Here is a 46,672-nt window from a genome sequence, read left to right on the forward strand (position 1 = left end):
CCCCCCCGCTCCCACAGGGTGCTGTATTCAGCTGAGCATCTCGGTTTCAGTCAGCTCTTCCAGGGTTTTACCCCGCGTCTCCATCCCGAACAGCCACACCACCCCCGCCGCAATCGCAAAGCACAGCGCTCCCAGCGCAAATACCCCGCCCTGCCCGGTGATCGGGAACACCAGCCCGGTGACCAACGGCCCGAGCAGCGAACCCACGCGCCCGATAGCCGAGGCGAACCCCGACCCCGTCGCCCGCGCCGAGGTCGGATACAGTTCCGGCGTGTAGGTGTAGAGCACCGCCCACATGCCGAACAGGAAAAACTGCATCAACAGCCCCGTGCCGATCAGCAGCGCCACGTTGCCGCCGAACACTGCGCTCTGCCCGTATAGAAACGCCATCACCCCGCCGCCGAGTAGCGTGACGATGCACACCGGCTTGCGTCCCCAGCGCTCCACCAGCCAGGCCGCCATCAGGAAACCGGGAATCCCGCCGAGGGAAATCAGCACCGTGTAATACACCGACTGGGTGACCGCAAACCCCGACTGTTGCAGCAGCGCGCTGAGCCAGGAGGTCAGGCCGTAGAAGCCGAGCAGCGCGAAGAACCAAAGGCTCCAGATCATCGTCGTGCGCTGGCGATACTGCGGAGACCAGATCTGTTTGAGCGCCGAAAGGAAATGGCCCGGCGGGGTCACACTACGTGGCAGACGAACCGGCGCCGGCAATGCAGCACCGCCCAGCGATGCCTGTACCCGCGCCTCGATGCCGCACAAAACCTTGTCCGCTGCGTCATGTTTGCCGGCCTGTTCCAGCCAGCGCGGCGACTCGGGAATGAAAAAGCGGATCGCCAGCACGAACACCGCCGGCACCGCCAACACCAGAAAGATGTCGCGCCAGCCAATCAACGGCAGCAGGAAATACGACAGCACGCCCGCCGCGACAAAACCCAGCGGCCAGAAGCCGTCCATCAAGGCGATATAGCGACCCCGACGCTGGGCAGGGATCAACTCCGACAACATCGACTGAGCAATCGGAAACTCCATGCCCATGCCGATTCCCAGCAGGATGCGAAACAGCGTCAGGCTTTCGACCGTCTGCGCCGTGGAGCACAGGTAACTGGCCAGCCCCCACAGGACGATGCTCCACTGGAACACCGGTTTTCGGCCGAATCGATCAGCCAGCATCCCGGACAGCGACGCCCCCAGCACCATGCCGAAAAAGCTCGAACTGGCCAGCAGACCAGCCTCGGCGCTGCTCAGGCCGAACTCGGCTTTGATCGAGCCGAGCAGGAAGGTCATCATCGCCAGATCCATGGAGTCGAAGAAAAACGCCAGGGCGATGATGATAAAGATGATCCGGTGATAACCGCTGACTGGCAGGCGCTCCAGTCGATCTGCCGCGCTGTAGTTTCCCGTGTCCATGCCACCTCCTCAATCCGAAAAGTCCCCGGATCGAGTGTGCGCGATAGCGGTTGCGCGCCTGTGCCAGATGCGACTTGTTCGCAGCCGTTGACGACGTTCAGGAGTACATCCGTGGAAGAAAGCGCTCTATAACGCCATTTCCAGCTCAGTTTCACAGGCAAATCGATGAATTTCCCGCTGGCCCGCCGCCGTCAGTTGCAAAGCACGGGAGTCCTTGGGCAGCACCAGCCAGCCCGACTGCATGAACAGCTGCAACAACGCCGCTCCCAGCGAGCCTCCCATGTGCGGACGACGCTCGCTCCAGTCCGGACAGGCACAAGCCACCTGGGCATTGCGATGGGCCAGCGCCTGGATGTAGACCCCGCGCCCGGCCAGTTGTGTCGAGCCTTTGTGCGTCACGACCACCCGGTTTTCAAGCTGCTCGATCCAGCCGGCGTCGAGCATCCGCTGGTACAGATCGGCGGCCAGCGTGCCCCCGAGATGGTCGTCGCAAAACCGCGCACGCAGCAGTGACGAAGGAGCGGCCTGGGGCCTGACGACCGGCGAGGCACGCTTGAACACGTCGGGGATTTCTCGCGGGGCGCTGGCCAGGGTGGCACTGGCCAGCGCTTCGATGGCCGCGCCGATTTCGGGAGCCGCCAGACGAAAGAAGCGTTTGCGTCCGCGCGCCTCGACCTTCAACAGCCCCCCAGCGGACAAGCGCCCCAGATGCGCGCTGGCTGACGAAGGCGAAAGCCCGGCCAGCAACGCCAGCTCCTCGGTCTGCCGCGCCGAGCCGTCCATCAACGCCCACATCATCGCGCTGCGTTTGGGATCGGCCAGCAACGTGGCGATCTGGCTGATGCAAGGTGCATGTTCCATGTATTCACTCCCTGTTGAATCGTATCGTCTACTGCTCATAGACATCTTGACCAGTAATCAGTCGTCAGCCAAGGCGCGCAAAACGCCTTGAGCCGAGGCAAGGCAGCGCGCCGCAGCAAGGAAACCGCAGTACTGTCGCGACCCTCGTTCCTGCCTCGCCGGTTCCGGTCTGATCGTTCTCTTGCCGGCCTGTCGGTGCGGGCTTCAGGCGGTCGCTAGTATAAGCGGGTTGCTCGCTGCGTCCTGCGCCTGAGTGGACGTGGTTGGTGATTGTTCCTGAGAGAAATTTCGCTATTTACCTGCGACTAATGGTCAGACTCCTGAAAAACGGGAAATCGGCTACTCAATTCGGCGCAACGGCTGGCGAGCATTTCCCTCAGAAGGTTCACCGGCTTACTCAATTGTGCGCGATGGGCGCACAGCAGATTCAGCGGAGCGCGTTCGCAGAGCAGCTCCGGCAACAACACTTTCAGCCGCCCCGCCAGCACATCACCGGCCACATCCAGCCACGACTTGTAGGCGATCCCGGCTCCCGCCACCGCCCACAGGCGCACCACATCGGCGTCGTCACTGAAGCGGTCGCCACTGACGGTCAGGCTGACCTCACGCTTGCCATCGTGGAAACTCCAGTGGTCATGCACCCGGCCACCGAGCATGTACAGCAGACAGTTGTGCTGCGCGAGCTGCTCCAGATGCAGCGGCTCGCCGTGCCTAGCCAGGTAGGCGGGCGATGCGCACAGCACACGTCGGTTGTGCGGGGCAATCGGCAACGCCACCAGACTGGAGTCTTCCGGCTCGCCGTAGCGCAAGGCGATGTCCACCGGCTGGCGAAACAGGTCGGCGATGCGATCGCCCAACAACAGGCGCACGGTCAGCTTCGGATGCTCGCGCTGAAAGTCATCGAGCCACGGCAACAGCAGGTTACGGCCAAAATCCGAAGGCGCCGACAGTTGCAGAATGCCGCTGACCTGGTCCTGCCCGCTGGCCAGCAGGCGGCGCCCCTCATCCAGGTTGCTCAACGCAGCGCGGGCGTACTCAAGAAACCCTTCACCTTCGGCCGTCAGCCGCAGACTGCGGGTGGAGCGTGCCAACAAACGCGCGCCCAGTTGCTGCTCGATCCGCTTGAGCGCGGCGCTGGCCACCGCGGCGGACATGTCCATCACCCGCGCCGCAGCCGACAGACTGCCCAGATCCGCCGCCCGGACAAACAACTGCAAGTCATCGAAACGCAGCATCCTCAGCCTCGATTATCAAAAAAAAATTGAAAGAGACTGCTCTTTTAGCCGGTTTTATCTCGGGCAGAAATAGCCAATCATGCCTTCCATCGAATTCATCCCGTCCCGGAGTCGAACATGTCCCAGCCTTTCACCGCCATTGCCACCCTGATCGCCCGACCTGGCCAGCAGGACGCTCTCGAACAGCACCTGCGCGCCCTGATCGAACCGACCCGCGCCGAAGCGGGTTGCGGTCAGTACGAACTGCATCAGGACCTGGCCAATCCACTGGCCTTCTACATGATCGAACAGTGGGCCAGCGACGAAGCCCTGCAAGCCCACGATGCCAGCGCGCATATCCAGCATTTCCGCAGCCAGGCCGAGGCGTTCCTCGAACACTTCGAACTCAAGCGCCTGCGCGTCATCGCCTGAAACCTTCCTTTTATTCACTTTCGGAGTTCTCCATGAAAGCCATCGCCTATTACGCCTCGCTCCCGATCAGCGACGAAAAATCCCTGCAAGACATCGAACTGCCAGAACCGGTAGCCGGCCCCCGCGACCTGCTGGTGGAAGTCAAAGCGATTTCGGTCAACCCGGTCGACACCAAGGTTCGCCAGAACGTCGCACCGGAAGGCGGCGCCGCCAAGGTACTGGGCTGGGACGTGGCCGGTGTGGTCAAGGCCGTCGGTAGTGAAGTGACCCTGTTCAAGGCCGGCGACAAGGTGTTCTACGCCGGCTCCATTGCCCGGGCCGGTGGCAACAGCGAATTGCACGTGGTGGATGAGCGGATTGTCGGCCACATGCCGAAAACCCTCGGCTTCGCCGAAGCTGCCGCCTTGCCGCTGACCGCCATTACGGCGTGGGAATTGTTGTTCGAACGCCTGCAGATTCGCGAAGGCAACACTGACGAAGGCCAGAGCCTGCTGATCGTCGGCGCGGCCGGCGGCGTCGGTTCGATCCTCACCCAACTGGCCAGCCAGTTGACCGGACTCAAGGTGATCGGCACCGCCTCCCGCCCTGAGACCCGCGACTGGGTGACCGATTTGGGCGCTGACCTGGTGATCGATCACAGCCAGCCGTTGAGCGAAGAACTGAAACGCGCCGGTGTGGCCCACGTGACCCACGTCGCCAGCCTGACCCAGACCGAACAGCACCTGGACCAACTGGTCGAGGCTCTGGCGCCACAAGGCAAACTGGCGCTGATCGACGATCCGAAGGCGCTGGACGTGACCAAACTCAAGCGCAAGAGCCTGTCGCTGCACTGGGAGTTCATGTACACCCGCTCGCTGTTCGAAACGCCGGACATGATCGAGCAGCACAAACTGCTCAATCGAGTGGCCGGGCTGATCGACAGCGGCACCTTGAAAACCACGGTCGGCGAGCACTTCGGCACGATCAACGCGAGCAACTTGCGCCGCGCCCATGAATTACTGGAAAGCGGCAAGGCCAAGGGGAAAATTGTTTTAGAAGGTTTCTAAAACACGCAAGACCGCAGCCTTCGTCAGCGCCGCAAGTGGCTGGCTCGGGGGCTGCGGTGTTTTTTTGCCGTCAGTCAGATGCTTGACCCTTGTCACAATTGCGATCGTATTCAGGACTACAATCGAGTCCTCTGCGATGCAATCTTTTACGTACGGGAGGTCAGCAATGAAGATCCTGATAAAAGAAGTGGCAAAGTCCCAATGGCAAGTTCGTCTTGACCAGCACGCCGTGACCTTCCGCAGTGAGGCCGAAGCGCTGGCCTTCACCCGCACCCTCGAAGCGCGTCTGCACGCGCCCCATCAGATTCCCGACCCCGGCCAGCAACGCGCTGTCGGCTGAGGCTTTCGTTTCAGATTTCAGCCTGCGCCTTTGCCAGCGCCCGGGCATTCTGTATGCGCCGGGTGAGCATCGCTGCGCACACCACCAGCAATCCACACAGGCTGATGACGATGGCCATCGGCACGGCGGTGCCATCGTGCAGGATCCCCACCAGCGCCGAAGCCCCGGCGGCAACGCTGAACTGCAGGCTACCGAGCAACGCTGAAGCACTGCCGGCGCGACCGCCCTGCCCGTTCATCGCACACGCCGCCGCATTGGGGCTGATGCAGCCCAGGCTGGCCACGCAGATGAACAATGGAATCAGCAATGGCCAAAGCGCCTCGGTGTGCAAGGCGCTGACCGCGAGCAGCGTCAGCCCGGCGCACAGGTAAACCCAGACCGCCCGTGACAGCAGAAAGGCCGGACCGCGCTTGGCCAGCAGTCGCGCATTGACCTGTGCGACCAGAATGAACCCCGCCGCATTGGTGCCGAACAGCCAGCCGAAATGTTCGGCCGGCACGCCGTACAGTCTGATGAATATGAACGGGGAGCCGGCGATGTAGGCAAACATCCCGGCGATGGCGATGCCGCCGGTCAGGGCATGGCCCATGTAGACAGGATCCGCCAGCAGCCGGCCGTACTGACGCAAAGCGCCGGACAGCGGCTGGCGCGGAACATGCGCCGGCAGACTTTCCGGCAGGCCGAGAGCCACCGCCAGCCCGGCCAAGGCACTGAAACCGGTCAGCACCAGGAAGATCGATTGCCAGCCCGTGGTATTGACCAGCAGACCGCCGAGCATCGGCGCCAGAATCGGTGCCAGCCCCATCACCAGCATCAGCTGCGAAAAGACTTTCGCCGAACCCACCGCATCGCACTTGTCGCTGACCACCGCCCGGGCAATCACCATCCCCGCACAACCGCCCAGCGCCTGCACCAGCCGTGCGCCGATCAGCCAATCCAGATTCGGCGCATAGGCGCAGGCCACTGACGCCAACGTGAACAGCGTCAGACCGATCAGCAACGGAATCCGCCGGCCGAAGCGATCCGCCAACGGCCCGTAAGCCAGTTGGCCAATGGACAGGCCGAAGAAATAGGCCGACAGCGTCAGCTGGACGTGTTTCTCGTCGGTGCCGAACGCCAGCGCCATAGTGGGAAACGCGGGTAGATAGAAGTCGATCGCCAACGGACCGAAGGCGGTCAGGGCACCGAGAATCAGAAGGGTACGGAAGTTCATCAGGCGTCCAGGTCGGGCGGGCAGTTGAGTTGAGTGCAGCCCGACAGTCTAGCCGCGCGAGGACGCCTTGAACATTCCGGTAGCTCGCTAACTATTAAAAAGATCAGGCGAGCTTGATGGCGTAGCCCTCTTCGCTGATCGCCTCGATAACCTGCTCGGCGCTCAGCGCACTTTCGACGCCGACTTCCTTCGCCGCCAGATCGACCCGCACGCTGGCGGCCGGATCCTTGCTCTGCACCGCCAGGGTGACGGCTTTGACACAGTGACCGCAGGACATGCCTTCAACAGTGAACACTTGCATGGAATGACTCCTTTGAGTGAGGTTGCCGGCAGTTTCAGGCTTGCCACGATGGCAAGGTCAAGTTCTGCAAAAAACTGCCGGGCTGGCAATCGGCGCCGCGCTCGGCCAAGCTGCACGCATCAATGACATGAATTCAGGAGATTCAGCCATGCGCTGGTCAGCTTTCAGCCTGTTTGGCTTACTCAGCCTCTTTGCCGCGATCCCTTCGGTGCATGCCGCCGGGGAAGATTACGGGGTGCTGATCATTTCCCGCGAGCGCCTGGAAGTGGCGACCTCCTGCGAAATTGGCGTGTATATCCAGGATCAGCTGTCGGCGCGCCTGTTTCAGGAGCAAAGCACATCGTTCAACCTGCCGCCGGGCAATGTCTCGCTGCGCCTGAAACTGCTGCCGGGACAAATGCCGGGCTGCAACCCGGGCATGCTCGCGCCGGGCTCGCAGGAGATCAAACTGCACGCCGGCGACATCCTGAAATTCCGCATCGCGATGAACCAGGAAGGCATGTACCTCAAGCCGACCGGCCTCGGTTACTAAGGCCTGCCGCTCGTTCCCACGCTCTGCGTGGGAATGCTTCTTGTGACGCTCTGCGTGACGCTCTGCGTCACGCTTTGGGACGCAGAGCGTCCCCGGCTGCATTCCCACGCGGAGCGTGGGAACGATCAGGCGAACAAGCGAGCAGCCGGTAGCGGAAACTGGCGCTTGACCTTGCCAGCATGGCAAGGTTGATCCTGTAGACATCCACTACAGGGAGTACGACCGATGTCCGATTCCATAACGTTCGATCTGCCCATCAGCGGCATGACCTGCGCCAGTTGCGCCGGCCGTGTCGAGCGGGCGTTGAGCAAAGTCAGCGGTGCCAGTGCCGTCAGCGTCAACCTCGCCACCGAACAGGCCCGGGTGCAGGCACCCGGCGACAGCCTGCCGGCGCTGATGGAAGCGGTTGAGCGCGCCGGTTACAGCGTGCCGCAGCAAACCGTGGAATTGAACATCGACGGCATGACCTGCGCTTCGTGCGTCGGTCGCGTCGAACGCGCACTGAACAAAGTACCGGGGGTGAAGAGCGTCAGCGTCAACCTCGCCAATGAACGCGCCCACCTCGAATTGCTCGGCGCGGTCGACCCGCAAACCCTGATCGCCGCCGTGAGCAAGGCCGGTTATTCGGCCAGCCTCTTCGAACTCGAACATCCACAATCCGACAATCGCCAGCAACGCCTGAACCATGAACGCTGGGCGTTGATCTGTGCGATCGCCCTCGCCTTGCCGCTGGTGTTGCCGATGCTGCTGCAACCGTTCGGCATTCACTGGATGCTCCCAGCCTGGGCGCAGTTCGCCCTCGCCACCCCGGTGCAATTCATTTTCGGCGCGCGGTTTTATGTGGCCGCGTGGAAAGCCGTGCGCGCCGGCGCCGGCAACATGGACTTGCTGGTAGCGCTGGGCACGAGCGCCGGATATGGCCTGAGTCTCTACGAATGGGCCACCGCCGACGGGCGCATGCCGCATCTGTATTTCGAAGCGTCGGCGGTAGTCATCGCTCTGGTGCTGCTCGGCAAATACCTCGAAAGCCGCGCCAAACGCCAGACCGCCAGCGCCATTCGCGCACTGGAAGCCCTGCGGCCGGAGCGGGCGATTCAAGTCATCGATGGTCGCGAACAGGACGTCGCGATCAACACCCTTCGCCTTGGCGATCGGGTATTGGTCAAACCCGGTGAACGCTTCCCGGTGGACGGCGAGGTGCTGGAGGGCCAGAGCCATGCCGACGAAGCGCTGATCAGCGGCGAAAGCCTGCCGGTGCCTAAACAGCCGGGCGACAAGGTCACCGGCGGTGCGATCAATGGCGAAGGCCGCTTGCTGGTGAGCACCACGGCGCTCGGTGCGGAAAGCGTGCTGGCGCGGATCATCCGTCTGGTGGAGGACGCCCAGGCTGCGAAAGCACCGATCCAGAAACTGGTGGATAAGGTCAGTCAGGTGTTCGTACCGACCGTGTTGCTGCTGGCCCTGGCCACGCTGATCGGATGGTGGCTGTACGGCGCGCCGCTGGAAACCGCGTTGATCAACGCCGTCGCGGTGCTGGTGATCGCCTGCCCGTGTGCCCTCGGTCTGGCGACACCTACCGCGATCATGGCCGGTACTGGAGTGGCCGCCCGTCACGGGATTTTGATTAAGGACGCCGAGGCACTGGAACGTGCCCATGAAGTCAGCGCCGTGGTATTCGACAAGACTGGCACCCTGACCTCCGGCACGCCGCGCATCGCGCATTTCAGCGCAATCGACGGTGACGAAAACGCCCTGCTGACAGCGGCCGGTGCGCTGCAACGCGGCAGCGAACATCCGCTGGCCAAAGCGGTGCTGGATGCCTGTGCCGAACGCCATCTGAGCGTGCCGGATGTCAGCGACAGCCAGTCCCTGACCGGGCGCGGCATCGCCGGCAGCCTCTACGGCCGGCGCCTGGCGCTGGGCAACCGGCGCTTGCTGGAAGAAAGCGGTCTGAACGCCGGAAACCTGAGCGAATCCGCCAAGGCCTGGGAAACCGAAGGTCGCACGCTGTCGTGGCTGATCGAGCAAAGTCCGCAGCCCCGCGTGCTAGGGCTGTTCGCCTTCGGCGACACCCTCAAGCCCGGCGCGCTGCACGCGGTGCAACAACTGGCCGCCCAGCACATCCACAGCCACCTGCTGACCGGCGACAACCGCGGCAGTGCCCGGGTGGTTGCCGAAGCGCTGGGCATCGAAAACGTCCACGCCGAAGTGCTGCCGGCGGAAAAAGCCGCCACCGTCGCCGAGCTGAAGAAAACCGGGGTCGTGGCCATGGTCGGCGACGGCATCAACGACGCACCGGCGCTGGCGGCGGCCGACATCGGCATCGCCATGGGCGGCGGCACCGACGTGGCCATGCACGCCGCCGGCATCACCCTGATGCGCGGCGACCCAAGGCTGGTGCCGGCCGCGCTGGAGATCAGCCGCAAGACTTACGCGAAGATCCGCCAGAACCTGTTCTGGGCCTTCGTCTACAACCTGATCGGCATTCCGCTGGCGGCGTTCGGCTTTCTCAATCCGGTGCTGGCCGGCGCGGCAATGGCCTTATCGAGCGTCAGCGTGGTGAGCAATGCGCTACTGTTGAAAACCTGGAAACCCGAGGATCTGGAGGACAACCGATGAACATCGGCCAAGCGGCCCGCCACAGTGGCCTGAGCGCAAAGATGATCCGTTATTACGAGTCGATCGGTCTGCTCAAGGCTGCTCATCGCACCGACAGCGGCTATCGCGTCTACGGTGACGATGACCTGCACACGCTGGCATTCATCAAGCGTTCGCGGGACCTGGGCTTTTCGCTGGAGGAAGTCGGCAAACTGCTGACGCTCTGGCAGGATCGCCAGCGCGCCAGCGCCGATGTGAAGGCCCTGGCCCGCCAGCACATCGACGAGCTGAATCAGAAGATCCGCGAACTCGGCGAACTGCGCGACACCCTGCAGGATCTGGTCGAGCACTGCCACGGCGACCATCGCCCGGACTGCCCGATCCTCAAGGAACTGGCGTCGGGCTGCTGCGCGCAACCCGCGCGCGCCTGAGCAGCAGGATTTTCATCGACAGCACTGTGGCGAGGGGAATGCCGTGGAACAACAACACCACGGCGCCCGGCGCCCACCACTCATAAAACGGTGCGGCGATCAGCATGCCGACGCCGAACCCGGTCATCTGCAACAGCGTCAGGAAACTGAAAATCGGCAGGCGCAGGGGCTCCGGTTCCCGTTGCAGCCGTGACATCAGGCCGACTTCCGAGAACCCGTCGCCCAGTCCGGCCGGCAGCGAAAACAGCAACAGACCGACGACGCTGTGCTGCTGGAACATCAGGATGAAGCCGCAGGACATCAGCAGCACGCCGCCGAAGTAGCGGCGCTCCAGATGAATGTTTTCCGAGCCGTTGAGGCGACTGGCGATCCGCGCACCGAGCAGTTTGCCGGCGGCCCACACTGCGAGCATCAGGCCCAGCGTGGTGCTCGCCGAGTCCGGTGTCAGCAGTTTGGAAATGATCGGAAAACCGACGTTGTGCGCAGCGCTGCCAAGGGTGTCGGCCATGGTCACCGCCAGCATCGCCGCAACTACCGGAGCGCTGCGCAAGCCCTGGACCAAGGCTGACCATTCGCTGCGCTCAGCGCTGGATTCGTTGACGGGCTCCGGTGCGCTGAAGCGCAACGGCGCGATCAACAGCGCCGCCAGCAGATAGGTCAGCGCATTCAGCACAAACACCGTTTCAAAACCAAACCCCGCGACCAGCAACCCGGACACCAGACTGCCGCCGACCATCGCCATGGACGAGGCGGACGTAATCCACGCATTGGTCTTGAGCAACTGCGCCGGCTCGATCAATCGCGGCAACTGACTGTTGAGACCGATGGCGAACATCGAATTGCCAAAGCCCAATCCGAACGCAATCAGCGGCAGCAACAGCGCCTGCTGACTGACCGGCAAGATGAGCAACAGCCCGAGCACAGCGGCGCGCAGCAGATCGAAGGCAATCAACGGCAGACGGCCACTGCATCGACGATAAAACGCCGTGCCGATCAGGCTGGCGAAAATTCCGCCGCCCACCCGACTGGCGAGAAAAATCCCCACGCTCATCGCGCTGTTGCTCAGCAGGTAGACATAAGTGGCCAGCGCAACCATGTTGAGGAACGCGCCGAAATCGGAGATCAGCCGCGCCGTGATGATCAGCCGGGCATTGCGGGAAGTGGTGGTCACAATCAATCCTTGAATGTGTAAAACCCGGCCGAAGCCGGGTTTTCCTTTTCAGATGCTCACTGCATCCACGGTGGCGGAGGCGGTTCGTCGGACTTGCCCTTGGGTTCGTCGTCCGCCGCACGGATGGCTTGCTTGCGCTCCTCATCCAGACGCGCCGCTTCGATCTCGCGCAACACCCCGCCGACATCGGCCAGGTCCTCGGGATCGTCGAACTCGCCGGTCAGCACGCTGGCCGGGTGCAACGTACCCGCTTCGTACAACGCCCACATTTCCTTGGCGTATTTGGTCTTCTTCAACTCCGGGGCGAACCGGCCGAAGTACGACGCCATGTTGCCGACGTCACGCTCGAGCATGCTGAACGCGTGGTTGTTGCCGGCGGCGTCCACCGCTTGCGGCAGGTCGATGATGACCGGCCCCGTCGGCGTCAGCAGCACGTTGAACTCCGAGAGGTCACCGTGCACCAGACCGGTACACAACATCAGCACGATCTGCGAAATCAGGAACGCGTGATATTCGCGGGCCTGATCCGGCTCCAGCACCACATCGTTCAGACGCGGCGCGGCATCGCCGTATTCATCGGCCACCAGTTCCATCAGCAGCACGCCTTCGAGGAAGTCGTACGGCTTGGGCACGCGCACCCCGGCGTTGGCCAGGCGGAACAGCGCCGCGACTTCGGCGTTCTGCCAGGCGTCTTCGGCTTCCTTGCGCCCGAACTTGGAACCCTTGGCCATCGCCCGGGCCTGTCGGCTGTTACGAACCTTGCGGCCTTCCTGATACTCGGCCGCCTGGCGGAAACTGCGTTTGTTCGCCTCCTTGTAGACCTTTGCGCAACGTAACTGATTGCCGCAGCGCACCACATAAACAGCTGCTTCTTTGCCACTCATGAGTGGACGCAGCACTTCGTCGACCAGACCGTCCTCGATCAGGGGTTCAATGCGTTTTGGAGTCTTCATCAGCTTTTATTGTGGGTCCTTTATTACCAAACACGCGAATGTCACTCGTTATACGGCAATCCTCGCATCACGGGGAGGGGTTGCCGACCTGTGAACCTGTGGATGCACACACTGTGCCGGATAAACCGGGCCGATCCGCCGCTTTATCGACCGCTGCGAATCATAGCCGAGGCTGTCGAAGTTGTTGGCGACAGGACTTGAGGGCATTTGCGACAGAATCTGACATCCCGCCGCACACAGCTCGTAAGAATTTTCTCTTCCGGCCTCAATTTCCCTCTTCATCAGCCGATTTCCTCTGAGACAGAGGAACTTGTCCGACAATCGTTCCAAAAAAATGTCGATGTCGCACCCAAGGAAACGGGTGAGAAATAGGTTTTTCGGCTGCCAATAACCGCGAGTCATCTGCACTGCGTGGGCCTACAAGAAAATCTGGAGCGCGGATGAACATCAAACAGAAGTTGACCTGGGCGTTTGCAATCATCGCCTGCTTGCCCGTGGTGCTGGTCGCCACGCTGGTGGTACTGAACCTGCGCAGCGATGCCCGGGACGATTTTGTCGACAGCAGCGGGCGCGAGATCCGTCAGGTCAGCAATGCCATGCAGCTGTTTTTCGACGGCATCAGCCAGAACGTCGATTACCTGGCGGCGCAGCCGTTGGTGAAGAACGCGGACGGCAGCGTTCGCAGCCGCATGAGCGCCAACGCCGCCGATACCTCCGATGGCGAGATCGACAAGCAACTGTTTGCACTGTTCGAGGGGCTGGCCAAATCCCACCCGGCCTACTCCTACGTCTCCTATGGATTGAACAGCGGCGGCTATGCCTTCTGGCCGGGCGATCCGAAGATGGCCAACTACGACCCGCGCACCCGCCCCTGGTACAAGACGGCCATGGCCAACCCGGGCAAGACCCTGCGCACCGAGGCCTATTACTGGGCCGGCGACGACGCGGTTCTGGTCAGCACCGTGCGCGCGGTCGCCAACCAGTTGGGCGCCCAGGGTGGCGTGGTCAACATTGACGTGTCGCTCAAGCAACTGACTGAGATCGTCAAACAGATCAAGCTCGGTGAAAGCGGTTACCTGATGCTGATGGAAAACACCGGCACGGTGCTGGTCGATCCGAAGCAACCGGAGCACAACTTCAAACGACTCGACAGCCTCGGCGACGGCTACGCGCAACTGGCCAAGGCCGGCAAAGGCCTGGTTGACATCGAGATCAACGGCGAGCGCTACATGGCCAATGTCTGGCCCTCGGATCAACTGGGCTGGACCTTCATCGGCCTGATCAAACAGAACGAAGTGATGAGTTCCGCCACCCAACTGACCTGGCTGATCGCAATCATTGCGGCCGTGCTGGCGGTGTTTTTCGCGGTGGTCGGTGCCAGTTTCGCCAGCCTCATCGTGCGGCCGATCCGCAGCGTGGCCAGCGGTCTGGAAGGCATCGCCCAGGGCGAAGGCGACCTGACCAAGAGCCTCGACATCCGTGGCAGCGACGAAACTGCGCAACTGGCCAACTGGTTCAACCAGTTCCTCACCGCGATCCGCAGCCTGATCCAGCATATCGGCGGCGCGGCCGGGAAAATCCTCGCCACTTCGCAGAGCTCGACCCGGGTCTCCGGCGACATGGCCGAAGCCGCCGGACGCCAGCGCGAAGCGGTGGACATGGTCTCGACCGCGTTCCACGAAATGGTCGCCACCGCCAACGAAGTCGCCCGCTCGTGCAGCCAGGCGGCGGAGTCGGCCGACAGCGGCCAGCGCCAGGCCCGCGAAGGTCAGCAGCAGATCGATGCGGCGGTGCACAGTGTCGATCAACTGAGCCAGGAACTGGAGCAGTCCGCGCAGTCGATGCAGCAACTGGAACGCGACAGCAACGACATCCAGTCGATCCTCGGCACCATCCGCTCCATCGCCGAACAGACCAACCTGCTGGCGCTCAACGCGGCCATCGAGGCGGCGCGGGCCGGTGAGCAGGGTCGTGGTTTTGCGGTGGTGGCCGATGAGGTTCGCGCACTGGCCAAACGCACGGCGGATTCGACGGCGGAAATCGACGGGCTGCTGGGCAATCTGGCCAAACGCACCAGCGCGGTGACCCAGCAGATGCGCGCCAGCCTCGATGTGTCGCAGCAATCGGTGGTACGCATCGGCGAAGCGCGAGAGAGCTTCGGTCAGATCCGTGAGTCGGTGGATGTGATTCGCGACATGAACACGCAGATCGCCACGGCCGCTGAAGAACAGCATCAGGTGGCTGAGGACATCAATCGGCATATCAGCCAGATTCATGGTGATGCGCAGTTGGTGGCGGAGCTGGCGAATTCGGCGCGGCTGGATTCGCAGAGTCTGGCGGGGTTGTCGAATGAGCTGGATGGGTTGGTGCGCAGGTTCCGGACTTGAGATTGGGGGCAACCTTAAAAGCCCCCTCACCCTAACCCTCTCCCGGAGGGAGAGGGAACTGACCGAGTTGTCTTTCGCTATACATCGACCTGAAAGATCGAGTCGATTATGGATTCAACAACGTTCTTTCAGGTCGGCGGACTTCTGAAGCATCCCCCAATCGGCCCCCTCTCCCTCCGGGAGAGGGTTAGGGTGAGGGCAAGCTTTTGCTCTTCTAGCGCTCGATGATCGCCGTCACACCTTGTCCGCCCGCCGCACAAATCGAAATCAACCCCCGCCCCTGCCCCGCCGCATCCAGCAACTTCGCCAGGTTCGCCACAATTCTCCCGCCCGTCGCGGCAAACGGATGCCCCGCCGCCAGCGAGCTGCCCTTGACGTTCAGGCGGCTGCGATCAATCGATCCCAGCGGCGCGTCCAGCCCGAGCCGGGTCTTGCAGTACTCCGGATCTTCCCAGGCCTTCAACGTGCACAACACTTGCGCGGCGAAGGCCTCGTGAATTTCGTAGTAGTCGAAGTCCTGCAAGGTCAGGCCATTGCGCGCCAGCAAGCGTGGCACTGCATACGCCGGCGCCATCAGCAGCCCTTCGGCACCGTTGACGAAATCCACCGCCGCCGCTTCGCCGTCACGCAAGTAAGCGAGGATCGGCAGACCACGTTCCTTCGCCCACTCCTCGCTGCCCAACAGCACCACCGACGCGCCATCGGTCAGCGGCGTCGAGTTGCCGGCGGTCAGCGTACCCTTGGCGCTTTTCTCGAAGGCCGGTTTCAGGGTCGCGAGTTTTTCCAGGGTCAGGTCCGGGCGCAGGTTGTTGTCGCGGGTCAAGCCGAGGAATGGGGTCATCAGGTCGTTGTGCCAGCCTTCGCTGTAGGACGCCGCCAGTTTGTGGTGGCTTTCGAAGGCCAGTTGATCCTGTTCTTCGCGGGGGATGTTCCAGGTCTGCGCCATCAGCTCGCAGTGCTCGCCCATCGACAGACCGGTGCGCGGTTCGCCGTTGCGCGGGAATTCGGGGATCAGGTGTTTAGGGCGCAATTGCAGAAAGGTCTTGAGCTTGTCGCCGGTGGTCTTGGCGCGGTTGGCTTGCAGAAGGATCTTGCGCAGGCCTTCGCTGACGCTGATCGGCGCGTCCGATGTGGTGTCGACACCGCCGGCAATACCGCAATCGATCTGGCCGAGGGCGATCTTGTTCGCCACCAGCAGCGCCGCTTCCAGGCCAGTGCCGCAGGCCTGCTGAATGTCGTAGGCCGGGGTCGCCGGCGACAACCGCGAACCGAGCACGCATTCGCGGGTCAGGTTCATATCCCGTGACAATTTCAGCACCGCCCCCGCGACCACTTCGCCGATGCGCTGGCCGTGCAGGTTGTAGCGTTCGATCAGGCCTTCGAGGGCGGCGGTGAGCATCACCTGATTGCTGGCGGTGGCGTAGGGCCCGTTGGAGCGGGCGAACGGAATGCGGTTGCCACCAATGATCGCGACGCGGCGCAGCTGACTCATGAAATGCTCCTTGTGAAATATCCGGTCTGAAAATCGAGCGCTGAAAACCCGGTCGGGCCACAAAAGCGCCGAGGGCAAACTACTCTGCTGTTCTAGCGTAGGCCTTATTGCGTGGATCGAACGATTGATTGCCCTTCGCAGTCCACACTTTGAACCCCATCTTCTGGAGAGCGTTCCATGTCTGACCGCTATATCGACTTCGCCAACTCGTCCATCGGCCACCGTCTGGTCGGAGCCCTGGGCCTGCCGTCGCCGGTGCGGCTGGAACGCTGGCAGGCCGGGCGCCTGCGGCCGGTGGACGGTGCGCTGCTGATCGGCGGTGGTCCGCTGGCCGAGCGGGTCAGCACCTTCGCCAATCGCCTGACCGACGCGATCTACCGCTACGGCGACCAGCCGGCGACCGCCACCCAATGGATTCCCGGCCATGGCCCGAAACTCAAGGCCGTGGTGTTCGACGCCAGCGATTTGCAGCACACCGACCAGCTCAAGCAGCTGCGCGAGTTCTTCCAGCCGTTGATGAAAAACCTCAACACCAGCGCGCACCTGGTGATTCTCGGCCGCGCCCCGGAAACCTTGCGTGAACCGTTTGCCGCCAGCGCACAGCGAGCGCTTGAAGGCTTCTCTCGCTCGCTGGCCAAGGAACTGCGCAGCGGTGGCACGCTGCAACTGATCTACGTCGGCGAAGGTGCCGAGGATCAGCTCGAAGGGCCGCTGCGGTTTTTCCTCTCGCCGAAAAGCGCGTTCGTCTCCGGGCAAGTGATCCGTCTGACGGCCTGCGCCACTCAGGTCACCGACTGGACCCGCCCATTGACCGGGCGCAAGGCGTTGGTCACCGGCGCGGCGCGGGGCATCGGCGCCTCCATCGCCGAAACCCTGGCCCGTGACGGCGCCGAAGTGATCCTGCTCGACGTGCCGCCGGCCAAGACCGATCTCGAAGCCCTCGCCGCACGTCTCGGCGGACGCGCCATCACCCTCGACATCTGCGCCGAAGATGCTGCCGCGCAACTGATCGAACAGCTGCCGGACGGCCTCGACATTCTGGTGCACAACGCCGGCATCACCCGTGACAAGACCCTGGCCAACATGACGCCGGAATTCTGGGACGCGGTGTTGGCGGTCAACCTCAACGCACCGCAAGTGCTGACCAAAGCCCTGCTCGACAGCGGCACTCTGCGCGATAACGCCCGGGTCATTCTGCTGGCCTCGATCAGCGGCATCGCCGGCAATCGCGGGCAGACCAACTACGCGGCAAGCAAGGCCGGGCTGATCGGACTGGCCCAGGCCTGGGCGCCGACCCTGCTGGAACGCGGTATCAGCATCAATGCCGTGGCGCCGGGATTCATCGAGACCCAGATGACTGCGCACATCCCGTTCGGCCTGCGCGAGGCCGGGCGGCGCATGAGTTCGCTGGGCCAGGGCGGCCTGCCGCAGGACGTCGCCGAAGCCGTGGCCTGGCTGGCCCAGCCGGGCACCGGCGCGTTCACCGGGCAAGCGCTGCGGGTGTGCGGCCAAAGCGTTCTGGGGGCCTGAACATGAGCATCGAATGGCAAACGCTGCACCAGGAACCGAGCCTGCCGGGGCTGTATGCCCGGGCGGCGACCCGACGCAAAATCACCGGCACCACCCTGCCCGACAGCGGTTTGCGCTGCGCCGTCGAGGTGGATGGCAAACGTCTGGCGGCCTATCGCAAGGTCTGCGGTTTCGCCGATGACGGCCTGCTGCCACCGACCTATCCGCATATCCTCGCGTTCGCGCTGCAGATGCAATTGCTGACTGCCAAAGACTTTCCGTTCCCGCTGCTGGGGCTGATTCATCTGAGCAATCGCATCCGCGTATTGCGGCCGATGGGCGGGATCAGTCGTGCGCAAGTCAGCGTCCGGGTGCATAACCTGCAACCCCATCCCAAAGGCGCGACCTTCGATCTGCTGACCACCCTCGACGATCAACTTGGCCCGTTGTGGGAAGCCGAAAGCCGGATGCTCTGTCGTGGCGTGAAGCTTGAAGGCGAACCGGTCGAACAGGCCTGGGAGCCGGCGCTGCCGCTGATGCAAGTGGCGCAATGGAAGGCCCCGGCGGACATCGGCCGGCAGTACGCGAAAGTCTCCGGCGACTACAACCCGATCCATCTGAGTGCCGCCAGCGCCAAACTCTTCGGTTTCCCTGCGGCCATCGCCCACGGTCTGTGGAACAAGGCCCGCACCCTGGCGGCACTGGCGGATCATCTGCCCAAGGCCAACCTTGAGGTCACCGTGCACTTTCGCAAACCGGTGCGCCTGCCGAGCGAGGTGAGCCTGTTCGCCAGCGCTGCCGGTTCCAGCGGTGAGTTGCGCCTGATCGGCGCCGGGGATCTGGAGCACATGGTGGGCAACTGGCAGCCTGTGGCCTGAGATCGAGGCCGGGAAAACCTGCTCAATTGTGTATATATCACTTAAGTTTTCCCGCGCCGCACAAACATCCCTCGCCGAAACCCAGCCTTGATTTTCAAGGCTTTTTTTTGCGCGCCTATATCCTCGGTATTAGTCGTTAGGCGGCATTCGCAGCCCCCTGCATAAAGGCGTTAATACCAACTTGAGAATGGCGTGGATCCGGCCTTGCGACTGATATGAGCACAACGGACGAAGGCACTGCCGGCAACAGAATCGGCGGGCCATCGAAAACAACAAACGTTGTGACAGGTGCAAGGAATAACGCTCATGAAAACTCAGATGAAAGCTCAGGCGGCGTGGTGCAAATCGGCAACGGCACTGGCCCTCATTCTCTCCCTCGGTCTGGCCGGTTGCAGCAGTGGCGGCGGCGGTCATCACAGCAGTTCCGGCAGTTCTTCCCCCGACAGCTCGACTGCAGGTACTGGTGGCACGGGTGGAGCCGGAGACACCGCGGGCACTGGCGGCACTGGCGGCACCGGTGGTACTGGTGGAACGGGAGGGACAACGGATCCGACCAATCCGACCAATCCCACCGACCCGACGGATCCGACCAACCCAACCAACCCGAGTACACCGACACCTCTGGTTACCACCACCCTGGTGCAGGACGTCGGCAATACCGTCAGCGGCGTCGGCGATGGTGTCGGCCAGGTCGGTGACTCCCTGAGCGGCGTGCCTGTCGTTGGCGGCGTGGTGCAAAGCGCGGCCCGGACTGCCGGCAACGTAGTGACCACGCTGGGTGACGGCGTAGCCAACGGCATCGGCAAACTGGCGACCACCGACAATGGTCTGGGCGTTACCGCTTCGGCGGTCGGCGGCGTGGTGCAGGATGTGGGTAACGGCGTGTCCGACCTGAGCGGCAAACTGGCCACTGCCACGGGCAGCGTCCCCGTGGTTGGCGGTGTGGTAACCAAGGTCGCCCCAGTGCTCAACGGGGTCGGCGAAAAGGTCACCATGCTCGGCGACACCCTCAGCACCGCCACCACCACCGGCCCGCTCGGCTCGGTTACCAAAGAAGTCGGCAGCAAACTGGTGCCGGTGATTGCCATGGTCGAAAGCACCACGGACAAACTCGGTACGGCTACAGGGCTGGGCGCGCCGTTGAACGGTTTGGTCCAGAAGGTCGGCAGCACGGTTGACGGCGTGGGTGACAAGGTCACTGTCGCCGGCAACGGCAACGCCCTGACCAACACCGTCGGCGGTGCCCTGAGCAATGTCGGCACTGCGGTCGGCAAGGCCGGCGGGCTGGTAGACAACGGCACCGGTTCGGGAACGGGCGTCGGTGGCGGTCTGGGCAGCAATGGCCTGCTGCAAACCGTCGGCGGCGCAGTCGTGAACGTCGGCGCCGGGTTGAGCAGCGGCAATGGCAGCCTCGCCGCACCGGGTGGTGTTCTGGCAGCGGCCGGCAACACCGTGGCCTCGCTCAACACCGTGCTCGGCGGTTCGGGCTCGCCGATCACCAGCCCGACCACTCCCCTGGCAACCCTGGGCAACAACGTGGGTGCCGGACTTGCGCCAGTCACCACCGCGGTCACCAGCCTGACCCAGAACGTCGGCGCCACCACCGGGCTCGGCACTCCGGTCGCGGGTCTCACCAGCCAGGTTGGCGGCGCCGTCGGCAATCTGGGCAACGCGATCGCCGGCACCAACAGCAACCCGGTCGTGGCGGCGGTCGGCAACACTGTCACCACGGTGGGCAACACCGTCACTGCGGTCGGCGGACTGGTCAACGGTGGCACTGCCACCGGGACTGGCGGCGGACTGGGCGGCGTTCTCGGCGGCCTGACCGGCGCGTTGGGAGGGAACAATCGCTGATTTGCACCTGGCCGATTCGACGGCCGAACCTACAGCGCCTACGCTTGGTTGAGGGCGGAAGATTCCCACGAGTCTTCCGCTTTTTTCTTAGGAGAAAACCCGCCCGGTGCTGGGGTTTGAACATGGAGTGTCCTATGCGCGTTATGGCATCCCTGCTGTTTCTCAGTCTCAGTTGCACAACCCTCGCCGACACCCTGCCCAGCTTTCTCAACAGCAACGAAACCATTCGCAACCTGCCGGTGCCGAACCTGCCCGCCGACGCCTACCGGCCGAACGCGGCGCCGCTGCAAGTGCCGGAGCCCGGTGCCACGGCCGCCCAGCCGTTGCTGATGGGCACGAAGATCAACCTCAGGACTGTGCAGATCGAAGGCGGCACGCTCTACCCGCTGAACGAACTGGCCGAAATCTACAAACCGCTGATCGGCCGCGAGAGCAGCCTCGCCGACCTGATCGAAGCCACCCGCAACATCACCCGTCGCTACCAGCAGGACGGTTATCTGCTGTCATACGCCTTCCTGCCACAACAGACCTTCGACGACGGCGTGGCGCGCGTCGTGCTGGTGGAAGGCTACGTGCGGGACGTGCAGATCGCGGGCGACGTCGGGCGGGTCAAAGCCCTGCTCGACCGATTGGCCGCCAAGCTCCAGGCCGAACGCCCGCTGACGCGCAAGACGTTCGAGCGCTACACCACACTGATGACCCGCATTCCCGGCGTGACGATCCAGGCCCAGGTGCCGCCGCCCGGCACCACCGACGGTGCAACCACGCTGGTGGCCCAGGCCAGTCGCAAGCCGTTCACCAGCACCCTGAGCACCACCGAAGACAACCGCAACGGCACCCAGGCATTGCTCGGCGTCAGCAGCAATTCACAAACCTCAATGGGCGAACAGTTGAGCCTCAGCGGCCTGTTTCCACCGGGAGATGATCACGAGCATTACTACCGGCTGGACTACAACCAGTTCATCAACGACGAAGGCGCGCAACTGAGCCTGTCGGCCTCGCGCTACCGGGCCGATCCTGGCACCAATGTGCTGTTGAACAACGGACTGGAACTCAAGCCACACCGCGAAAACGACCGTTATTCGCTCGGTTTCACCTTGCCGCTGATTGCCGCCTCGGATGAACTGCTGACTGCCGGATCACGCCTGTACGCCGTCAATGACAAGACCCGCTACAACGTGATCGGCTACCCGCTGAGCGTCGAAGAACGCACCGACATCCGCGCCCTCGCCTTCGAAAGCGACTGGCGCAAGGCCGATGCCCGGCAACTGCGCATTCTCAGCGGCGGCGTGTACCAGGGCTTCGACAGCCTGGGCGCGCACACCAACAACAGCGCCATCGACCTCGATTTTTTCAGGGTGCGTCTGTCGGGGGTGCAGAGCGACAAGTTCTTTGATAACTGGCAAGGCGTACTGTCAGCCGCGTTGTACTGGAGCGACGACACCCTGCCCGACAGTGAGCGTGCGGTGTTCGGCGGGCAGAATTTCGGCCGTGGTTATCCCGATGATCAGGCGTCCGGCGACAAGGGCTGGGGCGTGGCTTACGAAATCAACTACAGCTTCAACCGCGACGGCAATTGGGTGCGCATCCTGCAACCGTACTTCGTGCTCGATCGCTCGCGCAGCTGGTTCAATGAATTGCCGGTACAGGCCAATAACCTGTCATCGGCGGCGCTCGGCCTGAGATTCGGCGATGCGAAGTACTACAACATCGCCCTGGAAGCCGCCAAGGCGATGTCGGATGAAGCGCTGGATACGTTCAATCGCCGGCCACGTTACAGCATCAGCTTCAGTTATCAGCTGTAGCACGACCGACCGCTGAATCAGAAGGCGTAGCGGACTTTCGCCGTGAAACCGTCAGCGTCAAAACCGCTGGCGGTCACGTAGTTGTAAGACCCGCCGACGCTCCACGCGCCCATCCGATAGTTGGCGCCCAGACCCAGTTCATAACTGTCACGAACCGGGGTGGTGCCACGGCTGGTGAACGAATCGCCGCCCAGCACGAACGACGACGTGGTGCCGGTCTTGTCGCCAATGACGTCGTGCCAGGCCATCAGCTTCGCTTCGGGTTCGAGGCTGCCGGTGCCCACATCGAATGCCGCCGCCAGACGCGCGCCGACACCCATCTCGCCCACCTCATAGCGCTGACTGCCGACATTCAGCGAAGCCGAACTGCCCTTCTCGCGATAGCTGTCCATGCCCACATTGGCGTAACGCGCCCCGACCTGCGGCTCCAGCACCACATCCGGCATCAGGCGCACGGTGTACCCGGCCAGCGCGCTGACGCCGAATACGTTGCTGTCGTAATCACCCTTGGCGCGGGTACCGGCGATGTAGCGGCGCGACTCGTTGTCGTTCCAGCCATACATCAGCGACGAATCAACGAACCAGTTGTCGTGCGTCCAGTTGCCGTACAGGGTCAGCGCATGGCCGGTGACCTGGGTCTTGTTGCCACGATCGGATTTCACATCGGTGTCGAGGTAGCTGTACGCCAGACCGACCGCCAGATCAGCATTCAACTGGCCATCGGCACCCACGGCGATGCCGTGGCTGTCGGCATCGTAACCACTGACACCACGACGCTCATCCTGGTTGGCGTCGCTGCTCAAGGCTTGCAGCCAGACACCTTTGTCCGTGGCAGCGCCACTGGTACGGGCACGGCTGGAGCGATCATTGATGACGCCCGACACCAGCGTCTGACTGTTGGTGGCCGCGTGAAGCACCCCACGGCTGACATCCGGGCTGAGGGTTTCGGACAACCGCGCCAATTGCGCATCGGTGCTGGCGTTGGCGAACGCCTGGAACACCGGATCCTGCTCATCGAGCCGCGACAACAGACTCGACACGCGGCCCACAACCGTTGCGGCATTGCGACTGCCACCCGCCACAAGGGTGTTTTGCGCCAACACCTCTTCGGACTTGTTGGTCACCACTGACGTGATGTCGCTGCCCACAACCCCAAAACTCTTCACATCCAGCAAAGCAGAGGAAGAGGTCACGGTGAGGTTATTGCCGCCGACCAGACTGCCCGAGCTGATCAGGGTGTACTTCGTACCACCCTGTGTCACACGGAAATCACTGGAGCGCGCCAAAAGACGCAACGTCGCACCCGGCGCGATATCGGTAGTGCCCGTGACCTTCAACACCGGCAACGCCGGATTGGTGTCATTGCCCAGGTACATTTCCAGCACCGAGTCGGACTCTTCCATATCGAAGTCACCGATGATCGTGGTGTGTGGTTTCACCAGCGTCAGCGTCCCGTCCTCGATGGTCACGTAACCGGATTTGATGGTCGAACCGTCGAAAACCGCATCGCCGTCGATGATCACGCCGGACAGGCCGATCAGATCCCCTTTGACCGTACCGCCGAAAAAGTCGAAATAGCTTTCGCCGTCATCGACCTGGATTGCCGCCGTGCCACCCTCGATCGAACCGGTCAGTTGATAAATGGTAAACGGCAACGCATTGAGAGCCTGACCGCTGACATGCACACCAATCGACTCGCCGTAGATCGTCCCGGAGTTGAACAGATTGAAACCACCCGTCCCCGCCGAAGTATTGAAGTTAACGCCTTCGAAAGTGACGGCTTCGGCGTTTGCTCCGGTGGCGCGAATGGTGCCCGTGTTGTTCACGATGCTTTTGAGAGTGGCACCGTCGAGGAACAGACCCAATGCATCAGGGCCGGCAACATTGATTGTGCCGTTGTTGGTGACTCCAGCCAGCTGGGTATGTACCAACATCACGCCGCCGGCAGTCGCCCCACTGACATCGATCAGCCCGTCGTTGGAAAGCGAGCCGTTGAATGTGCTGCCGATGTCGGAAAAACCGGTTGAGCTGCCGGACCCCGCCAGGCCGTGAACAATAATGGAACCCTTGTTGATCACACTGTAGGCGACAGTGGTTGGCGTCGCACCGGCGGCTCCCAGATTGATACCGATGCCATGATTGGCCCCGTCAATCCGGATAGTGCCGTTATTGCGCAACTGGTCAGCCGCCAGCCCCATGAACTGGGCGCCGTAGGTCAAGGTCGACGGCGAGCCGGGAGTAATGATCCCGTTGCCGTTCAGATCGACAAGACCGTAGTTCTGCAGATTGCTGTTCAATGGCCCACCGCTCAGGTCATAACTCAGACTGGCACCGGCAGCGGAAACAACGCAGGCGTGCAGCGAAGCCACAGCGATGGACAACGCCAGAAGCGAGTGGCGCAAACGATCAGTATTCAAACGAGATTCCCTTCCAAAACATGAAAAACAGTTTCAGCAGGGGTATCGAATTCACTCAGGCATCCCTACCGAACCCACCAGGTCGTCCGGTTTGGGCGCGGGGAATGTACATGAGCCATCATTTCGACACCATCAAAATGTCAAACGAATGGCGTCAATTTCAAGATCGGCGTATTCGAAGTAGAAGCTGCATGAGCACTCAGGAGACATTGACCTTTGGCTTGGGAAACAGATTGTCCAGGGTCTCCAGCAGCCGCACGTGATAGATCGGCTTGCGGAACAGGTCGAGCACCTGCAACCGCAGCATGTCGCTCACATCCTCCATGTCCGCGTGCCCCGACGTCACGATCACCGGCAGATGCTGGCGCGAGGTGTGCTCGCGCAGGCGCTTGATCAGCGACATGCCGCTTTCCTCCGGCATGCGCAGATCGGTGATTACCAGAGCGATATCGGGATGGCGGGTCAGGTGATGCAGGGCGAGTTTGACCGAGGTGGCGGTATGACAGACGAAGCCTTCGCCTTCCAGCAACTCCGCCAGCTCCAGCAACGCGTCCTCTTCGTCGTCAACCAGAAGCAACTGTTGGCGTGAGGAAGAAGACACGTTCATGGGCAGTACCTGAAAGCTGAATGGTAGATCGAGTGTAGCCCGACATCAGCAAGGTGCTGGCGCAACCATGCTGTGGCTTATGGCGTTGGCCGGGTTTGCGTCGTGCCGCCCAGTGACACCAGAACGTTGTTGAAGATCGCCAGCATCCGATCACCCAGCGGAGTGACGAAAACGACCACCACCACGGCGACCATGGCCACGACGATGGCGTATTCAATTGCCGACGCACCGTCTTCATGTTTGTAGAGCAGCAAAGCTCTGGCCATTAAATAATCAACGATCATTCGAAACATATGCCCACTCCTTTGCGCTCCTGGCGCCGATGTCACAGCAGCGACAAAGCGTTCGCCGTGCCATTTGAGCATTGTCAACAAACCCCCACCCAACAACTGTAAGAACGGATTAGTCATAAAGGATTAGTCGTTTCGTCAAACTCGGCATTTCGACTGCTGATTGGCCAACACCCATACTTTCGTGGGTTATTTGTCTGTCACTAATGGCGTTTTGGCTTGTTTCAGCTAGCGTGGAAATAGCGAAATAGTTGGATGTTCATAGCTGCCTGATTGCGATGTTCCCTTGGTAGGAAGTGCGGGCTGGTAGTGCAGCAGGAAAGGGAGAGCCGTCATGAACAGTCGTGTGACCATTGGCCTTGCAGCGGCGCTTTTACTGGGGGCCATCGTTGTCGGATATTGGGGGCTGGTGCTCAGCCGGCAACCTGCTCCGGTTGCCGAGGCCCCCGCGCCGACGGTGGTCACCGTCGAAAAAACCGTCGCTGCCGCCGAAGACCAGACCCGCCAGCCGGTCGTGGTCCTGGTGCGTGACGTCCCGCCCTTCACCCCCCTCACTGCCGCCGATCTGGCCGTTGAAAAACTGCGCAGCGCCCCCGCCGGCAGCCTCGGCACCATCGAGCAGGCAATGGGTCGCACTCCGTGGCGTCACCTGAGTGCCGGCACCTGGCTCAACGAAGAAAGCTTCGAGGCCGGCGGCACACTGGCGCGCATGATCCACAGTGACGAGCGCGCGCTGGCCGTGTCAGTTGATGAGGTGATCGGCGCGGCCGGGCAGTTGATCCCCGGGGATTACGTCGACGTGCTGTTGTTCCTGCGCCAGGACGCCAGCAACCCGCAGCAGTCGGCGCAAATTGTGGTGCCGGCCATGCGCGTGCTCGGTGTCGGCGAACAATACGGCCTGACCAACGACGGTCAACCGTCCGCTCCCGCCATGAGTGCCGACGACAAGATCAAACAGGACCAGCGCCGGCTCACCGCGCGCACCGTGGTGCTGGCGGTGCCTGAACAGTTGTTGAGTCGAATGATGCTCGCCACCCAGGTCGGGACGTTGCGCCTGGCCGTGCGCAGCAGCGAAGAACAGCGCCTGGCCAGGTACTGGGCCGGCGAACGTCAGGCGCCGGACAAACTGGTGGCCGCCAACAGCCAACTCTTCCAGTTCACTCAGTTGGCGCTGGGGACCGCGCCGAAAACCGCGCCCGGCAGCGACCACAGCGGTGCGATACGGCCCGCGGTGGAAGTGATTCGCGGCAATCAGACCAACCCACAAAACCCATGACTGAGCAAGGATCCAAGTGCATGCAGAGTCGTTCCTGGCCGATCGTCAATCCCGTGCTCCGGGCCATGCTGCTGATGGGACTGTCAATCAATGCCGCGCAGGCGGCCACCGGCAACTGCGCGGCCCTCGGGCGCTTGCCGCCAGTGATCGAAATCAACGAAGGCTGGCAGCAGGACATGCAATCACCGGTGGCGATCACGCGCCTGGCCATCGGCGATCCGAAAATCGCCGACGTGCATGCCAATGGCAACTCATCGTTTCTGCTTACCGCCGTGGCGCCGGGCGCTACCAGTCTGATGGTCTGGACCGGCTGCTCCAGCGAGCCGCGCCAGAGCATGGTGTTCGTCAAGGGCGCCGCCACCTCGGCCCTCACCAACACCGGTGCGCTGCCGTCGGATGATGCGCTGTTGCCGTCCCAGGTGCAGACCGACATTCGTTTTGTCGAAGTCAGCCGCACCAAGCTCAAGCAGGCCTCGGCTTCGCTGATCGGCACCCGCGGTAATTTCCTGTTCGGTTCTCCCGGCACGTTGCCGCCCATCGACGGCGTCCCGCAACCGCGACTGCCGGTGGACAACTCGCTGTTCAACTTCTCGTGGATCGGCGGCAAGACCATGGCGATCATCAATGCCCTTGAGGGCAGCGGCTTCGCCTATACCCTGGCGCGGCCAAGCCTGGTGGCCCTCAACGGGCAGAGTGCGAGTTTCCTCGCAGGGGGGCAGATTCCGATTCCGGTGCCCAGCTCCGGCAGCGACAACGTGTCGATCGAATACAAGGAGTTCGGCATCCGCCTGACCCTGACGCCCACCATCATCAGCCACGATCGCATCGCCCTGAAAGTGGCGCCGGAAGTCAGCGAACTGGACCTCAGCAACGCGGTGAACATCGCCGGCACCACCGTGCCGGCCCTGACCATCCGCCGCACCGACACCAGCATTTCCCTCGCCGATGGTGAGAGTTTTGTCATCAGCGGTTTGATCAGTACCAGCAACAGTTCCCAGGTAGACAAGTTTCCCGGGCTGGGCGATATCCCGGTGCTCGGGGCTTTTTTCAAGAGCTCGCAGATCAAGCGCGAAGAGCGAGAGCTGCTGATGATCGTCACCCCGCACCTGGTGCGTCCGCTCTCGGCGGAGGCGCAACTGCCGTCGTTGCCGGGTGAAAAACTGCGCAACTACGACCCGAATTTCTACCGCATGTTTTTCCTGGAAAACGGTAACTTCGACAAGCGCAGCGGGTTGTCCCAATGAGCCAGAGCCTGAGTCAGACCTTCCTCGCCATCACCCGCAACAACACCGACCTGGAGTGGCTGCAAAGCGCGCTTGCGCCGTTGGGCCAGGTGGTCAGTGCCGGTGGCGGCAGCCTCGACGAATTGCTCGCGCTGGTGGACGTCACCTTCGCCAGCCTGGTGTTCGTCGGCCTCGACCGGGAACACGTGGTGGCCCAGAGCGCGCTGATCGAAGGCGCGCTGGAGGCCAAGCCGATGCTGGCGATCGTTGCCCTCGGCGACGGCATGGACAATCAGCTTGTACTCAATGCGATGCGCGCCGGGGCCCGGGATTTCGTCGCCTATGGCTCGCGCTCCAGTGAAGTGGCCGGGCTGGTGCGCCGCTTGAGCAAACGCCTGCCGCCGGTGACCCACAACGCGCAACTGGGCGGCCTGACGGTGTTGTACGGCGTACAGAGCAGTTCCGACGGCGCGCTGCTGGCCAACCATATGGCACTGGTGGTGCAAAAGAGCGGGCAGCAGACGCTGCTGCTGGACCTCGGGCTGCCCCGTGGCGACAGCCTGGCGTTGCTGGGGCTGGAGAGTTCGTTCCACTTCGGCGATGCCTTGCGTCACCTGCGCAGGCTCGACGCCACGCTGATCGACAGTGCGTTCACCAGTGCCGAAGCGGGGCTGCGGATTCTGGCCTACGCCGACAATGACGCCCCCCTGGAAAGCACCAGCGCCGCCGAGCTGTTCATGCTGCTCAGCGCCTTGCGCCAGCACTTCCAGCACATCGTCGTGAACCTCACCGGCCAGCCTGACAGCGAGGCCCTGCGGACCTTTGTCAGCCATTGCGACAAGCTGATCTGGTACACCGACCAGAGCGTGCTCGATTGCCGGCGCAATCTGGCGGTATTCAATCTGTGGCGGGAAAAAGGCATGAAGCTCGATCACGGACGGCTGTTGGTCGACCGCTATCTGAGCAACGTTGCGCCAGATGCGGACACTCTCGGCAAGACCTTCAACCTGGAAGTGATCGCGGTATTGGCCTTGAGTCCGGAGCTGCGCATGAACGCCAAGAACCAGGGCGTCAGCCTGTTTGAACTGGCGCCCAGGGAAAAACTCACCCAGAGCCTGCGGGTACTCGGCGAACGGCTGGCCAAGCGCTCCGAAGGTCTTGCCAAACCCAAGGTCACCTGGTTCGACCGGTTGCGAGGCACCTCATGAGCCCGGAAAAACTCTTCGGTGCGCCGGCGCGAGGCCAGTCGGGCAATGTTGACCACGAAGGCCTGAAACTGGTGCTGCATCGCTACATCATCGATGCCATCGAGGAGTCCGGGAAAAACCTGCTGGAAGGCTCGCGGCAGTTGCTGGCGCAATTTGTGACCGACAAGGTCGCCGAATACATCGCCCGTCTGCACCTGGCGATTTCCCGTTACGAGATGGAGCGGCTGGGGGAAGAAATCGTCGATGAGCTGACCGGCTTCGGTCCGCTGGAAGTCTTGCTGCGCGACACCGCCGTCACCGAAATCCTGGTCAACGGCCCGCATCGGGTGTTCGTCGAGCGTGACGGGGTACTGCATCAGAGTGACCTGCGCTTTATCGATGCGCACCACGTCGAACGGGTCATGCAGCGCATTCTTGCGCCGCTCGGTCGGCGGCTGGACGAGTCTTCGCCGATGGTCGATGCGCGCCTGCCCGACGGCAGCCGCGTCAACGCGATCATCCCGCCGATCGCCCTCGACGGCCCGTGCCTGTCGATTCGAAAATTCCGCAAGGACATGCTCAAGAGCAGCGACCTGATCGCCATGCAGACCATCGACCTGCCGATTTTCGAGTGTTTCCAGGAGGCCGTGGGCAAGCGCTGCAATATCCTGATCAGCGGCGGCACGGGCACCGGCAAGACCACGCTGCTGAATATCCTCAGCCAGCTGATCAACCCCCATGAACGACTGGTGACCATCGAAGACGTCGCCGAACTGCAACTCGGCCATCCCCACGTGGTGCGTCTGGAAACCCGGCCGCCGAATGCCGAGGGCCATGGCGAGGTCAAGGCCAGCGACCTGATCCGCAACGCCCTGCGGATGCGCCCGGACCGGATCATTCTCGGCGAAATCCGCGGCGTCGAAGTGCTCGACGTGTTGACGGCGATGAACACCGGTCACGACGGCTCGATGAGCACGGTCCACGCCAACAACGCCCAGGATGCGTTGCTGCGCCTGGAAACCCTGGTCGGCCTGACCGGCCGCACGGTGGCCGAACGCACCCTGCGGCAGATGATCTGCGCAGCACTCGACGTGATCATTCAGTTGACCCGCATGCCCGACGGTCGCCGCTGTGTCAGTGAAGTGGTGGAAGTGGTCGGCGTGCGTGAAGACGTGTACGTCACCAACACCCTGTTCCGTCTGGATCGACGCACCGGTTTCGGCTTCCTGCGCGAAGCGGTCAACCCGGCCGGCGACAAGTTGCGGCACGAGTCGAGTCTGGGCTGAACGCATGGAGCCTTCGTCATGATCGGACCGGTTATTCTGATCGCCCTCTGTCTGCTGTTGTTGGGGTTGTCGATTCGCCTGTTCCTGCAGGGCGTGCGCAAGACTGCCAACGAACGGGTGCTCTCTCGCCTCGCCGTCGGACAACCGCAAGCAACGGCCGAAAAAAACTCGTGGACCGGTCTGGAGCGGATGTTCCTGCGGGCAGGCCTTGGCCGGCCGAGCGAGCGATTCGGGCTTTGGCTGTCGTTGTGGGTCGTGGGCATGATGCTGGGTTATCTGCTGGCCGACTGGATCGGTCTGTTGGTGCTGATACTGGCGCCGCCGCTGATTTTGCGGTTGTACATCGCGTGGCGATATCGTCGCCGGCTCAATCGGATGATCGAACAGTTGCCGCAGTTGCTCGACCACACCGTGCGCAGTCTCAAGTCCGGCCGGACCCTGAGCGATGCAGTGATGGGCGGTATCGAGGCCAGTGAGGACCCGCTGAAAGCCGCGATGGGCCGGGTGCAGCGCAACGTGCAGTTGGGGGTGAATCTGCCGGACGCGGTCAGCGATTTCGCCGAGCTCTACGAGCAGGACGAACTGCGCATGTTCGCCCTGGGCCTGAAGGTCAACCATCGCTACGGCGGCAACGCCAGCGAGTTGCTGGAGAACCTGATCAAACTGATTCGCGAACGTGACCAGGGTGCCCGGCAACTGCGTGCGCTGACCGGCGAAACGCGGATGACCGCGTGGGTGCTCGGATCGCTGCCGGTGATCTTGGTCAGCTACTTCATGCTGACCAATCCCGGCTACATGCTCGGCATGTGGAACGACTCCGGCGGTCGAACCATGCTGATTGTCGCGGTGGTGTTGCAGGTCTCCGGTTGCCTGGCGCTGTGGCGCATGCTGAGGAGTGTCTGACATGCTGATGCTGGCCAGTCTCATGCTGTTGCTCGGGGCGCTGTTGCTGGTCGGCAATCACCTGCTGACCGAGCGGCGTCGGGTGCGTCAGGTCAACCAGCGCCTGCAGGGGCATCTGGTGCGCGAGAACCGTTTCGGCAACTGGTTGCGGGCACTGGGCGGCAGCCGGTTCGGCCAGCGCTCTGTAAGCATCGACAGTGAAACCCAGACCCTGCTCAGCCGGCTCGGCTGGCGCCGGGCCAGCGAGCGTTCGCTGTTTGCCGCCTGCCAGATTGGCACGCCGCTGCTGACACTGGGGCTGGGCGTGTTTCTGAAAGAAGTGTTTTTCCCCCTCGCCCCCAACGGTTGGCTGGTCCCGATGATCGCCACCGGTGTCGGCTACCTGCTACCCAAGCGCCTGCTGGCGTACGCCGCTGCCCGGCGGCAGAAAATCATTGCGGTGGAAGTGTCGACGTTCATTCCCCTGCTGCGAATCCTGTTCGAGTCCGGCATGGCCGTCGAGCAGGCCCTGCGTGTACTCAGCAGCGAGGGGCAAAAACTGCTGCCGGAACTGACCGGCGAACTGCGTCTGATCCTGGCCCGTGTCGACTCGGGCCTGGAACTCGGACAAGAGTTGAACAAGGCGGCCGCGATGCTGGCGGTGGATGAGTTCACCGACACCTGCGTGATCCTGCAACAACTGATTCAACAGGGCGGCGGCGCGATGAAATCGTTGCTGACGCTCAAGCAACTGCTGGATGACCGACGCCTGACACGCTTGCAGGAATACATCTCGAAGATGTCGGCGAAGATGTCGGTGGTCATGATGCTGTTGCTGTTCCCGGCCTTGCTGATCGTTTTGGCGGGACCCGGTTTTACCGCAATCACCCGGGCGTTTGCGTCCTGACAATGAAAATGACAATGGCGATGGAGAGCGATTTGATGAAAGCACTGATGGTCATGGCTAGCCTGTTGCTGCTCGGCGGTTGCGCAACCGACGGTCAGGCACCGTGGACGACGATGCTGGCGCCGGCCAGCTGCAGCAAGTTGAGCTCCGAACAGGAGCTGTCGCTGAACCTCGCCGATGATCTGGTCAACGACGGCAAGCTGCACGCCAGCCTGGCCAATCTGCAGAGTCTGCCCGACAACCTCGTCGAGGTGCGGCTGCGCAAGGCCAAGGTCTATCGTCTGCTGGGACGCAGTGAAGCCGAGCCGTTGTATCGCAGTCTGCTGGGCACATGCCTGAACGCCGACGCCGAACATGGCCTGGGCCAGTTGTACGCCGCCCGTGGTGACAACGGCCAGGCGCAGGCCCACCTGCAACGGGCGGCGCGGCTGGCGCCGACCAATGAAAACATCCGCAATGATCTGGGCGTGGTGTACCTCAATCAGCTGCGGCTCGAGGACGCTCGTTTCGAGTTCCTGACCGCCATCGAGCTGAAGCAGAACAATCAGTTGGCGACGCTGAATCTGGTGACCCTGCTGCTCTACCAGAACAACTGGCAGCAAGCCGCCGAAGTGGTCAGCCGCGCGCACCTGACCCCGGAGCAGTTCAGCGATGCCCAGGAGCGTGCGGAGAAACTCAAGTCGCCGGTCAGAGCCAGACCCGTCGCTGGCAATCAGGTCGCGGTGGCGATTGATCCGCAACCGGCGATCAAGTGAGCCTCAAGGAGATGCCATGAACACGTTCAAGACCCTGTGTTGCCTGAGCCTGTTGAGTCTGCCGCTCGGCGCGCTGGCCATCGACGCCGGCCCGGCCTCGGCCCAGCAGCAGGAAACCGAAGGCTGGCTGTTGCTGCAAAGCCGCAACAAGGCCGCGTCCCCCGATCCGCAGGCGGCCACGGCCACCGAGCGTGAGCTGGCGATGCAGCGCTGGTTGAAGAAGTACAAATATGAAATCCCCGATTTCTACGACCCGGATGCCGGGGGCAAGATCGAGACAAATAACTGATTCGGGGAGACACCATGGCGTCTGTCCCGGTCGGCCCAAGGGCCGCCGGGGACAACAATCAGTGCGCCGTAACCCGCTGCCGCAAGGCCGCCGAACTCGGAGACAAGGCCAGCGCCAACTGCGTGCGGTTGTGCATGTGGGTCAGGCGCAACACCTGCGAAACGTAAAGTTTTACGGTGTTTTCGGTGATGCCCAGCTCACAGGCAATCTGATAGTTGGTCTGTCCCTTGCCCACCAGGCGCGCCACGTCCAGTTGCCGTGGCGACAGTTGATTGAAGATCGCCGGGACCTCCAGTTCACCGGCCTCACGGGGCGCATCGTCACTGACGGGCGCCGGCGCGCGACGCACCTTGTCCAGATCCTGATAAAGATCATCGATGGACGACGACAGGTCCTGAAGTTTTTGATTCAGATGGCCCAGTTGCAGGGTTTTCTGCCGCTCCTGCAGCACCGCTTCCTGGCGTTGCAGGCCTTCGAGCAATTCATCCAGATTGACCGGTTTCTGGTAGTAGTCGGCAATCCCGGCGCGCAAGGCCTTGATCACGTCCTGCTTGTCGGCGCGGCCGGTGAGCATGATGGCTTCGAACGCCCGGTGTTTGCCGGCCAGCCGTTGCAGTTCCTGCACCAGTTGAATGCCGTCCATGTCCGGCATATGCAGATCGCACAGCACCAGACCGATAGCAGTGTCGCGCGTAAAACGCTCGATCGCCTCTTTGCTGGACTCGCACGGCACACAGCGGTAGCCGCTGCTCTCGAGAAATTCACAGAGTTCTTCGACGATCAGAGGCTGATCATCGACAACGATGACTTTTACCGCAGATGTAAGCTTGTTCACGTGCCACTCCATGCCCGGGCCAAAAACTGACCATTCCTGTACTGTCAGCCGCTGGCTGTATAACTCGTTATTTTGAAGGTAGACCCACTTTCCGACTATGTACATAAGACTAGTGGCGCTTGGCGACTAATGGATCCAAGGTAGTGCAAGCACAAATCCGATCAGCACAAACGGCGCAAATGGCAGCTTTTTTGACACGGATGGCGCCATATACCGAAGTCGGTGCCTAAGCCCTTGACTCATATGCAGCCAGACTCTTGGCGCAAGCAGAATCCAGATCAGGCTCGCCGCACCGGCGCCGATAAAAATCCCGAGCAGCGAGACGCCGTCCGTCGCAAGACCAAGAGCTGTCATTAGTTTCACATCACCGGCGCCCATTCGGCCCATGAAATACCCGGGCAACGTGAATGCCAGGGCCACGACACAGGCCCAGCCTCCCTGCCCGGCTTCGGCGCCCATCCAGGTGGTACCGAAAGACAGCAGATAGACCAGCGCGAGAGTCCCGACGCCCAGCGTCAAAACGTTGGCAATTCGTCGTTGCCGGGCATCCTGAGCCGCGCACGCGGTCAACCAGATCAGAAGGACAAGGCTTTGCATCCGGTAAAAACCGTCCGTTTTTGCTGAATGATTCTATGCTGATACTACGCAGTGACTGTCAGGGTAGACGCACGGATGAAAACCGGCTCTCGGAAGGCGCAAAAAGGCGCGGTGGCGATTGAATTCGCCTTGGTGTTCGTGATCTTTTTCGCGGTGTTTTATGGCCTCGTCAGCTACAGCTTGCCGTTCGTGCTGATGCAGACGTTCAACCAGGTCACCGCCGAAGCCATCCGCCGCGCCGTGGCGGTCGATCCCGCGGTTCCCAACTATGCAAGCGTGCTGGTCAGCACTGCGAATGCCGCGTTGACCCAGCAATTGTCGGTGCTGCCGTCGTCGCTGAACGTGGTGGTCGGCACGGACACGTCAACGGTCTACGACCCGGCCCAGGGCACGCTCACCGTCAGCGTCAATTACCCGGTGAGCAAGCTCAATCAGGTCATCCCCTTTCTGGTGTTGCCGGGCGTCGGCGCTGTCCCCAGCCTGCCCGCCAACCTGACCGCCATTTCGAGCCTGAAATTTTGACTCCGGGTGACAACCTGCTCGGCCGCCTGCTCAAGCGAAGTATGGTCGCCAGCGATTTGCCGGACGTGCTCGGGACCCCGTTGACGGGCCTGCACATCCACCTCGACAGCGACGGCGGCGTGTTGCAAATGGCCGGCCCGCTGCGCCTGCTGCTGGCGCAACAGACGCCCCGCGACAAACCGTTGCCGTTGCACGACTACCTGCTGGCGCACTGCACGCTGGCGATCGAGGGCCGCCCGCAAGACTGGCAAGGCCAACTGCTGGATCTGGATTTCCCCGGCCTTGGCGACCAGACCTTGCACCTGCGCGGCTGGGTCCAGCCGCTGGGCGATGGCTGGCTGCTGCAACTGATCGACATTGCCGACCTGTTGTCCGAACGCCAGCAAGCCCATCAGCGCGAGGCGTGCCACATGCTCGCCGAGCAGATCAGCAAACAGGTGCGCAGCTGCAGCCTGGGACGGTTGCCGATGCTCGTCAGCGAACAATTGCAGGTGATCGCCCAGCGCTGGCAGATCCCGTGCCTGGCACTCGCCCTGCTCGATGAGCAGGAACAGGGCTGGCAGATCCATCAGCAGTTCCACGCCCATGACGCCCCGGCGCTGTGGCATGACGGCCAGCGTCTGGGCACGCCACTCGACAGCCTCAATGGCACCGGCCCGCAGCGCCTGGGTGCGCACTACGGCCAGTACGAACACTCAAGGGTCCAGGGCCTGTTCGGCAATGCCGAAGGTTTTGCCGTGCCCTACAGCGATGATCGGGGCGTGATGGCGTGGCTGCTCTGCGGTTTTTACGCGGTGGACAAGACCGCGCCGTATCTGGCCGATCGCGACTGGCTGATGCTGGCGGGCGCCCTGGCCGGGCCCCTGCTCGGTCGCTTGCGCGAGCAGCAGCATCAACTGCAACTGGAACGGCTGGAGTCGTTGCAGACAATGCTTGGCACAGGCTGGTGGGAAATCAGCCATAGCGAGCAGATTCAACTGGCCCCGACGCTGGCCGCCATCCTGCAACAGGTCAGCTCGACGCTGACGCTCGAGGCTTGGCTGAGCCTGATCCATCCCGCCGATCGCGAAGAAGTCCGCAGCCGGCTGCAAGCCCTGCAGATGCAAGGGGAAATCCTCGACCTGTGCGTGCGCCTGCAGCCTCGCGATGCCAGCCAGACGCCAGCGTGGTATCGCCTTCAGGGTCAGGTCACCGGCACCGGCGAGCACCGGCGGCTGGTGGGTTTCATGCTCGACATCAGCGACATCAAGAACCAGCAGCAACTGGCCGCTGCGGCCCATGCGCGGCTGGACAACCTGATCGCCAGTTCGCCGGCGGTGATTTATGTCCAGCACTACGCCGAAGGCGCCTTGCTGCCAGCGTTTTTCAGCGCCAGCCTGCAACCGTTGCTGGGCTGGAGCCTGGAGGACTGTGACGCCAGTGCGCTGGCAGAGCGGATTCATCCGGAAGACCGCGCCCTGTATTTCGAGCGAACCCGGCAACTGCTGCGCGAAGGTTCGGTGCGCGCCCGCTATCGGATGCGCGACAGTCGCGGCGATTACCACTGGCTGCTCGACGAAGCCCGGCTGTTGCGCAACGACCTCGGCCTGCCGGTGGAAGCTGTCGGCTTGTGGCTGGACGTCACCGAAGCGACGCTGGCCGCCGAGCAGGTCAGACAGAGTGAGGAACGCTACCGGATTCTGGTGGAGGACTCGCCGGCGATGATCTGCCGCTACCGCCCGGACCTGATACTGACGTTCGGCAACCGGCCGCTGGCGACCTATCTGGAATGCGCCCCCGAAGCCCTGGCCGGGGTCGATCTGGGCAGCTGGATGTCCGACGTTCAGCGCGCGGCCTTCGTTGAGCGCCTGGCGCAGCTGACTCCGCAATCCCCCGTCAGCACCGCCGAAATCAACCTGCAATTACCGGGGCGCGAACATGCGTGGTGGGTGTGGTCGGATCGCGGCGTGTTCGATGAGCACGGAAAATTGATCGAAGTACAAGCCGTTGGCCGTGACAACACCGAAGTGCGCCGCTCTCAACAGCAGCTCACGCAAAGCGCAAAAATGGCCACCCTAGGCGAGATGGCCACCGGCCTGGCCCACGAAATCAATCAGCCGCTGAACGTCATGCGCATGGCCATCGTCAACGTACGGAAGCGCCTGAGCAACGGCGATGCGCAGATCGATTACCTGACCGACAAACTCAATCGCATCGACGCCCAGGTGCAGCGCGCCGCGAAAGTGGTGGACCACATGCGGGTGTTCGGTCGCCGCTCCGAGATCGAGCAGCAGCTGTTCAACCCGGCCAGCGCCATCGAAGGCACGCTGTCGCTGCTGGCCGAAGGCATGCGCGGCAAAGGCGTGGATCTGCGCATCAGTGAAACCGCATTCGAGGTTCAGGTGCGCGGGTATGTCGATCAGCTTGAACAGGTGTTGATCAACCTGATGGTCAACGCCCGGGATGCGCTGCTGGGCAAACGCGAGTCCGATTCAGCATTCAAGCCGTGGATTTCGATCTACGCCGAACGCGACGAGCAGAACGTGCGACTGTGGGTCGAAGACAACGGCGGCGGTATCGACCCGCGTCTGCTGGAGCGGATTTTCGAACCGTTCTTCACCACCAAACCGGTGGGCGTCGGCACCGGCCTGGGACTATCAGTGAGTTACGGGATCATCGAGAACATGGGCGGGCACTTGAGCGTGCGCAACTCGGCGGACGGTGCACGGTTCTGCATCGAACTGCCGATCGCCCCTGACGACTAGATCACCAGATAGGCCTTGCCGGTCTGGCCACAGGTCATGTTGGCGCCGACATCCACATCCATCAGGTTGATCCCCAGCCCCTTAAGCAAATTGTTCAGCAGCGGATCCAGCAGCGGACTCACCAGATTGGTGATCACCGGTTGCAGGATCGTCGTGACATCACTGATCAGGCTGGCGACGCCGGTGACAATCGCCCCCAGCGGGTTGCTGCCTTGGGGTTTGTAGACGATCAGATTGATCCCGGCGAGGGTGGTTGCCAGGCTGTTGACTATGTTGGTTGAGGGCGCGGCAGCAATCACGCTTGGCGGCAGTTTCAGGTTGGGCGGTGTGGCGAACGGATTACCGCTGGAAAACACCAGGTTCTGGGTGTTCTGCGCCACGCTGGTGTTGACCATGATCGCAATGCCGCCGGCGCCATATGGCACATGAGTACTCGGGTCACAGCTGCCGATCCCCAGAATCTTGTGGCAGGTCACCGTACCCAGATCCACCAGCGGCAAGGGTGTAACGGTGGGTTGGGCGGCAGAAGAGAAGGCGTTGGTCGGGTCGATCCTGCCCAGTTTGAGATCGGCAATCGAGGTGATGGTGCGGGCCGTCAGGCTTTTGGTGCCGGTGTTGCCGGTCGGGCAACTGTAGTCGGTGACGTAACTGATGGCGCCGCCGGCGTCCAGGCTGATGTCGATCTGCGGCGAGGGCAACAGCTTCGGGTCCAGTTGCTCACAACCGGCACCGAGCAGGCAGCCGGCCGAATTCAATGTGGCGACCAGATTAAGGCTCAACAGTGCATTGAGGGTCGGTGTCAGTGTGCCAACCAGTCCGAGTACCGCGTTGGCCAACCCGGTCACCCCGGATAACACCGGCAGATTCACCGAAAGCAGCGTGCGAATCTGCGCGGTGCGCACATAGATCCGGTTCGGCCCGGTGGGATTGGCCCTGGCCAGTGCCGGATCGCCAATGGCGGAAAACTGCGGCGGCTCGATGACTTTGACCCGCACCGTGACATTCGCCAGCCCCAGCACGCTGATCGGCAGGGTCGCGGCCACCGCACTTTTGCTGTTGGCCAGTTGAATCACCCCCTGGACCAGTTGCAGCAACTGCAGATTGGCATCCAGCCCGGCGGCCGTGGTGCCGGTCTGCAATTGCAGGATGTCGCCGAGCTTGACCGGCGCGGCATTGATCGCCGCCACTTGCAGCTGGCCCAGCGCGGTAATCACTTCAGCGGTGGCGCCGTTGAGCTGGACCGCCGTAATCGCGGCCTGGATCAGTTGCGTCACCGTGGCCTGGGTATTGAGCAACTGGCTGTAATTGCCGGCAGCCACGTTGAGGTTGATCGCCAGTTGATTCAGGTAGCCAAGCAGGTTGATGTCAGTGTTGAGCAGGCTTTCCCAGCCCAGGGCCGTCAGGTTGACGTTACCGCCAAGCAGCCCGGAAAACAGTGGATTGAGGATGTTCGATTGCGCGGTGCTGATGCTGGTCAGGTTACTGCGGATGTTCAACTGAGCGACGGTCGGCTTGGGTTTGGCCGCCACCGCCGAAGCGTAAAGCACGGTGTTGAGACTGACGGGTGTGCCACTGAACAACGCCTGCACACCGCCGGCGAAACTGGTGGTGACGGTACGGTTGGCCGCGACCTTGACCGCCTCTGATTGGGTGGCGTCCACCGTAAAAGTGCGCAGGCCGGTGGCGGCTGTCGCCAACTTTCCGCAATCGATTACGAGCACGTTGTTGGCATTGGCGACAAACCCGTTGCGTGTCGCGCTTTGCCCGGCGTAACTGGCGGCGGTGAGCCCCGGCAGGCAATTGCCGCCACGGCTGACGGCTTCGAGGGCGGCGGTGTCCACCAGGCGCTGCAGTTTGCGTTGTTCCATGTACAAGCGGCCGCTGTCCACGACCAGCAGCATCAGGACCAGCGCCAGGCTGAGGGTGGCGGCCGCCATCAGGCCGATGGCTCCCCGCTGCCGGGCTGGCCCCCTGCACTGCGAATGACGCGACATGGCGCACTCCTTTGCCCGCGCACGGCCGGGCGCAACCTCCATGGATGGGTATGAGTGTAGACAGGCGCAGGCAACACTGCTGGCAACGCGCCATTTTCACCCGCCCATAAAAAACGGGAGCCATTTGGCTCCCGTACTTTTTCAACAGACTCAACGCGGTGGATAGTTGGACAGAATCCGCGCCACGGTTTCACGGATGGCATTGCTGCGATCCGCCGGGTTCGGCGTGCGGCTGAGTATTTGCTCGTCGCTGCCGCGCCACACCAGTTTGCCGTCCTTGCCGTCGAGCAGATCGACCTGGATGGTCGCCACCTTGTAGGTGATGTTGCGGGTTTCGTTGTACATCGGCGCGCCCCAGTAACCGTTCCACGGGCCACCCCAACCGCCGCCGTAGTTGGTGGTCACCTGTTGCTGGCGGTCCTCGACGATCAGGTAGGTCTGCACATTCAAATCACCTCGGGCGCCCGAGGCGGCCGGGCGCAGGCCCCGCTGATCCAGTTGGTCGGCGACGGCCTGGCGGATGCGTTGTTCGGTCAGGTCGCTCTTGATCCGTGGATCATCGGGGCGGTATTGCAGGGCGGGGTCTTTCCAGCTCCAGCTGCGGTAAGCGGCAAAGTCGCGGCTGGCGTCGAAATCATGATTGACCTGGTTCGAGGCGCAGGCACTGAGCAGCGCGGCCACGACCAGTAAAGCAAGACGGCGGAACATGGTTTTTCTCCGGTGAAAGACATGAACCTGAGGGCGCCTTCATTTGCAGAAGGCTAACCGGGAGGATACGCCGACATGGCCTTTTCGACAGCCTCCCGAATCGCATCGGTGCGATCACTTTGCGTGCCCTGGGTGCCGGTTTCGGCGCTGGCGCTCCAGACCGGCTGACCACTGCCGGCGTCGAACAGATCGACCCGCACCACCACGACCTGTTCCTGATAGGTCCGAACGATCGGCACCGTGTTGTACATCCCGTAACCGCGGCCGTAACGGTCATAACCGCCGTATCCGCCGCCGTAGTAACCGTAATCGTCCTGCACCTGACGCAGGCGGGTTTCCAGGCTCAGGTTGGCACTGACCAGCAGATCGGCCGGGCGGTTGTCATGCAGCGGGCGCAGACCGCGCTGGTCCAGCGCACTGCTGACGGCTTCGGCCACTTGCGCCGAATCCGCCCAGGCCGTGCCCGGTGGGAGTTGACCGTTGAGCCATGCCCAGCTGCGATAGCGCCCGTAATCCCGTGGCGGCGCAGGATAAGCGCTGCGGTCGAAGGTGGTCGCCGCTTGCGGTGGGGCCGGCGGCAACGGTCGTGACTGCGCCACGTAAGGGTTGCTGCCCTGGCAGGCGGCCAACCCCAGACAGATCAGCAGTAACCCTGAATGACCTTTCATATCTCGCTCCGATCAGATCGGCCGGCAGATCCAGTGCAAGTAGCGCCCAAGCCCGGCGAAGCTTGGGTGACGACGGTGGGCGAGCTCCATCTCGAGCAAATCAATCAACTCGGCGCGGGCCTGGAATTCCATCGGCATGTAATCGTGGAAAACCCGCACCCCGCTCTGGGTTTCGACCTGCCACAACCCGGCGAGTTGCGTCGCCAGTTCCCGTGGATCGAGTGGCTGCTGCGGGGTCAGGCTCTGCTTTTCGCCGGCCAGGTCGTTCCTGCGCATTTTCTTGAAATGGCCTTTGAGCAGGTTCCGGTAAATCAGCGCATCGCGATTGTAGAACGCCAGCGACAGCCAGCCGCCAGGCTTGGTCAACTGATGCAGCACCGGCAGAATCGCGTGGGGCTCGGCCAGCCATTCCAGCACCGCATGGCACAGCACCAGATCGTAGGGTTCAGTGAGCTGGCCGAGCAGTTCCTGCCAGGGCGCCTGAATGAACGTCGCGCTTTGCCCGGCTTCGGCAAAGCGCTGGCGGGCGCCTTCGAGCATCGGTTCGGCCGGCTCGGTGAAGGTCACCTGGTGCCCGCGCTCGGCCAGCCACAGCGACATGTGGCCCAGGCCGCCACCGATATCCAGCACCCGCAACGGACGATCCGGCAAGGCTTCGGCGAGGTCGGCCTGCAACACGGCGAGGCGGATCGCGCCTTTGGCGCCACCGTAGATTTTTTCGGCGAAACGGGTCGCCAGCTGATCGAAATGACGGTCGCTCATCAGCTGAACCGCCGTTCGCTGTCGGCGAGTTTGCTGCGCACCACTTCATTCATGTCCAGCCCCAGTTCGCTGCACAGCAGCAACAGATAAAGGACGATGTCACCGACTTCCTGCCCGGCGTGGGCGAGTTTGTCCGCCGGCAATTGGCGGGACTGGTCTTCGGTCAGCCACTGGAAGATTTCCACCAGCTCGGACATTTCCACGCTGGCGGCCATGGCCAGGTTTTTCGGGCTGTGAAATTGCCGCCAGTCATTGCGGTCGCGAATGGCGTGCAGGCGTTCGGTCAGTTCAACAAGGTTCATCGGGCTCTCCTGAAGGCGTATAGCTTCGGGGGGATGCGGAGCGAAGGCAAGCGCCAGTCGCCCGTTAAAACCCTCTATGCTTGCAGGGAACTCGACCGCACCGGCTGCGGCCCAAGGCTCAGCTCTTTCATCAGGAAACAGACATGCAGGTAGAAAGCTTTTTCGAATGGCTGGGCCAGGCGCTCGGCTCGATCATCCGCTTCATCGTCGATGGCCTCAGCGGCCTGTTCAATCTGCTGGGCAACGCCGGGGGCAACTTTGTCGACGGGCTGTCGAAGGCGCTGGGCATGGACACGTCGATCATCAGCATCATCGCGCTGATCGTCGGCCTGATGCTGTTGTGGTCGGCGATCCGCGCATTCATGAATGCCTCGATCATCGCCGGGATCATCTGGTTGCTGCTGGGATTGTGGCTGCTGAGCTGGATCATTCACTGACGCCTCCCGTTACAATGCCGCTCCCCAAGGAGCCCGCATGTCCAACCTGATCGCCGACTGGCGCGACCGCCCGACCCATCACCGGGTCTGGGCCCTCGCCGCCCCCATGATCCTCTCCAACATTTCCGTGCCGCTGGTGGCGCTGGTCGACAGCACCGTCATCGGTCACCTGCCCCACGCTCATCAACTGGGCGCTGTGGCGGTTGGCGCCAGCCTGTACACCTTTCTGGCCTGGGCCATGGGTTTTCTGCGCATGGGCACCACCGGTTTCGCCGCCCAGGCCGCCGGGCGCAGCGACGGCGCGGCCTTGCGGCAGATATTGCTTCAAGGCCTGCTGCTGGCGATGGGGCTGGCGCTGCTGCTCGGAGCGCTGGGCGTACCACTGAGCGGGGTCGCGCTGCACTTCATGCAACCGTCGGCGGAGCTGGATCAGCTGACCCGTGACTTCTTCCACACCCGCCTGTTCGGGCTGCCGGCGGCGCTGGCCAGTTATGCGCTGGTCGGCTGGTTCCTCGGCACCCAGAACGCCCGGGCGCCGCTGGCGATTCTGCTGAGCACCAACCTGATCAACATCGTGCTCAACCTGTGGTTCGTCATCGGCCTGGACTGGGGCGTGGTCGGTTCGGCCCGCGCATCGGTAATCGCCGAATGGAGCGGCGCCCTGCTCGGCCTGTGGATGACTCGGAGAGCCTTGCGCGCCTATCCCGGTCACATCGCCTGGGCTGCTCTGAAAGTCTGGCAGAGCTGGCGTCCGCTGCTGGCGGTCAACCGCGACATTTTCATCCGCAGCCTGGCTCTGCAATCGGTGTTTTTCCTGATCACCGTGCAGGGCGCGCGACTCGGCGATGCCACGGTCGCGGCCAATGCGCTGCTGCTCAACGGCCTGCTGCTGACCGCCCACGCACTGGACGGACTGGCCCACGCCGTCGAAGCCCTGTGCGGCCACGCCATCGGCGCCCGTGATCGTCTGGCCCTGCGCCGTTCGCTGGTGGTTGCCGGCGGCTGGTCGTTGCTGGCGAGCCTGGGCTTTGCCGCGCTGTTTCTGTTGGCCGGCCACCTGTTCATCGAAATGCAGACCGACATCCAGAGCGTGCGCGAAACCGCGTTCATTTACCTGCCCTACCTGGCCGTGCTGCCGTTGATCGCGGTCTGGAGCTACTTGCTCGACGGCCTGTTCATCGGCGCCACCCGCGCCCGGGAAATGCGCAACGGCATGCTGGCGACCGTGATCCTGCTGCTGCCTGTCGCTTGGGCGCTGCAAGGTCTGGGCAATCACGGCCTGTGGATTTCGTTCCTGTTGTTCATGGTGCTGCGCAGCCTGACTCTCGGGGGACTGGCGTGGTGGCTGCGACGCACCGATGGCTGGTTCAACGGTGCCGCTCACTGAAGCGATGCTTCATGACGGATCGTTCAGCCAGCGCCGACGCAACAGTTCGAGTCGTTCTCGCGGAGTCAAACCTTGCGGCAGCGGCATCAGCTCGGCACGCGGATGCAGCAAACGCAGCCACAACCAGTCGTCCAGCAGCGTCTGCTCGCTGAAGCCCAGCGCCAGACCTTGTTCCTGAAAGGCTGATATCAGCCGAAAGTTGTTTCCCGTCGCCTGACTCCAGCGCCAGACATGCTGATCCAGCAGGCAACGGTGCAAGCGTTCACGCTGTTGACGGGTCAGGCTTTGCTCGATGCGCAGCGGCTCCACGGCCAGCCCCGGATTGCGTAGTTGCTGCCAGCCCTGACTGCCAGCAGCCAGATCGGCCCAGGTCCCGCCGAACCAGCGCAGCCATCCGATCGGCCCGAGCCAGCAGCTCAGTTGCCGGGCATCGCAGGCATCGAAAAAGTAGCTGGCGGTCTGCCGATTGTAGAAATTGAGCAGTGCCCGGTGATTGAGGCCGATGGACACGGTCAGCATCCGCTGCAAGTGTTCGCGCAGTGTCTGCGCCGAGACCTCGCTGCCCAGCAGCAGCCCTTGCCAGGTCATGGGATCGGTGTGGCAGAGCGCCGATAGCGCCGGGCAATCACGCAGGTCGATCAGCCATGGTCCTTGCTCACTGACCGGCTGAAACTCGGTACCGTCAAACAGCTGCAGGCTGTGCACACTGGAGAATCCCTGGCGTAAGACCTTCACTGCCTGGGGTGCCTGTGCGATGTCCAGCAACAACCACTGCGCATGTTGCCCGGGGGCCGCGACGCTCATCTTCCGTCGCTCGTTTTGAGCCCGGCGACCAATCGACAGCTGCACAGTGACGCCGCGCAATGGCGATAACTGCCGCCCCCCGGTATCAGGCACAGCAACAACAAAGGCTCGGCCGCTTTCAACCATTGAGGCACGCCGACGATATCCAGGCGCTCGGGCAGAGGTGACTGCGCGTCATCCTCAACGACTTCGGCGAGAGCCGGGACCTGCAAGACGCCGCTGATCACGGGCTGTTCAGGGTCACCTTCCAGAAAGCTCACCACCACCTCTATCCCGTCCTTGAATGATGCCATCGGCGTATCGGCCAACGCCGGAGCCAGCGGCAACCAGCAGTGGCTGGGGCGGGCACCTTCGCCCTGATAAAGCCAGTCGAACTGAACGGCCACCGGCCGCACGGCATCAGGTTGCTCTTCCTCGACCGACACTACCCACGCACGCTGCGGGCTGCACATGCGCGCCCCCTGGTGGTCAATGGATGACTTGGGCACCGACAACTGGTCAGCGGCAAAAATCCTGTTGCTGTAGGGCGGCTCGAGTGACTGATCGGCCCGATGCTCGATTCGGCTCACCAGCCAGTGCGCATTGACGTCTGCCAGGGGCTGGCCGGAAATCGTCAACCAGTGACCACTGCGCAGGGTTGGCGAATCGGAATGCCCCTGCGCCGTACGTGTGCGCCGCGAGCATTCTGCGTTCAGCCGCACATGTTCGCCCAGTTGCCAGCGGCTCACTGTCGGCGACGGCTCTCCATCCTCGCTCTCGCATCGCAGGTTTCCGGCGCGTGGCAGTAGGGCCGGGTCATCCCCGAACACCAGGCAATGCCCCCGGCTCCCATGTTCGAAGTGATAGTGAATGCGTGCCTGCCCACACAACCGTTGCACCAGTTGCAGATCCGACTCGCCGTACTGGGTGCAGAATGTCCGGGGCGGATACACACCTTGCAGATCGAACCGGCGCCAGTTGCCACTGATGCCGTGCTCTCTGAGTACCTGATCAAGAATCTGCGGTACCGAGCGGTCACTGAAGATGCGTTGGCTGTAGCGCAGGCCCAGACAGCTCAACCGCGGCCCCAGCCGCGCCCGGCACAACCGGGCGCCGCGTCCTTGCTCATGCTGGACAAGGCTGTGCAACTGTCCGTGAACACCATTGCCACAAGGCCCGAAACACAGGTGCGCCGATCGATACATCAGTCCGGCCAGGTCCAGGTGCGGATCATCGACCAGCACATCGACTTCGAACGCAAAAGGCTCGCTGATGGCTTCGCAACCCGTAAATGCCAAGACTTCAAGCGAGTCGGACAGGCCCGCTACATCGAGACGAAACGACGGCTCGTCGGCTGGATCGAACATGGGGGGATTCTCTACAGGGG

General features: G+C 62.6%; 43 protein-coding genes and 1 pseudogene. 24 read left to right on the plus strand and 20 right to left on the minus strand.

The window, feature by feature from the left end:
• Nucleotides 1–27: 27 nt before the first annotated feature.
• The 3 genes from AC07Y2_RS25990 to vimR form a co-directional block, all read right to left on the minus strand.
• Nucleotides 28–1,410, minus strand: coding sequence for an MFS transporter (locus AC07Y2_RS25990; RefSeq protein ID WP_074689708.1), 1,383 nt, complete (start codon nt 1,408–1,410; stop codon nt 28–30).
• 126 nt (nt 1,411–1,536) lie between these two features.
• The gene (locus tag AC07Y2_RS25995) at nt 1,537–2,271 is read right to left on the minus strand and encodes an ArsR/SmtB family transcription factor (RefSeq protein WP_039773229.1); all 735 of its coding nucleotides are present in this window, start codon (nt 2,269–2,271) and stop codon (nt 1,537–1,539) included.
• A 305-nt stretch (nt 2,272–2,576) separates the two neighbouring features.
• Nucleotides 2,577–3,506, minus strand: a complete 930-nt coding sequence (gene vimR, locus AC07Y2_RS26000) for a transcription regulator VimR (protein WP_039773231.1) — start codon at nt 3,504–3,506, stop codon at nt 2,577–2,579.
• A 117-nt stretch (nt 3,507–3,623) separates the two neighbouring features.
• Here vimR and AC07Y2_RS26005 point away from each other — a divergent pair, with 117 nt between their 5' ends.
• From AC07Y2_RS26005 to AC07Y2_RS26015, 3 genes are all read left to right on the plus strand, one after another.
• A complete protein-coding gene (locus AC07Y2_RS26005) occupies nt 3,624–3,917 on the plus strand; it encodes a putative quinol monooxygenase (RefSeq protein WP_011332308.1) in 294 nt (97 codons plus the stop codon).
• 32 nt (nt 3,918–3,949) lie between these two features.
• Nucleotides 3,950–4,963 carry a zinc-binding alcohol dehydrogenase family protein gene (locus AC07Y2_RS26010; RefSeq protein ID WP_103387208.1) on the plus strand — a complete coding sequence of 338 codons (1,014 nt, stop codon included), beginning with the start codon at nt 3,950–3,952 and terminating at the stop codon, nt 4,961–4,963.
• A 166-nt stretch (nt 4,964–5,129) separates the two neighbouring features.
• Entirely contained in the window at nt 5,130–5,303 is a 174-nt protein-coding gene (locus tag AC07Y2_RS26015; RefSeq protein WP_166742328.1) for a hypothetical protein, read from the plus strand.
• Nucleotides 5,304–5,313: 10 nt separating this feature from the next.
• On the opposite strand, the gene AC07Y2_RS26020 is transcribed toward AC07Y2_RS26015, so the two are convergent.
• Both AC07Y2_RS26020 and AC07Y2_RS26025 read right to left on the minus strand, forming a co-directional pair.
• Nucleotides 5,314–6,516, minus strand: a complete 1,203-nt coding sequence (locus tag AC07Y2_RS26020; protein WP_103387209.1) for a multidrug effflux MFS transporter — start codon at nt 6,514–6,516, stop codon at nt 5,314–5,316.
• Between the two features lie 103 nt (nt 6,517–6,619).
• Entirely contained in the window at nt 6,620–6,817 is a 198-nt protein-coding gene (locus tag AC07Y2_RS26025) for a cation transporter (protein WP_074689706.1), read from the minus strand.
• A gap of 148 nt (nt 6,818–6,965) precedes the next feature.
• On the opposite strand from AC07Y2_RS26025, the gene AC07Y2_RS26030 reads away from it, so the two are divergent.
• The 3 genes from AC07Y2_RS26030 (at nt 6,966) to cueR (ending at nt 10,378) form a co-directional block, all read left to right on the plus strand.
• Nucleotides 6,966–7,349, plus strand: a complete 384-nt coding sequence (locus AC07Y2_RS26030; RefSeq protein ID WP_039773239.1) for a hypothetical protein — start codon at nt 6,966–6,968, stop codon at nt 7,347–7,349.
• Between the two features lie 225 nt (nt 7,350–7,574).
• Nucleotides 7,575–9,968 carry a heavy metal translocating P-type ATPase gene (locus AC07Y2_RS26035; protein ID WP_039773241.1) on the plus strand — a complete coding sequence of 798 codons (2,394 nt, stop codon included), beginning with the start codon at nt 7,575–7,577 and terminating at the stop codon, nt 9,966–9,968.
• Complete coding sequence (gene cueR, locus AC07Y2_RS26040; RefSeq protein WP_007958485.1) at nt 9,965–10,378, plus strand: Cu(I)-responsive transcriptional regulator; 414 nt, start codon at nt 9,965–9,967, stop codon at nt 10,376–10,378. The genes AC07Y2_RS26035 and cueR overlap by 4 nt, the downstream gene beginning before the upstream one ends.
• Here the strand turns inward: cueR and AC07Y2_RS26045 are convergent.
• A complete protein-coding gene (locus AC07Y2_RS26045) occupies nt 10,332–11,549 on the minus strand; it encodes an MFS transporter (RefSeq protein ID WP_039773243.1) in 1,218 nt (405 codons plus the stop codon). The genes cueR and AC07Y2_RS26045 overlap by 47 nt on opposite strands.
• A gap of 56 nt (nt 11,550–11,605) precedes the next feature.
• Nucleotides 11,606–12,502, minus strand: a complete 897-nt coding sequence (locus AC07Y2_RS26050) for a PA4780 family RIO1-like protein kinase (protein ID WP_011332300.1) — start codon at nt 12,500–12,502, stop codon at nt 11,606–11,608.
• Between the two features lie 596 nt (nt 12,503–13,098).
• On the opposite strand from AC07Y2_RS26050, the pseudogene AC07Y2_RS26055 reads away from it, so the two are divergent.
• Nucleotides 13,099–14,031, plus strand: a pseudogene (locus tag AC07Y2_RS26055) (cache domain-containing sensor histidine kinase); the annotation flags it as partial.
• 129 nt (nt 14,032–14,160) lie between these two features.
• Entirely contained in the window at nt 14,161–14,889 is a 729-nt protein-coding gene (locus tag AC07Y2_RS26060) for a methyl-accepting chemotaxis protein (protein ID WP_442964113.1), read from the plus strand.
• 214 nt (nt 14,890–15,103) lie between these two features.
• Here the strand turns inward: AC07Y2_RS26060 and AC07Y2_RS26065 are convergent, their stop codons facing one another.
• Complete coding sequence (locus tag AC07Y2_RS26065; RefSeq protein ID WP_163973956.1) at nt 15,104–16,381, minus strand: acetyl-CoA C-acetyltransferase; 1,278 nt, start codon at nt 16,379–16,381, stop codon at nt 15,104–15,106.
• Between the two features lie 177 nt (nt 16,382–16,558).
• Here AC07Y2_RS26065 and AC07Y2_RS26070 point away from each other — a divergent pair, with 177 nt between their 5' ends.
• The 4 genes from AC07Y2_RS26070 to AC07Y2_RS26085 all read left to right on the plus strand — a co-directional run bounded on the left by AC07Y2_RS26070 (nt 16,559) and on the right by AC07Y2_RS26085 (nt 22,427).
• Nucleotides 16,559–17,911 carry a 3-oxoacyl-ACP reductase gene (locus AC07Y2_RS26070; RefSeq protein WP_103387213.1) on the plus strand — a complete coding sequence of 451 codons (1,353 nt, stop codon included), beginning with the start codon at nt 16,559–16,561 and terminating at the stop codon, nt 17,909–17,911.
• A gap of 2 nt (nt 17,912–17,913) precedes the next feature.
• Nucleotides 17,914–18,768 carry a MaoC family dehydratase gene (locus AC07Y2_RS26075; RefSeq protein WP_103387214.1) on the plus strand — a complete coding sequence of 285 codons (855 nt, stop codon included), beginning with the start codon at nt 17,914–17,916 and terminating at the stop codon, nt 18,766–18,768.
• A gap of 306 nt (nt 18,769–19,074) precedes the next feature.
• Entirely contained in the window at nt 19,075–20,622 is a 1,548-nt protein-coding gene (locus AC07Y2_RS26080; RefSeq protein WP_178082886.1) for a collagen-like triple helix repeat-containing protein, read from the plus strand.
• 134 nt (nt 20,623–20,756) lie between these two features.
• Nucleotides 20,757–22,427, plus strand: coding sequence for a ShlB/FhaC/HecB family hemolysin secretion/activation protein (locus tag AC07Y2_RS26085; protein WP_103387215.1), 1,671 nt, complete (start codon nt 20,757–20,759; stop codon nt 22,425–22,427).
• Nucleotides 22,428–22,444: 17 nt separating this feature from the next.
• Here AC07Y2_RS26085 and AC07Y2_RS26090 read toward each other — a convergent pair whose 3' ends face one another.
• The 3 genes from AC07Y2_RS26090 to AC07Y2_RS26100 all read right to left on the minus strand — a co-directional run bounded on the left by AC07Y2_RS26090 (nt 22,445) and on the right by AC07Y2_RS26100 (nt 25,744).
• Nucleotides 22,445–24,844 (minus strand): autotransporter family protein, encoded by a 2,400-nt coding sequence (locus tag AC07Y2_RS26090; protein ID WP_103387216.1) that lies wholly within the window; start codon nt 24,842–24,844, stop codon nt 22,445–22,447.
• 199 nt (nt 24,845–25,043) lie between these two features.
• Nucleotides 25,044–25,451: a response regulator gene (locus AC07Y2_RS26095; RefSeq protein WP_039772480.1), complete on the minus strand. Its 408-nt coding sequence runs from the start codon at nt 25,449–25,451 to the stop codon at nt 25,044–25,046.
• Between the two features lie 77 nt (nt 25,452–25,528).
• Entirely contained in the window at nt 25,529–25,744 is a 216-nt protein-coding gene (locus AC07Y2_RS26100; RefSeq protein ID WP_092163870.1) for a Flp family type IVb pilin, read from the minus strand.
• A 331-nt stretch (nt 25,745–26,075) separates the two neighbouring features.
• On the opposite strand from AC07Y2_RS26100, the gene cpaB reads away from it, so the two are divergent.
• From cpaB to AC07Y2_RS26140, 8 genes are read left to right on the plus strand one after another with little or no spacing between them, the layout of a single operon-like run.
• Nucleotides 26,076–27,017: a Flp pilus assembly protein CpaB gene (cpaB, locus tag AC07Y2_RS26105; protein WP_103387217.1), complete on the plus strand. Its 942-nt coding sequence runs from the start codon at nt 26,076–26,078 to the stop codon at nt 27,015–27,017.
• A 20-nt stretch (nt 27,018–27,037) separates the two neighbouring features.
• Entirely contained in the window at nt 27,038–28,261 is a 1,224-nt protein-coding gene (locus tag AC07Y2_RS26110; protein ID WP_039772485.1) for a type II and III secretion system protein family protein, read from the plus strand.
• Entirely contained in the window at nt 28,258–29,448 is a 1,191-nt protein-coding gene (locus tag AC07Y2_RS26115; protein ID WP_039772487.1) for a CpaE/TadZ family protein, read from the plus strand. The genes AC07Y2_RS26110 and AC07Y2_RS26115 overlap by 4 nt, the downstream gene beginning before the upstream one ends.
• A complete protein-coding gene (locus AC07Y2_RS26120; RefSeq protein ID WP_039772489.1) occupies nt 29,445–30,713 on the plus strand; it encodes a TadA family conjugal transfer-associated ATPase in 1,269 nt (422 codons plus the stop codon). The genes AC07Y2_RS26115 and AC07Y2_RS26120 overlap by 4 nt, the downstream gene beginning before the upstream one ends.
• Nucleotides 30,714–30,731: 18 nt before the next feature.
• The gene (locus tag AC07Y2_RS26125) at nt 30,732–31,616 is read left to right on the plus strand and encodes a type II secretion system F family protein (protein ID WP_103387218.1); all 885 of its coding nucleotides are present in this window, start codon (nt 30,732–30,734) and stop codon (nt 31,614–31,616) included.
• A 1-nt stretch (nt 31,617) separates the two neighbouring features.
• On the plus strand, nt 31,618–32,502 hold the full coding sequence (locus AC07Y2_RS26130; RefSeq protein WP_103387219.1) for a type II secretion system F family protein: 885 nt from the start codon (nt 31,618–31,620) through the stop codon (nt 32,500–32,502).
• A gap of 35 nt (nt 32,503–32,537) precedes the next feature.
• Nucleotides 32,538–33,257, plus strand: coding sequence for a tetratricopeptide repeat protein (locus AC07Y2_RS26135; protein WP_103387225.1), 720 nt, complete (start codon nt 32,538–32,540; stop codon nt 33,255–33,257).
• A 16-nt stretch (nt 33,258–33,273) separates the two neighbouring features.
• Complete coding sequence (locus AC07Y2_RS26140; RefSeq protein ID WP_039772498.1) at nt 33,274–33,546, plus strand: DUF3613 domain-containing protein; 273 nt, start codon at nt 33,274–33,276, stop codon at nt 33,544–33,546.
• Between the two features lie 58 nt (nt 33,547–33,604).
• On the opposite strand, the gene AC07Y2_RS26145 is transcribed toward AC07Y2_RS26140, so the two are convergent.
• Together AC07Y2_RS26145 and AC07Y2_RS26150 are read right to left on the minus strand one after the other, a co-directional pair.
• On the minus strand, nt 33,605–34,381 hold the full coding sequence (locus tag AC07Y2_RS26145) for a response regulator transcription factor (protein ID WP_103387226.1): 777 nt from the start codon (nt 34,379–34,381) through the stop codon (nt 33,605–33,607).
• 126 nt (nt 34,382–34,507) lie between these two features.
• Nucleotides 34,508–34,978, minus strand: coding sequence for an A24 family peptidase (locus tag AC07Y2_RS26150; RefSeq protein ID WP_103387220.1), 471 nt, complete (start codon nt 34,976–34,978; stop codon nt 34,508–34,510).
• A gap of 75 nt (nt 34,979–35,053) precedes the next feature.
• Here AC07Y2_RS26150 and AC07Y2_RS26155 point away from each other — a divergent pair, with 75 nt between their 5' ends.
• Both AC07Y2_RS26155 and AC07Y2_RS26160 read left to right on the plus strand, forming a co-directional pair.
• Nucleotides 35,054–35,500, plus strand: coding sequence for a TadE/TadG family type IV pilus assembly protein (locus AC07Y2_RS26155; protein WP_074689697.1), 447 nt, complete (start codon nt 35,054–35,056; stop codon nt 35,498–35,500).
• Complete coding sequence (locus AC07Y2_RS26160; protein WP_103387221.1) at nt 35,497–38,244, plus strand: PAS domain-containing sensor histidine kinase; 2,748 nt, start codon at nt 35,497–35,499, stop codon at nt 38,242–38,244. The genes AC07Y2_RS26155 and AC07Y2_RS26160 overlap by 4 nt, the downstream gene beginning before the upstream one ends.
• Here AC07Y2_RS26160 and AC07Y2_RS26165 read toward each other — a convergent pair.
• The 5 genes from AC07Y2_RS26165 to AC07Y2_RS26185 all read right to left on the minus strand — a co-directional run bounded on the left by AC07Y2_RS26165 (nt 38,241) and on the right by AC07Y2_RS26185 (nt 42,678).
• A complete protein-coding gene (locus AC07Y2_RS26165) occupies nt 38,241–40,238 on the minus strand; it encodes a pilus assembly protein TadG-related protein (RefSeq protein WP_103387222.1) in 1,998 nt (665 codons plus the stop codon). The two genes, AC07Y2_RS26160 and AC07Y2_RS26165, sit on opposite strands and share 4 nt — an antisense overlap.
• 150 nt (nt 40,239–40,388) lie before the next feature.
• Complete coding sequence (locus AC07Y2_RS26170; RefSeq protein WP_074689694.1) at nt 40,389–40,946, minus strand: DUF4136 domain-containing protein; 558 nt, start codon at nt 40,944–40,946, stop codon at nt 40,389–40,391.
• Between the two features lie 53 nt (nt 40,947–40,999).
• Nucleotides 41,000–41,614, minus strand: a complete 615-nt coding sequence (locus AC07Y2_RS26175; protein WP_039772508.1) for a DUF4136 domain-containing protein — start codon at nt 41,612–41,614, stop codon at nt 41,000–41,002.
• Between the two features lie 12 nt (nt 41,615–41,626).
• Complete coding sequence (locus tag AC07Y2_RS26180) at nt 41,627–42,376, minus strand: methyltransferase (protein WP_039772509.1); 750 nt, start codon at nt 42,374–42,376, stop codon at nt 41,627–41,629.
• Entirely contained in the window at nt 42,376–42,678 is a 303-nt protein-coding gene (locus AC07Y2_RS26185; RefSeq protein ID WP_007951009.1) for a MazG-like family protein, read from the minus strand. The genes AC07Y2_RS26180 and AC07Y2_RS26185 overlap by 1 nt, the downstream gene beginning before the upstream one ends.
• Nucleotides 42,679–42,821: 143 nt before the next feature.
• Here AC07Y2_RS26185 and AC07Y2_RS26190 point away from each other — a divergent pair, with 143 nt between their 5' ends.
• Both AC07Y2_RS26190 and AC07Y2_RS26195 read left to right on the plus strand, forming a co-directional pair.
• Nucleotides 42,822–43,115, plus strand: coding sequence for a hypothetical protein (locus AC07Y2_RS26190; RefSeq protein ID WP_007951010.1), 294 nt, complete (start codon nt 42,822–42,824; stop codon nt 43,113–43,115).
• 37 nt (nt 43,116–43,152) lie between these two features.
• On the plus strand, nt 43,153–44,502 hold the full coding sequence (locus AC07Y2_RS26195; protein WP_103387223.1) for an MATE family efflux transporter: 1,350 nt from the start codon (nt 43,153–43,155) through the stop codon (nt 44,500–44,502).
• A gap of 9 nt (nt 44,503–44,511) precedes the next feature.
• Here AC07Y2_RS26195 and AC07Y2_RS26200 read toward each other — a convergent pair whose 3' ends face one another.
• Nucleotides 44,512–45,306 carry a DUF4123 domain-containing protein gene (locus tag AC07Y2_RS26200; protein ID WP_039772951.1) on the minus strand — a complete coding sequence of 265 codons (795 nt, stop codon included), beginning with the start codon at nt 45,304–45,306 and terminating at the stop codon, nt 44,512–44,514.
• Complete coding sequence (locus AC07Y2_RS26205) at nt 45,303–46,652, minus strand: type VI secretion system Vgr family protein (RefSeq protein WP_085667758.1); 1,350 nt, start codon at nt 46,650–46,652, stop codon at nt 45,303–45,305. Before AC07Y2_RS26205 ends, AC07Y2_RS26200 begins: the two co-directional genes overlap by 4 nt.
• Nucleotides 46,653–46,672 lie beyond the last annotated feature (20 nt).

This window comes from Pseudomonas sp. GW456-12-1-14-TSB6 (assembly GCF_059424205.1).

Excerpts from the sequence above, each read along its gene's own strand:
- AC07Y2_RS26050 (WP_011332300.1), bottom strand. The coding sequence starts at position 12,502 with ATGAAGACTCCAAAACGCATTGAACCCCTGATCGAGGACGGTCTGGTC.
- cpaB (WP_103387217.1), top strand. The coding sequence starts at position 26,076 with ATGAACAGTCGTGTGACCATTGGCCTTGCAGCGGCGCTTTTACTGGGG.
- vimR (WP_039773231.1), bottom strand. The coding sequence starts at position 3,506 with ATGCTGCGTTTCGATGACTTGCAGTTGTTTGTCCGGGCGGCGGATCTG.
- AC07Y2_RS26205 (WP_085667758.1), bottom strand. The coding sequence starts at position 46,652 with ATGTTCGATCCAGCCGACGAGCCGTCGTTTCGTCTCGATGTAGCGGGC.
- AC07Y2_RS26180 (WP_039772509.1), bottom strand. The coding sequence starts at position 42,376 with ATGAGCGACCGTCATTTCGATCAGCTGGCGACCCGTTTCGCCGAAAAA.
- AC07Y2_RS26125 (WP_103387218.1), top strand. The coding sequence starts at position 30,732 with ATGATCGGACCGGTTATTCTGATCGCCCTCTGTCTGCTGTTGTTGGGG.
- AC07Y2_RS26005 (WP_011332308.1), top strand. The coding sequence starts at position 3,624 with ATGTCCCAGCCTTTCACCGCCATTGCCACCCTGATCGCCCGACCTGGC.
- AC07Y2_RS26165 (WP_103387222.1), bottom strand. The coding sequence starts at position 40,238 with ATGTCGCGTCATTCGCAGTGCAGGGGGCCAGCCCGGCAGCGGGGAGCC.
- AC07Y2_RS26185 (WP_007951009.1), bottom strand. The coding sequence starts at position 42,678 with ATGAACCTTGTTGAACTGACCGAACGCCTGCACGCCATTCGCGACCGC.
- AC07Y2_RS26010 (WP_103387208.1), top strand. The coding sequence starts at position 3,950 with ATGAAAGCCATCGCCTATTACGCCTCGCTCCCGATCAGCGACGAAAAA.
- AC07Y2_RS26095 (WP_039772480.1), bottom strand. The coding sequence starts at position 25,451 with ATGAACGTGTCTTCTTCCTCACGCCAACAGTTGCTTCTGGTTGACGAC.
- AC07Y2_RS26035 (WP_039773241.1), top strand. The coding sequence starts at position 7,575 with ATGTCCGATTCCATAACGTTCGATCTGCCCATCAGCGGCATGACCTGC.
- AC07Y2_RS26195 (WP_103387223.1), top strand. The coding sequence starts at position 43,153 with ATGTCCAACCTGATCGCCGACTGGCGCGACCGCCCGACCCATCACCGG.
- AC07Y2_RS26135 (WP_103387225.1), top strand. The coding sequence starts at position 32,538 with ATGAAAGCACTGATGGTCATGGCTAGCCTGTTGCTGCTCGGCGGTTGC.
- cueR (WP_007958485.1), top strand. The coding sequence starts at position 9,965 with ATGAACATCGGCCAAGCGGCCCGCCACAGTGGCCTGAGCGCAAAGATG.
- AC07Y2_RS26020 (WP_103387209.1), bottom strand. The coding sequence starts at position 6,516 with ATGAACTTCCGTACCCTTCTGATTCTCGGTGCCCTGACCGCCTTCGGT.
- AC07Y2_RS25995 (WP_039773229.1), bottom strand. The coding sequence starts at position 2,271 with ATGGAACATGCACCTTGCATCAGCCAGATCGCCACGTTGCTGGCCGAT.
- AC07Y2_RS25990 (WP_074689708.1), bottom strand. The coding sequence starts at position 1,410 with ATGGACACGGGAAACTACAGCGCGGCAGATCGACTGGAGCGCCTGCCA.
- AC07Y2_RS26015 (WP_166742328.1), top strand. The coding sequence starts at position 5,130 with ATGAAGATCCTGATAAAAGAAGTGGCAAAGTCCCAATGGCAAGTTCGT.
- AC07Y2_RS26140 (WP_039772498.1), top strand. The coding sequence starts at position 33,274 with ATGAACACGTTCAAGACCCTGTGTTGCCTGAGCCTGTTGAGTCTGCCG.
- AC07Y2_RS26115 (WP_039772487.1), top strand. The coding sequence starts at position 28,258 with ATGAGCCAGAGCCTGAGTCAGACCTTCCTCGCCATCACCCGCAACAAC.
- AC07Y2_RS26155 (WP_074689697.1), top strand. The coding sequence starts at position 35,054 with ATGAAAACCGGCTCTCGGAAGGCGCAAAAAGGCGCGGTGGCGATTGAA.
- AC07Y2_RS26085 (WP_103387215.1), top strand. The coding sequence starts at position 20,757 with ATGCGCGTTATGGCATCCCTGCTGTTTCTCAGTCTCAGTTGCACAACC.
- AC07Y2_RS26190 (WP_007951010.1), top strand. The coding sequence starts at position 42,822 with ATGCAGGTAGAAAGCTTTTTCGAATGGCTGGGCCAGGCGCTCGGCTCG.
- AC07Y2_RS26070 (WP_103387213.1), top strand. The coding sequence starts at position 16,559 with ATGTCTGACCGCTATATCGACTTCGCCAACTCGTCCATCGGCCACCGT.
- AC07Y2_RS26175 (WP_039772508.1), bottom strand. The coding sequence starts at position 41,614 with ATGAAAGGTCATTCAGGGTTACTGCTGATCTGTCTGGGGTTGGCCGCC.
- AC07Y2_RS26080 (WP_178082886.1), top strand. The coding sequence starts at position 19,075 with ATGAAAACTCAGATGAAAGCTCAGGCGGCGTGGTGCAAATCGGCAACG.
- AC07Y2_RS26100 (WP_092163870.1), bottom strand. The coding sequence starts at position 25,744 with ATGTTTCGAATGATCGTTGATTATTTAATGGCCAGAGCTTTGCTGCTC.
- AC07Y2_RS26025 (WP_074689706.1), bottom strand. The coding sequence starts at position 6,817 with ATGCAAGTGTTCACTGTTGAAGGCATGTCCTGCGGTCACTGTGTCAAA.
- AC07Y2_RS26200 (WP_039772951.1), bottom strand. The coding sequence starts at position 45,306 with ATGAGCGTCGCGGCCCCCGGGCAACATGCGCAGTGGTTGTTGCTGGAC.
- AC07Y2_RS26075 (WP_103387214.1), top strand. The coding sequence starts at position 17,914 with ATGAGCATCGAATGGCAAACGCTGCACCAGGAACCGAGCCTGCCGGGG.
- AC07Y2_RS26060 (WP_442964113.1), top strand. The coding sequence starts at position 14,161 with ATGGTCTCGACCGCGTTCCACGAAATGGTCGCCACCGCCAACGAAGTC.
- AC07Y2_RS26065 (WP_163973956.1), bottom strand. The coding sequence starts at position 16,381 with ATGAGTCAGCTGCGCCGCGTCGCGATCATTGGTGGCAACCGCATTCCG.
- AC07Y2_RS26110 (WP_039772485.1), top strand. The coding sequence starts at position 27,038 with ATGCAGAGTCGTTCCTGGCCGATCGTCAATCCCGTGCTCCGGGCCATG.
- AC07Y2_RS26150 (WP_103387220.1), bottom strand. The coding sequence starts at position 34,978 with ATGCAAAGCCTTGTCCTTCTGATCTGGTTGACCGCGTGCGCGGCTCAG.
- AC07Y2_RS26120 (WP_039772489.1), top strand. The coding sequence starts at position 29,445 with ATGAGCCCGGAAAAACTCTTCGGTGCGCCGGCGCGAGGCCAGTCGGGC.
- AC07Y2_RS26130 (WP_103387219.1), top strand. The coding sequence starts at position 31,618 with ATGCTGATGCTGGCCAGTCTCATGCTGTTGCTCGGGGCGCTGTTGCTG.
- AC07Y2_RS26030 (WP_039773239.1), top strand. The coding sequence starts at position 6,966 with ATGCGCTGGTCAGCTTTCAGCCTGTTTGGCTTACTCAGCCTCTTTGCC.
- AC07Y2_RS26170 (WP_074689694.1), bottom strand. The coding sequence starts at position 40,946 with ATGTTCCGCCGTCTTGCTTTACTGGTCGTGGCCGCGCTGCTCAGTGCC.